48 protein-coding genes (1 of these 48 running past the window's edge) are annotated in these 57,671 nt (G+C 48.0%); 33 read left to right on the top strand and 15 right to left on the bottom strand.

The features are described 5' to 3' along the window. On the top strand, positions 1–3,820 hold the 3' portion of the coding sequence (locus SOHN41_RS16755) for a SpvB/TcaC N-terminal domain-containing protein (protein ID WP_007651314.1). The gene continues 2,984 nt to the left of window position 1, outside the view; only the last 3,820 of its 6,804 coding nucleotides appear in the window; the start codon falls outside the window, past its left edge; the stop codon is at positions 3,818–3,820. Further along, the gene (locus tag SOHN41_RS16750) at positions 3,810–4,079 is read left to right on the top strand and encodes a hypothetical protein (RefSeq protein ID WP_007651312.1); all 270 of its coding nucleotides are present in this window, start codon (positions 3,810–3,812) and stop codon (positions 4,077–4,079) included. Before SOHN41_RS16755 ends, SOHN41_RS16750 begins: the two co-directional genes overlap by 11 nt. 384 nt (positions 4,080–4,463) lie before the next feature. Here SOHN41_RS16750 and SOHN41_RS16745 read toward each other — a convergent pair whose 3' ends face one another. Next, entirely contained in the window at positions 4,464–5,693 is a 1,230-nt protein-coding gene (locus SOHN41_RS16745) for a tyrosine-type recombinase/integrase (protein ID WP_037459542.1), read from the bottom strand. 210 nt (positions 5,694–5,903) lie between these two features. Further along, positions 5,904–6,767, bottom strand: a complete 864-nt coding sequence (locus SOHN41_RS16740) for a YicC/YloC family endoribonuclease (protein ID WP_007651308.1) — start codon at positions 6,765–6,767, stop codon at positions 5,904–5,906. A gap of 212 nt (positions 6,768–6,979) precedes the next feature. Between SOHN41_RS16740 and rph the strand changes: the two genes are divergently transcribed. Both rph and pyrE read left to right on the top strand, forming a co-directional pair. Beyond that, positions 6,980–7,693 carry a ribonuclease PH gene (gene rph / locus SOHN41_RS16735; protein WP_007651307.1) on the top strand — a complete coding sequence of 238 codons (714 nt, stop codon included), beginning with the start codon at positions 6,980–6,982 and terminating at the stop codon, positions 7,691–7,693. 96 nt (positions 7,694–7,789) lie between these two features. Continuing rightward, positions 7,790–8,431, top strand: coding sequence for an orotate phosphoribosyltransferase (gene pyrE, locus SOHN41_RS16730; protein WP_007651306.1), 642 nt, complete (start codon positions 7,790–7,792; stop codon positions 8,429–8,431). A 170-nt stretch (positions 8,432–8,601) separates the two neighbouring features. Here the strand turns inward: pyrE and folE are convergent, their stop codons facing one another. From folE to coaBC, 5 genes are all read right to left on the bottom strand, one after another. After that, positions 8,602–9,246: a GTP cyclohydrolase I FolE gene (folE, locus tag SOHN41_RS16725; RefSeq protein WP_007651305.1), complete on the bottom strand. Its 645-nt coding sequence runs from the start codon at positions 9,244–9,246 to the stop codon at positions 8,602–8,604. A 255-nt stretch (positions 9,247–9,501) separates the two neighbouring features. After that, a complete protein-coding gene (locus SOHN41_RS16720; RefSeq protein WP_007651300.1) occupies positions 9,502–11,487 on the bottom strand; it encodes an alpha/beta hydrolase family protein in 1,986 nt (661 codons plus the stop codon). A gap of 134 nt (positions 11,488–11,621) precedes the next feature. Further along, positions 11,622–12,215 carry a nucleoid occlusion factor SlmA gene (gene slmA, locus SOHN41_RS16715; protein WP_007651298.1) on the bottom strand — a complete coding sequence of 198 codons (594 nt, stop codon included), beginning with the start codon at positions 12,213–12,215 and terminating at the stop codon, positions 11,622–11,624. 34 nt (positions 12,216–12,249) lie between these two features. Continuing rightward, positions 12,250–12,708 carry a dUTP diphosphatase gene (dut, locus tag SOHN41_RS16710; protein ID WP_007651297.1) on the bottom strand — a complete coding sequence of 153 codons (459 nt, stop codon included), beginning with the start codon at positions 12,706–12,708 and terminating at the stop codon, positions 12,250–12,252. Then, positions 12,705–13,928 carry a bifunctional phosphopantothenoylcysteine decarboxylase/phosphopantothenate--cysteine ligase CoaBC gene (gene coaBC, locus SOHN41_RS16705; RefSeq protein WP_037459485.1) on the bottom strand — a complete coding sequence of 408 codons (1,224 nt, stop codon included), beginning with the start codon at positions 13,926–13,928 and terminating at the stop codon, positions 12,705–12,707. The genes dut and coaBC overlap by 4 nt, the downstream gene beginning before the upstream one ends. Before the next feature lie 122 nt (positions 13,929–14,050). Between coaBC and radC the strand changes: the two genes are divergently transcribed. The 5 genes from radC to SOHN41_RS16680 all read left to right on the top strand — a co-directional run bounded on the left by radC (position 14,051) and on the right by SOHN41_RS16680 (position 17,536). After that, positions 14,051–14,728 carry a RadC family protein gene (gene radC / locus SOHN41_RS16700; RefSeq protein ID WP_007651295.1) on the top strand — a complete coding sequence of 226 codons (678 nt, stop codon included), beginning with the start codon at positions 14,051–14,053 and terminating at the stop codon, positions 14,726–14,728. A 122-nt stretch (positions 14,729–14,850) separates the two neighbouring features. Then, positions 14,851–15,087 (top strand): 50S ribosomal protein L28, encoded by a 237-nt coding sequence (gene rpmB, locus SOHN41_RS16695; RefSeq protein ID WP_006079870.1) that lies wholly within the window; start codon positions 14,851–14,853, stop codon positions 15,085–15,087. 6 nt (positions 15,088–15,093) lie between these two features. After that, a complete protein-coding gene (gene rpmG / locus SOHN41_RS16690; protein ID WP_007651290.1) occupies positions 15,094–15,267 on the top strand; it encodes a 50S ribosomal protein L33 in 174 nt (57 codons plus the stop codon). 323 nt (positions 15,268–15,590) lie between these two features. After that, on the top strand, positions 15,591–16,910 hold the full coding sequence (gene argA, locus SOHN41_RS16685) for an amino-acid N-acetyltransferase (protein WP_007651285.1): 1,320 nt from the start codon (positions 15,591–15,593) through the stop codon (positions 16,908–16,910). A gap of 107 nt (positions 16,911–17,017) precedes the next feature. Next, entirely contained in the window at positions 17,018–17,536 is a 519-nt protein-coding gene (locus SOHN41_RS16680; RefSeq protein ID WP_007651284.1) for a PH domain-containing protein, read from the top strand. A gap of 68 nt (positions 17,537–17,604) precedes the next feature. Here the strand turns inward: SOHN41_RS16680 and rarD are convergent, their stop codons facing one another. Together rarD and SOHN41_RS16670 are read right to left on the bottom strand one after the other, a co-directional pair. After that, entirely contained in the window at positions 17,605–18,489 is an 885-nt protein-coding gene (rarD, locus tag SOHN41_RS16675; protein WP_007651283.1) for an EamA family transporter RarD, read from the bottom strand. Between the two features lie 192 nt (positions 18,490–18,681). Then, on the bottom strand, positions 18,682–19,146 hold the full coding sequence (locus SOHN41_RS16670) for a thioesterase family protein (protein WP_007651282.1): 465 nt from the start codon (positions 19,144–19,146) through the stop codon (positions 18,682–18,684). 220 nt (positions 19,147–19,366) lie between these two features. On the opposite strand from SOHN41_RS16670, the gene recQ reads away from it, so the two are divergent. Next, entirely contained in the window at positions 19,367–21,190 is a 1,824-nt protein-coding gene (gene recQ / locus SOHN41_RS16665; RefSeq protein ID WP_007651281.1) for a DNA helicase RecQ, read from the top strand. Here the strand turns inward: recQ and SOHN41_RS16660 are convergent. Further along, positions 21,172–22,953, bottom strand: coding sequence for a diguanylate cyclase domain-containing protein (locus SOHN41_RS16660; protein ID WP_007651280.1), 1,782 nt, complete (start codon positions 22,951–22,953; stop codon positions 21,172–21,174). The two genes, recQ and SOHN41_RS16660, sit on opposite strands and share 19 nt — an antisense overlap. A gap of 506 nt (positions 22,954–23,459) precedes the next feature. Between SOHN41_RS16660 and leuA the strand changes: the two genes are divergently transcribed. The 5 genes from leuA to SOHN41_RS16635 all read left to right on the top strand — a co-directional run bounded on the left by leuA (position 23,460) and on the right by SOHN41_RS16635 (position 30,127). Further along, complete coding sequence (gene leuA / locus SOHN41_RS16655) at positions 23,460–25,028, top strand: 2-isopropylmalate synthase (RefSeq protein WP_007651278.1); 1,569 nt, start codon at positions 23,460–23,462, stop codon at positions 25,026–25,028. A gap of 70 nt (positions 25,029–25,098) precedes the next feature. Next, the gene (gene leuB, locus SOHN41_RS16650; protein ID WP_007651276.1) at positions 25,099–26,193 is read left to right on the top strand and encodes a 3-isopropylmalate dehydrogenase; all 1,095 of its coding nucleotides are present in this window, start codon (positions 25,099–25,101) and stop codon (positions 26,191–26,193) included. Beyond that, positions 26,193–27,617, top strand: a complete 1,425-nt coding sequence (gene leuC / locus SOHN41_RS16645; RefSeq protein ID WP_007651274.1) for a 3-isopropylmalate dehydratase large subunit — start codon at positions 26,193–26,195, stop codon at positions 27,615–27,617. The genes leuB and leuC overlap by 1 nt, the downstream gene beginning before the upstream one ends. 27 nt (positions 27,618–27,644) lie before the next feature. Continuing rightward, positions 27,645–28,250, top strand: coding sequence for a 3-isopropylmalate dehydratase small subunit (gene leuD / locus SOHN41_RS16640; protein WP_007651273.1), 606 nt, complete (start codon positions 27,645–27,647; stop codon positions 28,248–28,250). A gap of 527 nt (positions 28,251–28,777) precedes the next feature. Next, positions 28,778–30,127, top strand: a complete 1,350-nt coding sequence (locus tag SOHN41_RS16635) for an outer membrane protein transport protein (RefSeq protein ID WP_007651272.1) — start codon at positions 28,778–28,780, stop codon at positions 30,125–30,127. Positions 30,128–30,175: 48 nt separating this feature from the next. Here the strand turns inward: SOHN41_RS16635 and SOHN41_RS16630 are convergent, their stop codons facing one another. Continuing rightward, positions 30,176–31,471, bottom strand: a complete 1,296-nt coding sequence (locus SOHN41_RS16630) for an NAD(P)/FAD-dependent oxidoreductase (RefSeq protein WP_037459481.1) — start codon at positions 31,469–31,471, stop codon at positions 30,176–30,178. A gap of 305 nt (positions 31,472–31,776) precedes the next feature. Between SOHN41_RS16630 and glpK the strand changes: the two genes are divergently transcribed. Continuing rightward, positions 31,777–33,270, top strand: coding sequence for a glycerol kinase GlpK (glpK, locus tag SOHN41_RS16625; RefSeq protein WP_037459479.1), 1,494 nt, complete (start codon positions 31,777–31,779; stop codon positions 33,268–33,270). A 145-nt stretch (positions 33,271–33,415) separates the two neighbouring features. Here the strand turns inward: glpK and SOHN41_RS16620 are convergent, their stop codons facing one another. From SOHN41_RS16620 to SOHN41_RS16610, 3 genes are all read right to left on the bottom strand, one after another. Then, on the bottom strand, positions 33,416–33,745 hold the full coding sequence (locus SOHN41_RS16620; protein WP_007651269.1) for a hypothetical protein: 330 nt from the start codon (positions 33,743–33,745) through the stop codon (positions 33,416–33,418). A 71-nt stretch (positions 33,746–33,816) separates the two neighbouring features. Continuing rightward, entirely contained in the window at positions 33,817–34,890 is a 1,074-nt protein-coding gene (locus SOHN41_RS16615; protein ID WP_007651268.1) for a PepSY domain-containing protein, read from the bottom strand. Beyond that, a complete protein-coding gene (locus SOHN41_RS16610; RefSeq protein ID WP_007651266.1) occupies positions 34,887–35,594 on the bottom strand; it encodes a hypothetical protein in 708 nt (235 codons plus the stop codon). Before SOHN41_RS16610 ends, SOHN41_RS16615 begins: the two co-directional genes overlap by 4 nt. 497 nt (positions 35,595–36,091) lie before the next feature. Here SOHN41_RS16610 and mraZ point away from each other — a divergent pair, with 497 nt between their 5' ends. The 15 genes from mraZ to lpxC all read left to right on the top strand — a co-directional run bounded on the left by mraZ (position 36,092) and on the right by lpxC (position 53,085). Beyond that, the gene (mraZ, locus tag SOHN41_RS16605; protein WP_011624306.1) at positions 36,092–36,550 is read left to right on the top strand and encodes a division/cell wall cluster transcriptional repressor MraZ; all 459 of its coding nucleotides are present in this window, start codon (positions 36,092–36,094) and stop codon (positions 36,548–36,550) included. Positions 36,551–36,580: 30 nt separating this feature from the next. Then, positions 36,581–37,522 carry a 16S rRNA (cytosine(1402)-N(4))-methyltransferase RsmH gene (rsmH, locus tag SOHN41_RS16600; RefSeq protein WP_007651262.1) on the top strand — a complete coding sequence of 314 codons (942 nt, stop codon included), beginning with the start codon at positions 36,581–36,583 and terminating at the stop codon, positions 37,520–37,522. Positions 37,523–37,535: 13 nt separating this feature from the next. Next, the gene (gene ftsL / locus SOHN41_RS16595; protein WP_037459476.1) at positions 37,536–37,850 is read left to right on the top strand and encodes a cell division protein FtsL; all 315 of its coding nucleotides are present in this window, start codon (positions 37,536–37,538) and stop codon (positions 37,848–37,850) included. A 13-nt stretch (positions 37,851–37,863) separates the two neighbouring features. Then, on the top strand, positions 37,864–39,618 hold the full coding sequence (locus SOHN41_RS16590) for a peptidoglycan glycosyltransferase FtsI (protein WP_007651260.1): 1,755 nt from the start codon (positions 37,864–37,866) through the stop codon (positions 39,616–39,618). Then, complete coding sequence (murE, locus tag SOHN41_RS16585; RefSeq protein WP_007651259.1) at positions 39,615–41,105, top strand: UDP-N-acetylmuramoyl-L-alanyl-D-glutamate--2,6-diaminopimelate ligase; 1,491 nt, start codon at positions 39,615–39,617, stop codon at positions 41,103–41,105. The genes SOHN41_RS16590 and murE overlap by 4 nt, the downstream gene beginning before the upstream one ends. Then, positions 41,102–42,484: a UDP-N-acetylmuramoyl-tripeptide--D-alanyl-D-alanine ligase gene (locus tag SOHN41_RS16580; RefSeq protein WP_007651258.1), complete on the top strand. Its 1,383-nt coding sequence runs from the start codon at positions 41,102–41,104 to the stop codon at positions 42,482–42,484. The genes murE and SOHN41_RS16580 overlap by 4 nt, the downstream gene beginning before the upstream one ends. Then, positions 42,485–43,567: a phospho-N-acetylmuramoyl-pentapeptide-transferase gene (gene mraY, locus SOHN41_RS16575; protein WP_007651257.1), complete on the top strand. Its 1,083-nt coding sequence runs from the start codon at positions 42,485–42,487 to the stop codon at positions 43,565–43,567. 6 nt (positions 43,568–43,573) lie between these two features. Further along, positions 43,574–44,893 (top strand): UDP-N-acetylmuramoyl-L-alanine--D-glutamate ligase, encoded by a 1,320-nt coding sequence (gene murD, locus SOHN41_RS16570; RefSeq protein WP_007651256.1) that lies wholly within the window; start codon positions 43,574–43,576, stop codon positions 44,891–44,893. Continuing rightward, positions 44,883–46,094 (top strand): cell division protein FtsW, encoded by a 1,212-nt coding sequence (ftsW, locus tag SOHN41_RS16565; protein WP_007651253.1) that lies wholly within the window; start codon positions 44,883–44,885, stop codon positions 46,092–46,094. Before murD ends, ftsW begins: the two co-directional genes overlap by 11 nt. Continuing rightward, positions 46,094–47,182: an undecaprenyldiphospho-muramoylpentapeptide beta-N-acetylglucosaminyltransferase gene (gene murG / locus SOHN41_RS16560; RefSeq protein WP_007651251.1), complete on the top strand. Its 1,089-nt coding sequence runs from the start codon at positions 46,094–46,096 to the stop codon at positions 47,180–47,182. Before ftsW ends, murG begins: the two co-directional genes overlap by 1 nt. 2 nt (positions 47,183–47,184) lie before the next feature. Beyond that, positions 47,185–48,651, top strand: a complete 1,467-nt coding sequence (gene murC, locus SOHN41_RS16555; protein ID WP_037459474.1) for a UDP-N-acetylmuramate--L-alanine ligase — start codon at positions 47,185–47,187, stop codon at positions 48,649–48,651. A 150-nt stretch (positions 48,652–48,801) separates the two neighbouring features. Further along, complete coding sequence (locus tag SOHN41_RS16550; RefSeq protein ID WP_007651246.1) at positions 48,802–49,551, top strand: cell division protein FtsQ/DivIB; 750 nt, start codon at positions 48,802–48,804, stop codon at positions 49,549–49,551. Continuing rightward, the gene (gene ftsA, locus SOHN41_RS16545) at positions 49,532–50,767 is read left to right on the top strand and encodes a cell division protein FtsA (RefSeq protein ID WP_007651244.1); all 1,236 of its coding nucleotides are present in this window, start codon (positions 49,532–49,534) and stop codon (positions 50,765–50,767) included. The genes SOHN41_RS16550 and ftsA overlap by 20 nt, the downstream gene beginning before the upstream one ends. A 33-nt stretch (positions 50,768–50,800) precedes the next feature. Then, complete coding sequence (gene ftsZ / locus SOHN41_RS16540; RefSeq protein ID WP_007651243.1) at positions 50,801–51,982, top strand: cell division protein FtsZ; 1,182 nt, start codon at positions 50,801–50,803, stop codon at positions 51,980–51,982. Between the two features lie 182 nt (positions 51,983–52,164). After that, the gene (gene lpxC, locus SOHN41_RS16535; protein ID WP_037459471.1) at positions 52,165–53,085 is read left to right on the top strand and encodes a UDP-3-O-acyl-N-acetylglucosamine deacetylase; all 921 of its coding nucleotides are present in this window, start codon (positions 52,165–52,167) and stop codon (positions 53,083–53,085) included. 12 nt (positions 53,086–53,097) lie between these two features. On the opposite strand, the gene SOHN41_RS16530 is transcribed toward lpxC, so the two are convergent. Continuing rightward, positions 53,098–53,544 carry a DUF721 domain-containing protein gene (locus SOHN41_RS16530; protein ID WP_037459469.1) on the bottom strand — a complete coding sequence of 149 codons (447 nt, stop codon included), beginning with the start codon at positions 53,542–53,544 and terminating at the stop codon, positions 53,098–53,100. A 27-nt stretch (positions 53,545–53,571) separates the two neighbouring features. On the opposite strand from SOHN41_RS16530, the gene SOHN41_RS16525 reads away from it, so the two are divergent. Both SOHN41_RS16525 and secA read left to right on the top strand, forming a co-directional pair. Then, positions 53,572–54,471 carry a M23 family metallopeptidase gene (locus tag SOHN41_RS16525; RefSeq protein WP_037459467.1) on the top strand — a complete coding sequence of 300 codons (900 nt, stop codon included), beginning with the start codon at positions 53,572–53,574 and terminating at the stop codon, positions 54,469–54,471. Between the two features lie 60 nt (positions 54,472–54,531). Next, positions 54,532–57,258: a preprotein translocase subunit SecA gene (gene secA / locus SOHN41_RS16520; protein WP_007651233.1), complete on the top strand. Its 2,727-nt coding sequence runs from the start codon at positions 54,532–54,534 to the stop codon at positions 57,256–57,258. Positions 57,259–57,671: the final 413 nt, after the last annotated feature.

The following is a 57,671-nucleotide window of genomic DNA, read 5'->3' as shown; positions in this document are numbered from 1 at the left end:
ATCAACCTTAAAGAGTGATAATGGGGTTGGTGGGGTCGATACGACGCAATACAGCTATAAAAATGCCCGTTTTCATGTCGCAGGCCGTGGTTTTCAAGGCTTTAGCGACATCATTGAAACGCGCACCGATGCGCTTAACAGTGAAAGCCTCACCACTCTGACTCAATTTGAACAAACCTTCCCTTGGTCCGGGATGGTGAAGTACAAAAAGGTCACCAATAGCCGCAATAACAACACGCTCAGCGAATATTCAGTTCAGAAAAATGCTCCTTTATCTGGGAGTTATGTGGTAGGCCAAAGTGCGTGTTTTTACCCTCAAGAAAGCACGACCACAAAATGGACTGTTAACCCGAGTGCTAGAGTTTCAACGGTCAAAGAGGCCACACTTAAAAATGCCCACTGCCAAGTGACCTCAAACACGGTTACCAGTGAAGACAATACGGTGCTGCATACTCAAACTACTAACCAAGCCTTTACGAATAGTCTTGGTTGGTTAATGCCGACGGTGAGCAGCACCAACCAAACGGTAGCCTATAAAACAACCCATGAAAGTGTGGTGCTTAATCCCGCGAACACCGCAACAGGACAAAGAGTCACTCATACCTATAGCACCAATGAGCAGGGGGTGATGGCACTTGCATCGACCAAGGTCGAGGGTATTGGCTCTTTAACTGGCGTGGGAAGTACGACGCAATTTAGTGCTTATGACCCCTATGGGCATGCATTAAAAACCACGGTCGGTGACCGTTATACCCAAGTCTCCATGAGTAATGATGGTTACTTTGTGTATCAAACATTTAATGCCCAGTGGCCGGGTGTCGCGTCGTCAACAACACAATACGACCCCTTGACTGGTGCAGTGCTCACCTCGATAGATATCAACGGTGTGACCACCACCAATACCGTGAATTTTATCGGCAAAATCACCAGCAGCGGCAGCGCTAAAGGGGCCACAGTCGTCACGCCAACCGTGTATAGCAGTATGGAATGGTTAACTGGCAATTATGCCTACAGCGTCACGCAGCGCAGCAGTGGCCAACCGGAAACCATCGTCTATTTTGACAGCTTAAATCGAGAGGTGAAGACCGTTACCGCAGGGTTTGCAGGGGATATTATTACCGCAAAACAATATGACGTTAGAGGCAATTTGGTGAGCGAGACTAGACCAACCCAATCCTATGGGACGGCTGAAGTTGTGCAGTATCAGGGCTTTGACGTGCTGGGGCGACCCAGCCATAAACTGTATGACGACGGCATGGTCGCCTATCAATCGCAATACACTTATGTTGACGGCATTCGAACCGATATTAATGTCTCGGGGGACTTTAATCTCCAAATGAGTCGCAGCTATAACAGCTTGGGCCAATTGCTGAGTACAACCGATGCCAAAGGGCACAACAGCTATTTTGCCTATAATGCTGCAGGCTTACCGGTACTCATTCAAGATGTGCTCGGCAGTCGTATCACTGCGCAATATGATGATTTGGGCCGCAAGGCATGGTTTGATGACCCCAATATGGGTAAGTGGTTATTCAGTTACAACCAGTTTGCTGAGTTAGCCACCCAAACTGATGCGCGTAATCTCGTCACCACGTTTACCTACGACAAACTGGGCAGACAAACAAAGCAAACCAATACCCAAACTACACGCACTTGGGTGTATGACACCACGGTCGGTAATGGCAAATTATATCAAGCCAGTGTTACAGGGCACACGCAAACCCACAGTTACGATACCGTGGGGCGAATGATACAAACTATCACCCAAATGGGCGGCCTTAACCTAACGGAAAAGTACGCCTACGACAGTCAATTTGGTCGCATCAAAGCGATAGCATTCCCCAGTGGTGAGCATGTTGCTTACCGTTTTGATGATAATGGCTATCTGATTGAAGACTATCAACGCTTTACCGATGGCAGTGAATTGTCTCTGCGCACGGTTGAGGCATACAGCGCCTTAGGCAGTATCAACCAGCAACGATTCAGCAACGGTAAGATACAACAATTCTTCCGCAATGAAGCTGGCTCTCCACTTTCGATTTGTACCAGTAATAACGGCAGTTGTAGCACGGTCGGTATTCAGTATCTTAACTATGACTACGATGCTATGGGCAATCTGGTTCGGCAAGAAAATGCCATCGCTCGCTTTGCAGAGGATTATAGCTACGATGAACTGATGCGGGTCGATAATTCCACCAAAACCATTAAAGGCACCACGTATGCGCCTATCAATTATGACTATGATGCCGCGGGTAATATTCTGGTCAAAGGCGATTATGGCAGCAGTTATCTCTATGGTAACGTGGGTAAAGGTTTAGGGGGTAATGCAGGTCCGAATGCGATACGGCAGTTTATTCGCGGGGGTACAACCTACAACTTTACCTATGATAACAATGGTAATCGGTTAATTGGCGATGGGGCGACCTTAACTTACGATGATCAAAACAAGCCGTTAACTGTAGTACGTAATGGCACTACCAGTACCTTTAGTTATGATGCAAATGGTCAGCGCTATAAACAGGTTAAGCAGCAAGGTAGCAGCGTTACGACAACCTACTATGTGGGCAGTTTTGAACGTGAGGTCAGCAGCAGTGCGACCATCGATAAGACTTACATCGGTGACCACACCATCAAGATGAAAGCCCATGTGGGGAGCTTAGGTAATCAGTCACCATTTCAGCACGTATTAAGGGACCACTTAGGCAGTGTCGATACCTTAATCGATGGGCAAACGGGGGCAGTTCTGCAATACCGGGGTTATGATGTGTTCGGCCGGCCACGGGATATTGCCGCAGGCAATGTATTACTGACGGCCTGGCAAGGCGTGACTAAGGGCTACACCAATCACGAGCATTTGAATGAGCAGCAGTTAATTCATATGAACGGCCGGATTTACGATTTCAACATCGGCCGCTTCCTGAGTGTGGATCCTTTCTTGCAGTTCCCCGAGAACAGTCAGAGTGCTAACCCGTATTCGTATATCTTGAATAACCCGATGGCGGGAACAGATCCTACGGGTTACGCCTGTGCGGGCTCAAATCTAGAAAGTGTCTGTGATAGCTATTTTAAAGATAATAAAATCGTAACGGAGAACATGAAGCTGACTGATGCTATCTCCAATACGTTAAACAACGGCAAAACAACAGCATCAAATGGGCAAGCAAATGAGTTGCAGATGGCCCAAACTGGCGGAGCAGCCAAGCAAGAGAAGAAAGCCGTTGGATTGCAGCTGAATACAGACAAACAAAGTTTAAGCTATGGTAATGATCCTAGCTTTATCAAAGGATATGATTCGGTTGAAGGCGATATGTCTGGTGCTTTGTCTTGGACGGGACCCGGCCAGGTAGTTGATAGCATAAAATCTGGCATTGAAGGTGTTGAAACCGCACTAGAAGAGTATGATAGAACGGGTTCGCTATCGGGAGCGGCTTGGGCTGGAACAGCTTTAGCAGCAGAGAAGTTTGTTGAACGCAAGCTTAAGATTGGTAGAGGGCCGGATGTTACAAATGGACCACTTTGGACTTCAACTAAGAAAATGTCAGGAGTCCAAAATGCTTTTGGACATTGGAAGAAACATGGCTCTGAGTTCTCTGAACTAAAGAATGCTAAACAATATGTTGAAGCGACTAAAAGCTTCATGAACAATCCACCGAAAGGCGCTTTAACAAAAACCCGTTCAAATGGTGATGTTCTACGATATCACGAGAAGTCAAATACATTTGGTGTTATGACAAAGGATGGAACCCCTCGGACTATGTTTAAGCCTGATCCATCGCAACATGGATATCGAACAAATATGGAGTACTTCAATGCCCAATAACAATGAAAAAATGGTTTGCCGCGTCTGTGGCTTGATACAGTTAGACCCACCTTGGGGTGAAGATGGAAAATCACCTAGCTATGAGATTTGTTCCTGTTGTGGGGTCGAATTTGGATATGAAGACTCTTCAGTAAATGGTGTTGCTACTTATCGTAAAAAGTGGTTAGAAGGAGGGGCAAACTGGGTGGATGCGAAAGAAAGACCGAGCAATTGGAGTGCTGAAGTGCAAATGAAAAACGTTCCCACAGAGTTTATGTAACGAGAATTCATCTATTCCCTGCTCCTTGATTCGGAGAAGGCTGTCAGAAAAGGTGACGGGACATAACTCTTTTATCAATCAGCCCCATTTCCAGGGGCTTTTTCTTGCCTGAAACTAGGCAATTTGACCAGCGCTCTGGGCAGCAGTGACCAGTAGAACCGACCAGTGTTTGCCAGCAGAGAGGGCCGTTTAGTGCAGCGCCACCAGTTGGCGGCACTGGCGCAATTGAGCGTTTCTACTGTTTATTGGTGATCACTTCTACTGCTGTGGAGTGATCAAGCTGCTGTTAGCGTTGCCTCTTCGAAGTTATGCTGGTTATAAATCCCTTACTACGACATCATCAAACTGTCAGATCGTGTATGAGTAACTGCATATAAATAATTATCAATTTGTCTTTCTAGGACTGTTGATAATATCCTTCAAATATTGCGACAATTTTTCTAACGCTTCCCTTCGTTCATCGAAATAATCATGCTGGTTATAAATCCCTTCAACACCCTTTAGTTTGTGGTTAAGGCAACGCTCAGCAACGTGTCCAGGTGTTCCTTGTTTGGCAAGCAGAGTGCGGCAGGTACGACGTAGGTCGTGCACCGTGAAGTGGGGCATATCACCCATTAAGTTTGGGGGTTGTTTTTTCTTACCTGCTTCGTGGCCAAATAGTTTAGTGATTGCTCGGTTTAGCGTATCAGGTCCCATATGGGGATTTTTACTTGAGCGTCTGCTTGGGAAGACATACTCGGAGTCATATGCTCTAATTTTTAACTCATATAACCATCCCATCACTATGGGAGGCAATGGAATCGCAATACCCACACCTGATTTGCTTCTGTCTTTGGATAGATTCCACACCTTTTCATCAAGATTAAACTCCTTCCAAGGCGCTTCAGCCAACTCAGACTTACGTACTCCCAATGTAATCAGTAGTGCACAGGCTAGATAGTTGTCACGGCTAAAGCTGTTACCATTTTCCCTAGCGATTTTAAAAAACGTGGTGACTTCCCCTAGCGTTAAAGCGCGGTCTTTACTTTTTTCTAAGCCACCAGCATCTGATATAGAAAATGCACTGGCGGGATTTGCGCCAAGCAGATCCAGCTTTATGCCGTGATTAAAAAGCTGCTTGCAGTACATTAGAGCATCGTTAGCGATGGCGGGGCGGGCTGTAGCTTTGATAGCTTTAAGGATGTCTCTGATATCTCTAGCTGTAACAGTATCGAGATTAAAGCTGCCTATATGCGGTGCTATATCCTTGCGATAGATACGTTCTGGAATATTGGCGTATTTAAGTCGATTGATGTTACCTAGGTGCCAATCAGCAAAAAGCTCATCAACAGTTTTGATTTGAGATTGCTCTGCTCGTTTTTTGGCTATGAGCGGGTCGAGACCATCGCGAAACTGTTTCATTTTGGTAGCCGCTTCTGCACGCGCATCAGCAAGAGACATGTCACTGTATTTTGCTAAGGTCATTTCCTTGCGTTTGGATTGCGCCGTGTAACGGAGCATCCAATATGGAACGCCAAGTCTTGGGACAACAAAATACAGACCGGCTCCATCTGCATATCGGCCAGGTTCTCCTTTAGCCTTGGACTCAATCTCTTTTACTGTTAGGTTTCCCATAAATCCATTCCCCATCATGACCTTAAGGTTGCTTTTATGAAAGCCAATAATACCCACCACTGACGATCTGGATTATTGTAGCATACCCACCAATATACCCACCATATGGCGGTGGGTAGTGGTGGGTATAGATGGATGTCAGTAAACGGGTCAAATATTAAAATTGATTAAAAACAATGGTTAATGATATTTAATGGATGGTTGTGGATATCATTCCACATTCTGGATCTGCTCGCGCATTTGCTCAATTAGGACTTTAAGCTCAACTGCGGCTGAGGTGATTTCGGTGCTGATGGATTTAGAGGCTAGGGTGTTCGATTCGCGGTTAAATTCTTGCATCATAAAATCTAAGCGGCGACCTTCGCTGCCGCCTTTTTTGAGGATGCGGCGGGCTTCGGTGACGTGGGCTTCGAGGCGGTCCATTTCTTCGGCCACATCTTGTTTCTGCGCCAGTAGCACCATCTCTTGCTCGATGCGGGCTGGGTCGAGTTCACCTTTGATTTCGGCTAGGCGGTTGGTTAACTTTTCACGCTGATATTCCATCACTTTTGGCATATGTTCACGTACGATGGCGATTTGCTCGCTCACGCCATCTAAGCGGCTTAACAGCATGTCTTTGATGGCTGCGCCTTCACGGCCACGGGCTTCGATGAATTGATCTATGGCTGAATCGAAGGCTGTCATCAGATCGGCACCTATGGCATCCATATCTTGTTCACCGCTCGCTAGCACACCCGGCCAACGCAGGATGTCGGTCAGGTTCACTTCACCTTGTCCCGCTTCTTGCTTGAGCCAAGTGGCAGCGTCGAGCAATTGCTTTGCGAGTGCTTGATTCAGTTGCAGTTCGTTATTGTTATTGTCGGCCAGTTCGTAGCGCAGATTGACTTCGACTTTGCCGCGGCTTAAGCGTTTACGTAGGCGGTCGCGTAGTACGGGTTCAAAGCTGCGAAATTGCTCGGGTAAACGTAGATAGGTTTCGAGATAGCGTTGATTGACTGAGCGAATTTCCCAGGAGGCAGTGCCCCATTGTGCTTTGTGCTCGATGCGAGCGTAGGCTGTCATGCTTTGGATCATGGGTTGTCCTAATGGTGTAATCGTCATAATGAGAGGGGATTATAGAGTCAATGGCTTTAGGATTAAAGGCATACAGTATACTACTGCAAGTTATAGGGTAGATTGGCAAGATGAGTTTGCCAGAGAATTGCCCTAGGCATGGCATCCTGAGGCGCAAGCCCTTATAATATGCAGCCAAAATTGGTCAATGACTCAGAATACAGGAATCTCGCATGCGTCCAAGTAACAGAACGCCAGCACAAACTCGTCCCATCACTATCACTCGCCAGTTTACGGCCCATGCCGAAGGTTCAGTGTTAGTGGAATTTGGCGAAACGAAAGTGCTTTGTACCGCCAGTTTTACTGAAGGTGTGCCACGTTTCCTTAAGGGTCAAGGCCAAGGTTGGGTGACGGCGGAATATGGCATGTTGCCACGTTCGACCCATAGCCGTATGGATCGTGAAGCTGCCCGTGGTAAGCAATCTGGTCGTACGCAAGAAATTCAACGCCTTATCGGCCGTGCTCTGCGCGCTTGTGTGGATATGAAAGCCCTAGGCGAAAACACTATCGTTATCGATTGTGATGTGATCCAAGCCGACGGCGGCACTCGTACAGCGTCTATCACGGGTGCTTGTGTTGCCTTAGTGGATGCGCTGAACTGGGCGCGTGGCAAGGGCATTATTAAATCTAATCCGCTTAAGTTCTTGATTGCGGCAGTCAGTGTGGGTATCTACAAGGGTGAAGCGATCAGCGACCTAGAGTATGTGGAAGACAGCGCTGCCGAAACCGATATGAACGTGGTAATGACTGAAACCGGTAAGATCATCGAAATTCAAGGTACCGCCGAGGGTGAGCCTTTCAGCCATGAAGAGTTGATAGAGCTACTTGGTTTAGCGAAGAACAGTATTCGTGAAATTGTCGATGTGCAGAAAGCCGCATTGAACTAATTCGTTTTAATAAACAGCCCCGTAATGGGGCTTTTTATTAAATCAATATTGCTAATACCCAATAAAAATAGAACGTTAAAGTCGTAAGGAGAGATTGTGAAAGCCTATCAACGTGAGTTTATTGAATTTGCCCTAGAGCGTCAGGTGCTGCGATTCGGCGAGTTTACCCTTAAATCGGGCCGTATCAGTCCTTACTTCTTTAATGCCGGTTTATTCAATACTGGCCGTGATTTAGCGCGTTTAGGCCGCTTCTATGCGGCGGCGTTAGTGGATTCGGGTATCGAGTACGATCTGTTATTTGGCCCTGCCTATAAAGGTATTCCGATTGCGACGACAACTGCGGTTGCTCTGTGTGAACACCACAATATCGATATTCCTTACTGCTTTAACCGCAAAGAGAAAAAAGATCACGGTGAAGGTGGTAGCTTAGTCGGTAGCGAGTTAAAGGGCCGGGTGATGCTGGTGGACGATGTGATCACCGCGGGTACTGCGATTCGTGAGTCGATGGAAATCATCGAGGCCCATCAGGCGCAATTAGCGGGCGTGTTGATTGCCTTAGACAGGCAAGAGAAAGGTAAAGGCGAGTTATCGGCCATCCAAGAAGTTGAGCGCGACTTTGGCTGCGGTATAGTGGCGATCATCAAGCTTGCGGATCTTATCAGCTACTTATCCGGAAAACCCGGGATGGAAGCCCAACTTGCCGCAGTAAGCCAGTACCGTGAGCAATATGGGATTTAAAAGATAGATCCAGAGAGCTAGGAGCGCTCGCAGGCTCAGTTCAAGAGCGTTTACTGGTTCGCCGCTAGAGAAAGCAAAAGTCCACTTTGGGCTTTTGCTTTTTTGTTTGCTTTCTCTAGGATCTGGCTGAGTGCTAGAAGATCTGAATGCTCGCTTTCGGACCAGCTAGGTTATTGATGTAAGAACTCGGCGCGGGTGGCTGGGTTGGATTTAAAAATTCCGCCGAGGGCCGTGGTGGTGGTAGAGCTGGTTGAGTCCATCACGCCGCGGGATTTTACGCAGTAATGTACTGCATCCATTTTTACCGCAACATCTTTGGTTTCAAGCAAGGTTTGCAGGGCAACGAGGACTTGCTGAGTTAAACGTTCTTGCACCTGTGGACGTTGAGCAAAAAAGCGAACAATGCGGTTAATTTTTGATAAACCGATAATTTTTTTACGCGGCAGATAAGCAATGGTTGCAGTACCATCGATCGTCACTAAATGATGCTCACAGGTGCTGGTGAGGCTAATATCTTGTACGCGCACCATTTCATCGAAGCCCATCTTGTTATCAATAACTGTGATCTTAGGGAAATTTTCATAGTCTAAGCCTGAGAAAATCTCATCGACGTACATTTTAGCGATGCGGCGCGGCGTATCGGCCAGACTATCATCCGAAAGATCCAATGACATGAGTGTCAGGATTTCCTTCATATGATGTTCAATCTTGTCCTTACGTTCTTCACTGCTGTAAACGTTGGGGAGCATGGGGGTTTCAAGCCCGCGTTCCTGTAGGGCGGCCTGTACTTTTACTGCTGCTTCACTTAATGCCATCTTATCCTCCACTACTTTGTAGCGGCTATCACTGAAAACCTATGCCGGCACCGATCATCCAGCCTAGGATACAAATTGGGTTATTCTTGCGGGGCAAGAACAAGGGGGTGGAGAATAGCGCGAATTGCGGATAATTCATACCGAAAATCACTCACCGCACCGATGAAAAAGCCGATAGTCCTTATCGGATATCGGCTTTACATTCGATGCTGCTAATCTTATTCAACGATAAGTATGAGTAAAATTTAGTGAATTCTAAAGTTTTAAGTTGGTTTTTAAGAAACCAAGCATCTGTTCATAATATTTCGCTCTATGCTCATCGTTATAAAAACCGTGGCCTTCATTATCCATCACCAGTTTTTGGTAGGGATAATTATGGGCTTTTAGGGCTTTTTCGAGGGATTCGAGTTGCTCAATTGGCGCTCGTTCATCTTCACCACCGTGGACGAGTAAGAGGCTCGCTTTTAATTTGGCAACGTTTTCTGAGGGCGACATGGCTTTTAGGGTGGCTTTGTCTTGGCCAAGTACGTCCTTAAGATAGCTTGTTCCTGAACGTGTTCTGGCGACGTCACCTTCATCAAACATCAACTCCAGATCATACACACCGGCAAACCCAACCGCGCATTTAAACATATCGGGTGCTAATACCGCACTTTGTAAGGCGCTATAGCCGCCAAAGCTACCGCCTGCGATACACACCCGTTCTTTATCGGCGAAACCTTGGTCAATGACATATTGAGTGCCGTCGATGATATCGTATTGAATATCTGAGCCCCATTTTTGATATCCAGCGCGCTCAAATTGATCGCCATACCCGCCCGAACCACGGAAGTTGACCTGTAGAACGGCTATGCCTTGGCTCGCTAGATATTGATTTTGTGGGTCAAAGCCCCACCAGTCGCGGATACCGTGTGGACCTCCGTGCGGATTGACAACTAAGGGCAGATTTTTAGCTTCTTTACCGAAAGGTAGCGTTAAATAACCGTTGACTGTCTTACCATCACGACTAGTGAAACTGATGGGCTTTACCTCTGCCATTTGCTCTGGGTCGAGCCATTTCTTTGCGGCGGCTAGATATTCAAGTTTCAGTTTTTTCGTATCAAATATGTAGTAATCACCGGGATTGCGATCATTAAATGCAACTACAACGAGTTTTTCAGCATCTCGGGTTTCGCTGACAATCCGTACTTGATGTCCAGGCAGAGCACCAAGCAGATCTTTTAGCAATTTAGCGTGTGAATCCCCATTATCGATGAAGGCATAGCTTGGGTAGCCATTTTCAAACTCAACGGCATAGAGTTGTTTATTGGTGCCATTGATCCAAAAATTATTCGGATCGACTTTTTCATCCTGAATAATCTCGGTTTTATCGCCAGTTTCAAGATTGATTCTGTACACGCCTAGGGTCTCACCTTGGGAGCGTCCCGCTGCATAAATGGTATTTTTATCATCGGCAAAGGAGAGTGGTTTAAAGTCGGTTAGACCTAGGTTGAGCTTGTCAGTATTTATCCAGTCACCGTCTTTGCGATAGAAGACTTTAGTGATGTTTTTGCTGTCCTCACCTGCAACGAAGCGAACCTCTCCATCATGGTCGGTCATAAAGCGAGCTTGGCCTATGGGAGAGCCTGTTATGCGTTTGCGAACCCCGCTAAAAAGGTCAACGCGGTAGACATCCTGACGTGTTTCACTCAAGTCCCGGGCACCAGTCCACGGGAGCGCATTGACCAGCATATAGCGCTCATCATCCGGTAGAGGGTCCAGTATGAATGCGGTGGCATTTATGGCGGTATTTTTCTTGAGATTTGAACCCGTTTGCTGCTCGCCGCTGTTATAACCAAATAGATACTTAGGGCGAGAACCATCGGCATTTACCGCCATCAATTCTCCGTAATATTGGGGAACATCACTCCAACCTTTGAGGTATTCTTTCGCTAAAACGATGCGTTCACTGTTAGCCCATTCATAGGTGCCAACCTGCGCGTTACTCGGGAAACGTATCGCATTAAGTAATTTTTTTGTCTGGGCGTCTAAGACTAAGAGAACATTTTTACCCTCAACACTGGTGATTGCGCTTAAGTATTTACCTGTTGGAGATATTTTAACATTGGAATATTCATCACCTTTGCTAAATAACTGCGCCTGCGATAATGCATTCGCGGCGGAAGTCGTGGCAGCAAACGTTGATATGGGCAGCATAGGTAAGCAAAGAACAGCCAAAGTGGCTAATCGACAGAGTTTCATTCGACATCCTTGTAAAACTATTGTAATTTTTGTTTCTTAAATGGTTTTTGAGAATAAAACAAAAGTGAGAGCGAAACAAGGAAGGGCTATAAAAATAAAGGACGCTAAATAGCGCCCTTTATTTAAGTAAATCATTAACTTTGTAAAAGCTGATGTTGGATAAAACGCCACTGTTCATCGAAGTGTGTGGTTGGTTTGAGTTTGAATTCACTTCGTACAAATTGAGCGATTCGGCCTTCGGCAAAGGCTAATAGCAAATTAGCCAATATGGCTTCGTCTAAGTTAAAGCCTTTTCCTTCCCGCAGGGTTTTTTCCCGCAAAATTTGCTTCAGCTGAGTTTCGATTTTGGCAAACAGGGTACTGATCCGGCTGCGCAGGCGTTCGTTTTCGCCTAAGAGTGCATCCCCATTGAGTACCCGAGATATCCCTGGGTTGCGCTCGGCAAAAATCAATAACAGCTGCAGCACCAGTTGGCAGCGCTTCATGGTGTCTTTCTCATCATCCATGATTAAGTTAATACGCGAGAGCAGTGACTCTTCGATAAATTCAATTAAGCCTTCGAACATTCGCGCCTTGCTGGGGAAATGGCGGTAAAGCGCGGCTTCCGATACACCCACTTCCGAGGCGAGTTTGGCGGTAGTGATCCTTTGTCCGGGGCTGGTTTCTAGCATTTGCGCTAGGCATTGCAAAATATGTTCACGACGATTAATTTTTGGGCTTACAGCCATTGCAGTATCCTTGGCTCAATAACGACTTCGAGGATTATTTAGTGCCTGAATGGCCAAATCCACCTTCACCACGATCTGAACTGTCGAACTCATCAACGAGTTTGAATTGGGCCTGTACAACAGGAACAAATACCAACTGCGCGAGACGATCACCAATTTCTAATGTGAATGGGCAATCGCTTCTATTCCAGCAAGATACCATCAAAGGGCCCTGATAATCGGAATCGATAAGCCCAACCAGATTGCCGAGTACGATACCGTGCTTGTGGCCAAGGCCTGAACGGGGCAGAATCACAGCGGCAAGGCCAGGATCGGCAACATGGATGGCAATCCCCGTTGGGATAAGCCTAGTTTCACCGGGCGCTATCGTCATTGTGGTGTCTATCATGGCACGAAGCTCCATACCCGCACTGCCTGGTGTGGCATAGGCGGGCAGGGGAAATTCAGAACCAATACGGGAATCGAGGATCTTTAATTCAATCGGTGTTTTCATGTATTTGTTTTTTCTTTCACTATCAACGAAAGTAATTGCCGTGCCAGAGTGAGCTTATCAGTGGCGGGCAAATCTTGGCTGCCTTGCGGCCAGAACACGCGCAGGGCATTGGCATCGGCATTAAAACCAAGGCCAGCAACGGAAACGTCGTTTGCGGCGATCATATTCAAGTTTTTACGTTTGAGTTTATCGCGGGCGTAGGTTTCTACATCATGGGTCTCTGCGGCAAATCCCACCACAAAGGGACGATTGGGTAGGCTTGCGACCGTGGCTAAGATATCAGGATTCCTCACCAGTGCAAGTTGCATTTCTTCTGCAGATTTTTTGATTTTACAGGTGGCAACATCGCTAATGCGGTAATCGGCAACGGCGGCGCAACCAATAAAAATATCTTTTTTATCAATGTTATCCATCACGGCGTCGAGCATGTTTTGTGCCGATTCAACATCGATGCGAGTGACGCCTTCAGGGGTGCTTAGATTCACTGGGCCAGAGACTAAGGTGACTGTTGCGCCCATATCTGCCGCGGCTTTGGCGAGCGCAAAGCCCATTTTTCCTGAACTGTGATTCGAAATGTATCTAACGGGGTCGATAGCTTCGCGGGTTGGGCCAGCGGTGATCAGCAGTGACTGTCCTGCGAGTGGCTTAAGTTCAACGGCGTCATGAGTGGCAAAAAACTGTGTAGCCAGTTCGGCGATGTCTAATGGCCCTAGCATACGTCCAGGGCCGACTTCGCCACAAGCTTGGCTGCCGCTCGCGGGCCCCCAGAGTGTAAAGCCTCGGGCTGTAAGACTCGCTAAATTCGCCTGAGTTGCCAGATTGCGATACATCTGCTGATTCATCGCAGGACAAAGCGCAATGGGGGCCTCGGTGGCAAGACAAGTGGTGGTGATCAGTTCATCTGCCATACCGGCATTGATACGGGCGAGTAAGTTGGCCGTCGCGGGGGCAATAATCACTAAATCTGCCCAGCGGGCCAGTTCAATGTGGCCCATGGCGGCCTCTGCCGCAGGATCGAGCAAACTCGAAGCGACTGGATGTCCAGACAAGGCTTGCAGTGTGAGGGGGGTAATAAACTCCATCGCACTTTGACTCATCACCACGCGTACATCGAAGCCGCGTTCTTTTAGTCGGCGCACTAAATCAGCACTTTTATAGGCTGCTATGCCGCCGCCAATGCCCAGTAGGACGTTTTTATTTGTCAGACTCACAGACATCATCCGAGATTGAAATAATGCCGCCAACGATATCACAAAGCGGCCAATTTTAGTGACTATCCCAGTTCAAAAAAATCTCGTCCATACTCTGTAAACCGCAAATAAGGGAAATGACAGGAGGTCGTATGGCGATTAAGGACTGGCCGGAGGGAGAGGGGCCCCGAGATAAACTCTTACAAAAAGGAGCCGCACATCTGTCCGATGCTGAATTGCTTGCCGTTTTGCTGCGTAATGGTTTATCAGGGCTCAATGCGGTGGATTTAGCGCGTTCACTTATCCATGAATTTGGTGGATTAAGAAGCTTACTTTGTGCACCAAAGCATCAGGTGTGTCGACTTCCGGGCGTGGGGCCTGTAAAATACGCCCAGCTTCAAGCCGCGGCTGAATTAGCACGGCGTGTGGCACAAGAAAACCTGCAGAGAGGTCAGGTTTTGACAAATCCCGATTTAACTCGGGACTATTTAATGCGACAATTAGCTGACCGCTCCTATGAAGTGTTCGCAATTTTGCTGCTGGATAGCCAGCATAGAGTAATTCAGTTTGTCGAGTTATTCCGCGGAACCATAGATTCAGCCTCGGTATATCCACGTGAAGTGGTGAGCTTAGTGCTTGAAAAAAAGGCTGCTGCCGTCATAGTGTGTCACAATCATCCGTCGGGTATTGCTGAGCCCAGTCAGGCTGACCGACGAATAACTGAGCGATTAAAAAATGCGTTAGCAACCATAGATGTATCCTTGTTGGATCATATGGTTGTCGGTGATCGAGAGATAGTTTCTTTTGCGGAACGAGGCTGGATTAATTAATCTAACACTTGATCTTCACTCTGTGATCGTGTATAAAATGCGCCCTCTTTGTGCCTCGGGCGACGGCCATACGAGGCACATTAATGCTCGAGCGTTAAAATTGTTTTTTGGAGAAGATTGACATGTCAAGAGTATGCCAAGTTACTGGCAAGAAGCCGATGGTTGGTAACAACCGTTCGCACGCAAAAAACGCGACCCGTCGTCGTTTTTTACCTAACCTGCAAAACCACCGTTTTTGGTTAGAAGAAGAAAAACGTTTCGTACAGTTACGTGTATCTACTAAAGGTATCCGTCTTATCGATAAGAAAGGTATTGAAGTTGTTGTTGCTGAACTTCGTGCCCGTGGCGAGAAGGTGTAATAGATCATGGCTAAAGCTAAAGGTAATCGTGAGAAGATCAAATTAGTTTCTTCAGCTAAAACTGGTCACTTCTACACAACTGAAAAAAACAAGCGTAACATGCCTGAAAAAATGGAAATCAAAAAATTTGATCCAGTTATTCGCCAGCACGTTATCTACAAAGAAGCCAAAATCAAGTAATCCTTGGTGAGTGTTTCGAGAAAAGCCCCTTAAATAAGGGGCTTTTTTTTGATGTTTTTTAGCTGTGAGTCATCAAGTTGAGATAATTTTATCGCAAACTTAAGCCATCGAATTTTGCACCGTACAGTTAAAAAAATGTAAACACTTACTGAAAGTGTAAAATTTTGCGAATGTAAGCACTTTAATGTATTAAAACTGCATTTTAATGAGAATAAATTCTTTATATGTGAATTAAAATGCAATACCATACGCGAAACTTAACGATTCATTCCTGGTGTGTCTATAGTGACGCTGCCAGCTCAAAAATGAGGTGTAAATAACGCGTGCGTACCACTGAACTGGTTGATGGATTCCGTCATTCTGCCCCCTATGTCAATGCCCACAGAGGTAAAACTTTTGTGGTCATGCTTGGCGGCGAAGCTTTGGCTCAAAATCAATTTCGCGCCATCTTAAATGATGTCGCTTTGTTGCACAGTTTAGGGATTAAAGTGGTGTTGGTATATGGCGCTAGACCGCAGATAGATGCTGCGCTGGCTGCCAATGGTATTGAACCTGCCTACCACGATGGTGTACGTATCACGGATGAAGACTCACTCAAAGTGATCAAACAAGTGGCGGGTGCGCTGCAGTTTGATATCACTGCACGTTTATCCATGAGTTTAAGTAACACACCCATGCAGGGTGCGCAAATTAACTTGGTGAGTGGCAACTTTGTGATTGCTCAACCGCTGGGAGTGGATAATGGCGTGGATTTTTGCCTGAGTGGTAAAGTGCGGCGGATTGATACCCAAGGTTTGAAACGCCAGCTCGATAACCACTGTATCGTGTTGATGGGGCCGATTGCCGCTTCCGTTACTGGTGAAAGCTTTAACTTAACAGCAGAAGAGATTGCCACTCAAGTGGCGATCAAGCTCAAAGCCGACAAGATGATTGGCTTTAGTTCGCAAAACGGCATCCTTGACCGTAATGGTGATGTGATCGCCGAGTTAATGCCCAATGATGCGCAGAACATTCTTAATAAGCTTGCCGAGCAAGGTTCTGCCTGTGTGGGCACTATGGCCTTCTTGAAGGCGAGTATCGATGCCTGTCGCAATGGTGTGCCTCGTTGCCATTTAGTCAGTTATCTGGATGATGGCGCGCTGTTGCAGGAGCTGTTCTCCCGTGAAGGTATTGGTACTCAGATTGTTACTGAAAGCGCTGAGCGATTACGCCGTGCGTCGATTAGCGATATTGGCGGCGTACTGAACTTAATTCGTCCTCTGGAAGAACAAGGCATTTTGGTGCGTCGCAGCCGTGAGCAACTCGAGATTGAAATCGAGCAGTTTATGTTGATTGAGCGTGATGGCTTAGTCATTGGCTGTGCTGCGCTATATCCCTTCGAAGAAGATAATGCCGGTGAGTTTGCCTGCTTAGTGGTGCATCCCGATTATCGTGATGCAGACAGAGGCAGTTTGTTGCTGAAGAACATTATTGGCCAGGCGCGCAGCCGTGGTTATTCACGCTTGTTTGCATTGACCACCCGCAGCATTCACTGGTTTTTAGAGCATGGCTTTGTGATTGAAGATGTGGAAGCGTTGCCGCAGAAGAAAAAACAGCTGTATAACTATCAGCGCCGTTCTAAAATTCTCGCCCTCGATCTATAACCTAGATTACAACTTTATTCTTAATGCCAGCCGAGTGCTGGCATTTTTATTGACATAATATGTTCAGATGGACAAGTTAGTGCATTACTGCATAGGAGATGCTGCCAATGACCCCTCAATTTTTCGAGCTTGCACCTTTAGCTCAAACCGCTATTTTGAGCTTTATTATCTTGTTATTAGGCCTAGCTGGAGTGCTGTGGATGTTGTGGCTGAAACCTATGCCTAAGGTCGCTAAATCGGCGAATTTGGGGATCTTGCTGACGATGATGGGTGGTTTTTCTTGGGTCTTTTATCAATCCTATCATGCTGAAATTGCATTAACCGAGACAGAGCTTAAGTTAGATATTCCCTTCTACAAAGTGCAACTTGCACGCTCGGAGTTGCTGGCTGCACAGGCGCGTCTTATCGACTTAAAGCAAGAGGCGAGTTTAGTACCTAGCTTTAAAACCAATGGCATAGGTATGCCGGGTTTTCAGTTAGGCTGGTTTAATCTCAAAGGGAAAGAGAAGGCTTTTGTTGCGGTGACGGATAAATCCGAATTAGTGCTAGTGCCAACGACCAGAGGCTACAATCTGCTACTGACAGTGCCTGAAGGTGAGAGATTTTTAGCCCAGTTACAAAAGTAGGAGGTTAAGTCACTTGCTTACTGAACCATTCTCCGACTTTTGTGACTGTAGGCTGTGGTGTGAATCAATCACGCCGTTTTGCGTTTGTAAGCCATATCGAAGGTGAACACCAACAAGGCGCTCCAAATAAAGCCAAAGGTGACTCCTTTTTCTGCATCGAAGGGCTCATTAAACAGGCTCACCGCGAGAATGAACATAATGCTCGGGCCTATATATTGGAAAAAACCGAGCATAGATAGTGGAATGCGAACCGCCGCCCCCGCAAAGCACAGTAATGGGATAGTGGTAACAATACCCGCTGCCATTAGCAGCAAGTTTAAATGCCAATCATTAGTTAGCATATTGGCGGTCGCCGTATCCAGCGTTGCAAGAAGATAAATTAATGCAACGGGCAGTAGGATTGCGGTTTCGACCAGTAGGCCTGATTTTGCATCCACATTCACTTTTTTGCGCAATAGGGCATAAAAGCCAAAGCTGCCCGCTAGTGCGAGTGAAACAATGGGGATGGATCCAAATGAGATCAACTGGATTAGCACTCCTGCGCTGGCAAGTGCCACGGCAAACCATTGCAACTTACGCAACCTTTCCCCTAAAAACAGCATCCCCAGTAATACATTTAATAGTGGATTGATAAAGTAGCCTAAGCTGGCATCGAGCATATGATCATTATTGACTGCCCAGATGAAGATCAGCCAGTTGCCCGCAATGAGTATTGAAGTGACGGTGAGAACTATCAATTGTTTAGGCCGTTTAAACAGTTGACGTAATTTTTCAAAACCGCCGATAAACATCATGATGATCACCATAAACACAAATGACCATATCACCCTATGCAGTAAAATTTCAGTGGCAGAAACCTGTTGAAGCAGTTTGAAATATAAAGGCGCAAAACCCCACATGCAGTAAGCACTGACGGCGAGTAGGATCCCTTTGCGGTGTTCATGGTCTGGCATGGGACATCTTCGAAGGATAACAAGACCGCGATTGTAGGTGGGTCTGTTGCCTGACTCAAGGTATGTCTTAAATACTTTTGGTTACAGAATATCTCGGTAGCGTATTTTTAAGCCTGAATGTGATAAAAGTAATTTATAAATCAAGGCATTGTGATTGGCTTTGGTATAAATCTGCTATCAATGACGAGATCGTTAACCTACCATATAAGTCCCTGTTCCAAAGGCGATATGTGTGCCTTGTTCATTATGCAATTCCATGCGGCAGACAGAGACGCGATTACCCGCGCGAATCACACTGCCTGTGCCCGTAAAAATAAGCCCGCGGCCAGGGCGCAGGTAATCGACCCGCATATCAATAGTGCCTAGGGTCTGTAGGCGTTGCTGCAGCTCTTCGACCGTCCAATCATCACGACTGGCGACCAGTCCTGCAAAGGCCGTGAGTCCGCCAACCACATCGAGTACTGTCGCCGTGACGCCACCGTGGAGGATTTGTTGATGAATATTGCCGATAAGCTCAGGCTTCATATTAATCACCACCTCTACACCATCGATATCGTAGCGCTTAATATCGAGCCCGAGCAGATTATGAAAAGGTACGTGCTTATCAAATACTTCAGCGACACGTCTTAATACCTCGGCTTGGATCTGGGTTGTCATTATGTTCATCCTTGTGGCGAAATTCGGCTTAATTGGATTTACTATCGACACTTATCTGTAGGTAAGTGCAGCTTAGAGCAATTAATCTACAGTGAAGCTAACGATAAATGCAACTCTACTGCTCAGACTAAACCACGCCAGTGGATGATCCGATATTGGCGCAAGACAGGAGCGATTCAGTCCTTTAGAATAGGCGCCTCACTTTTTAGATAGCAGATCCATGGAAACGCCTTTACTCGACATACATGATGATCCCCTTTCGCAACGTCTTGCACAGGTATTTGGTTACCGTGATTTTAGGGATGGGCAGCGAGAGGTCATCGAACGTGTGTGTAACGGGCAAGATTGCTTAGTGATTATGCCCACTGGTGGCGGTAAGAGCCTATGCTACCAGTTACCAGCGCTGCTGATGGATGGCATCACTATTGTTGTTTCTCCTTTGATCTCTTTGATGAAAGATCAAGTCGATAGTCTGTTACAAACCGGTGTCGCCGCCGCATATCTCAATTCTTCATTGCCGCGAGAGCAGAGCGCCGAAGTGTTAAGGCAGCTGCGTCACGGTGAGTTAAAACTGCTTTATGTATCGCCAGAACGCTTACTAACGGCTGATTTTATTGAACGGATGCAGTCCATGCCATTGGCGATGTTCGCTATCGATGAGGCGCACTGTATTAGTCAATGGGGCCACGATTTTCGGCCAGAATATGCTGCACTTGGTCAATTAAAACAGCTCTTTCCCTATGTGCCTATGATGGCGTTAACTGCGACTGCGGATCTGGCGACTCGCCAAAGTATCTGTGAGCGTTTAGGTATCGATCCCTATCGGTTATTGTCGAGTTTTGATAGGCCTAATATTCGCTATACAGTAGCCGAAAAACTCAATGCAGCTAATCAGTTACGGCATTTTTTATTGCAGCAAAACGGTAGCAGTGGAATTATTTACTGCAGTAGCCGTCGCCGTGTCGATGAGGTGGCTGATCGTTTATGTCAGCAAGGTTTTAATGCCAAGGCTTACCATGCGGGGATGACGCAGGAAGAGCGTGGCACTGTGCAGGACAGTTTCCTTAAAGATCAAATCGATATCGTTGTTGCGACTGTCGCCTTTGGCATGGGGATTAACAAGTCAAACGTACGGTTCGTGGTGCATTACGATATTCCGAAGAGTATCGAAGCTTATTATCAGGAAACGGGCCGAGCAGGCCGTGATGGACTCGATGCCGAGGCCTTTATGTTATTTGATCCCGCCGATATCGGCCGGGTGCGGCATCTGATAGAACAGTCCGAGCCTGGGCCGCAGCAGCAAGTCGAATTCCATAAACTCAATACCATGGCGGCCTTTGCCGAGGCACAAACCTGCCGGCGGCAAGTGTTGTTACATTATTTTGATGAGAGTGCGCTCGAACCCTGTGGTAACTGCGATATTTGCCTCGATCCGCCTAAGCGTTATAACGGTACCGAAGATGCGCAAAAGGTACTGTCTTGTATTTATCGTCTAGGGCAACGTTTTGGTATCAATCATTTAATTGAAGTATTGCGGGGCTCCAGATCGGCTCCGGTTGTTGATCGCGGCCATGATAAACTCACGACTTGGGGAATCGGTAAAGATAAGAGCCACGAGTATTGGCTGAGCGTGATCCGCCAGCTCATTCATCTGGGACTGGCGAGCCAAGATGTAACCCGGGGTTCATCTATTACCTTAAACCCTTCAGCGAGACCCATTCTCAAAGGGGACGTCGCTTTAATGTTAGCCGAGCCGCGTATTTCACTGACAACGACCAAGCGTAAAACGGGCCAATCTAAGGCCCCACTCAATTACGACCGAAAATTGTTTGCACGGCTGAAGTTGTTGCGTAGAACCATTGCCGAGCAACAGGATGTGCCACCGTATTTAGTGTTTAACGATGCGACACTTGCGGAGATGGCGGCTATGATGCCAACCAGCGCGGGGGAAATGCTCGCAGTCAACGGAGTGGGCGAGCGTAAACTGAGCCGTTTCGGCGACGCATTTCTCGATGAAATTGCCGCTTACTTAGCGGGGGAATAATGATTTGGGCTATGCTCACTAACTTTAACCTTGCCCAATTGATCGATACTGGCTCGCTTAATTAAAGACTCTAAAGTATCAAACTGTTGCATCGCCGCTATGCCGATATTCACCCGGCTTGAACCCTGCCAAGGTTGAATACAGGCCACTAATTGACTGACGACTCTTTTAGCTCCAGTTGCCGAGGTGTGCGGTAGGATAATCACAATTTCATCCATCGAATATCGGATCAACTTATCCTGCTCACGCAATCTGTGCTGTAGCTCATCCTGCAGGGGCGGCAAGTCAACTTGACGTATTTGACTCGCATTAAAAAGTAATAAGGACAACGGATAATGACCTTGTTTGGCAATGTTTAAGGCCGATGTGATCTGTTGAAGCTGGGTTTCCTCAGGCTCCTCGCCTTCGATACGAGGCGCGTGATTATTTTGCTTATCAATCAAATACCAGATAACCCCGCCGAGTAAGGTCATCACAACTAAGAACAGTGTGCTATAGGCCCAATCTAGATTTAACTCTTGGAGGATGGAGACCTTTTCTGGTGCAGGGCTATGCTGATCCCGCTGCAGATCTTGCTGATTTAGGCGGGCTTTAAATTGCAATATTCGTGCAGTGTTCATCCCTTGATTGGCCAGTTCGGCAGCTCGATAGCGCTTGAGTAAGAAAGAATAGGCTTGCTTAAAATCCCCTTGCTCTAAGTAGTGATCGCTCATTATTCCGTAAAATCCTTTGAGATCAGAATACTGCTTTAGATTTTCAGCTTGTTCAATGGCGTGATTCATTAAGGTTAATGCGGCATCGTCTTGATGCTGGGCAAAACGTATTTGGGCCAGCAGGCGGGTCGATAACATCACAGCTATCTGTTGATTCTGTTTTTTGAAGGTATTGATGGCAATAGAAATATATTCTTCGGCAGTGTCGATGCGGCCTTTATCGAGTGCGATCGAGGCCAAAATGGCATAACTGTAGGCAAGCTCTAGCGGTGAGCCGAGCTCTGGCAGTAGTGCTTTTGCTTGTTTCTCGAGTTGGTCACTGTAATCGAACTCTTGATTATCGAGCGCTATCCGAGCGGCATTACATAAAATGAAATGTAATACTTTGCCCTTGGCATCCGAGCTATGTAAAGCAAGGTTGGTATAATACATGGCCTGGGGGAAATCATGGGTTGCGTAGAGTAAATTGCCCATGGCCGCGTAAACATAAGCCTGTGGTGGCCAAACCCAATTTTGGGTTTGAGTATGGATATCTGGATAAATATCGATAGCCAGACGTAAATCTTCGATGGCGGAAGAGAAATTATCCGTATTGGTATCGAGCTGACCTCGTAAACGCAAGGCATCGACTAAGGCTTGGGGTTGCTGATAGCGTCGCGCTAAGGTAATGGCTGAATCCAGCAGGGGCAGCGCATTTTGAATATTGTTGTAGTTGAGATTGGCGTCCGCTTGGCAAATCAAAAAGTAGGGCCGAACTTGATCTAGCTTAAGCTGCTTAGCATTGGCCTCGCCTAGCTGAGCGACATTGATTGCGGCTTCGTTCTCACCCAATTGCAGCAGATTTTGACATTTCAACACGCTCAACCTAAGTCGATTAATGTCAGAAGTGGCACTGGTCGTAAATTGTTTTTCTAAGGCTGTGATTTGAGTCAGGGCTTTACTGGGATATTGGTAGACGAGTTCTGTGAGCTCATCTAACTGGCCTATAGCACTTGCCCCAAAGGGGAGCAGCCATAACAACAGGCTCAGTACCAAGACGCGAAAATCCATTTTGTGCTCCATAAAATGCGTAAGTTCTAATATCCGTAATCACTGAGGTGGGATTATAACTTTTCTTAATCGTTTTTTGCATAAAAAACTATTTTTTCTAAGGGGAATAAGTTAACACATCCCAGTGATTTCTGAATCCAAACAGCTGGTTAATTCTGTGGCATCGATCACTAATTTGGGGATGAAACTCACTGTTATTAGCCTTAAGGCTGGTCGAATGAGTGGAACATGAAAAAATTAGGGTTGACACTCTCGGCTAGGCAAGTTAAATATTAACCGTCCTAGATTATGTGAACAGAATAAATATTTAAATAAAATGAATAGAATTAACCGCAAACTCGACCTCCTCCTCTCTCTCCTCGCGGTTTATACGCGGAGGTCTTAGTGTTGCACGCTCGATAAATAGGCAAAGCATTCACAAACCCCGCACAAATGTTGCGGGGTTTTTTGTATCTGAATACGGCAAAAGTTAAATAATGAACGGTGACGTTCCATGGAGAAGCGAGATGTCTAACAGAGTAATTATATTTGATACCACCTTACGTGATGGTGAGCAGGCGTTAGCCGCAAGCCTTACGGTCAAAGAAAAGTTACAGATCGCCATGGCGCTGGAACGTCTAGGTGTTGATGTGATGGAAGTGGGTTTTCCTGTCTCATCACCCGGTGATTTTGAATCGGTGCAGACCATAGCGCGCACCATCAAAAATAGCCGCGTTTGTGCGTTATCCCGCGCACTGGAAAAGGACATTGATGCCGCGGCGCAGGCCTTGTCTGTTGCAGACCAATTCCGTATCCATACGTTTATCTCGACATCGACGATTCATGTGGAAAGCAAGCTGAAGCGCTCGTTTGATCAAGTGTTAGAAATGGCGGTCGGCGCCGTGAAATACGCCCGCCGCTTTACCGATGATGTGGAATTTTCCTGTGAGGATGCGGGACGCACCCCAATCGATAATCTGTGTCGTATGGTGGAGGCCGCGATTCTTGCTGGCGCACGTACCATTAACATTCCCGATACGGTCGGTTACACAGTACCAAGCGAGTTTGGCAATATTATCCAAACCCTGTTTAACCGCGTGCCGAATATCGACCAAGCGGTGATCTCAGTGCATTGCCACGATGATCTAGGGTTATCTGTGGCTAACTCGATTACCGCAGTGCAACATGGTGCGCGTCAAATCGAATGTACAATCAATGGTATAGGTGAGCGTGCGGGTAACTGTTCATTGGAAGAGATCGCTATGATTTTAGCGACGCGCAAGGGCATGTTGGGTTTAGAAACAGGCATTAACGCTAAGGAAATCCACCGTACTTCTAATTTAGTTAGCCAGTTATGCAATATGCCTGTACAGGCGAATAAGGCGATTGTTGGTGCCAATGCTTTTACCCACTCGTCGGGAATTCACCAAGATGGCATGTTAAAAGCGCAGAATACCTATGAGATCATGACACCCGAAAGCATAGGTTTGAATCGCAACAATTTAAATATGACGTCGCGCTCCGGTCGCCATGTGATCAAGCATCGCATGGAAGAAATGGGTTATAGCGAGCACGATTACAATATGGATGCGCTGTACGAAGAGTTCCTAAAATTGGCGGATAAGAAAGGCCAAGTATTCGATTATGACTTAGAAGCCTTAGCCTTTATGGAAGCTCAGGCCGAAGAAGACAATCACTACCAATTACAGCAATTAGTGGTGCAGTCTGACTCTACCGAAGGCGTTGCCACAGCGACCGTGCGTATCGAAGTGGGCGGCGAAATTAAAACCGAAGCCGCAACGGGCAATGGGCCTGTCGATGCCGCCTATAACGCGATTGCCCGTGCAACCGATTGTCGTATCGACATCATCAGCTATAAGTTAGGCGCTAAGGGTGTAGGCCAAAATGCCTTAGGTCAAGTGGACATTACCGCCGTTTACCACGAGCAAAACTTCCACGGTGTTGGTTTAGCGACCGATGTGGTTGAGGCATCGGCACGTGCTTTAGTGCATGTGATGAACTTAACTTACCGTGCAGACAAGGTCGCCGATTACAAACAGAGCATGCAAAAGAATCGAGGGCTAGGCGGCGTCTAGTCGCTAAAAGCTTCCAAAGAATAGCAAGGCCTTGCATAAAGCATTCACATTTAAAGGAGTTGGTTGGCGTATGAATTATCAAATAGCAGTATTAGCAGGGGATGGGATCGGTCCAGAAGTCATGGCTGAGGCGCGTAAAGTGCTACGTGAAGTGGAAGCGCGTTTTGGTCTTAATATTGAATACAGCGAATACGATGTCGGCGGTATTGCCATCGATAACCACGGTTGCCCCTTACCCGATGCCACACTAAAAGGTTGTGAGGCGGCCGATGCGATTCTATTCGGTTCGGTCGGCGGCCCTAAGTGGGAAAAGTTACCACCGAATGAGCAACCAGAACGTGGCGCGCTATTGCCTCTGCGTGGTCACTTCGAACTGTTTTGTAATCTGCGTCCTGCCAAACTGCACGATGGCTTAGAGCATATGTCACCACTGCGCAGCGATATCTCTGCCCGTGGCTTTGATGTCTTATGTGTGCGTGAGTTAACCGGTGGCATTTATTTTGGTAAGCCAAAGGGCCGCCAAGGTGAAGGCGAGAGTGAAGAAGCCTTCGATACCATGCGTTATAGTCGCCGTGAAATTAGCCGTATCGCCCGCATCGCCTTTGAAGCTGCCCGCGGTCGTCGCAAAAAAGTGACCTCTGTGGATAAAGCCAACGTGTTGGCTTGTTCTGTGTTATGGCGCCAAGTGGTTGAAGAAGTGGCGGTTGATTTCCCCGATGTCGAGCTGGAACATATCTATATCGACAATGCGACTATGCAGCTGCTGCGCCGCCCCGATGAGTTCGATGTGATGTTATGTTCTAACCTGTTCGGCGACATTTTATCCGACGAAATTGCTATGTTAACGGGCTCTATGGGCTTGTTGTCATCGGCGAGCATGAACAGCACTGGCTTTGGTTTATTCGAACCTGCGGGTGGCAGTGCGCCAGATATCGCAGGCAAAGGCATTGCAAATCCTATCGCGCAAATTCTGTCGGCAGCACTGATGCTACGCCACAGCTTAAAGCAAGAAGAAGCCGCGTGTGCGATTGAGCGTGCCGTGAGCAAAGCTTTGAACTCTGGCTATTTAACCGGTGAGCTGTTGAGTAGCGACAAACGTAGCGAAGCGAAATCGACGGCAGAAATGGGTGACTTTATCGCCAATGCTATAAAGGAAGGTGTGTAATGACGACTGTACCAAAAAACGTGGCGGCAAAGACGCTGTACCAAAAAGTATGGGATGCGCATATCGTTGCCTCTCCCGAGGGTGAAGCGCCGATCATTTATGTCGATAGACATTTGGTCCATGAAGTGACATCACCGCAAGCTTTCAGTGGTTTGAAGGTGGCGGGCCGCAAGCTGCGTGCGCCGGAAAAAACCTTTGCCACTATGGATCATAATACTTCGACCCGCAGTGCCAGTTTAGATGCCCTAAGCCCGATGGCACGCACTCAGGTGGAAACCCTAGCGCAAAACTGTAAAGACTTTGGCGTACGCTTATATGATATTCATCATCCTAATCAAGGGATTGTGCATGTGATGGGCCCTGAGTTAGGCATTACCTTACCGGGCACTGTGATTGTCTGTGGCGATTCCCATACCGCCACCCACGGCGCCTTTGGCGCATTGGCGTTCGGGATTGGCACATCGGAAGTTGAGCACGTTTTAGCAACGCAAACGCTGCGTCAGTTAAAAGCTAAGACCATGAAGATTGAAGTGCGTGGCCATGTCACCGATGGCGTGACCGCCAAAGATATCGTACTGGCTATTATTGGCAAAATTGGCATGGATGGTGGCACTGGCTATGTGGTGGAGTTCTGCGGCGAGGCGATTGAAGCCCTGTCGATGGAAGGCCGCATGACAGTGTGTAACATGGCAATTGAGATGGGCGCTAAGGCGGGTATGGTCGCGCCGGATCAAACCACTTTCGATTATTTAGAAGGTCGCGAATTTGCGCCAAAGGGCGAAGATTGGGCTGAGGCTGTGGCTTACTGGAAAGCTATCAAGACCGATGATGACGCTGTGTTTGATGCGACAGTGGTATTGGATGCCGCCGATATCGCGCCGCAGCTGACTTGGGGCACTAACCCAGGTCAAGTGGTGGCAATCGATGGCAAAGTGCCAGATCCCATTAATGAAGCTAACCCAAGCACCCGAGCCAGCATGGAAAAGGCCTTAGAATACATTGGCCTGAGTGCGGGTACGCCGATGACAGACATCAGTATCAACAAGGTGTTTATCGGTTCTTGTACTAACTCACGGATTGAAGATTTACGCAGCGCCGCCGTACAGGCCAAAGGTCGTAAAGTCGCTGACGGAGTTACTGCGATTGTGGTGCCAGGTTCTGGCCAAGTGAAAGCACAAGCCGAAGCCGAAGGCTTAGATAAAATCTTTATCGAAGCGGGATTCGAGTGGCGTTTACCGGGTTGTTCTATGTGTCTAGCGATGAACGATGACAGGTTAGAAGCAGGCGATCGCTGCGCTTCGACCAGTAATCGTAACTTCGAAGGTCGCCAAGGTCGCGGTAGCCGCACCCATTTGGTGAGTCCGGCAATGGCCGCAGCCGCTGCGGTGGCAGGGCATTTTGTCGATATTCGTAAACCCTACTAATTACCGTAAACCCAAGAGGAGAAGTTAATGCAACCTTTTACGACCCATACCGGGCTTGCGGTCATGATCGACAGCACCAATATCGATACGGATCAGATCATTCCGAAACAGTTTTTGTCTAAAGTCACGCGCGATGGTTTTGGTGTGCACTTATTCCACGACTGGCGTTATTTAGATGATGCAGGCGATCAGCCTAATCCTGAGTTCCCATTGAATCAAAGTCGTTATAAAGGCGCATCGATTCTGCTGGCGCAGGAAAACTTTGGTTGTGGTTCGAGCCGCGAACACGCGCCTTGGGCACTGGCGGACTTTGGTCTGCGTGCCATTATTGCCCCTAGTTTTGCCGACATTTTTTACGGTAACTCAATCAATAATGGCTTATTACCCGTGGTACTAACCCACGCGCAGGTGCGCCAATTAATGGATGAAGTGGCGGCAGAAGAAGGCGCAAAAATTACGGTCGATCTTACCGCATGTAAAGTGATTTCACCGTCGGGCGCCGAGTTTAGTTTTACGCTGGCTGAGTCGGCGAGACATAAGTTACTCAATGGGTTAGATGCGATTGGGCTAACCTTATCCCATGCTGCACAGATTGATCAGTACGAAACCCAAATCCAAGGTTGGCGCCGTTAGTTTTTCAGCGCACATATGTACATGAGCTTGGTCTGTATTGAAGTGCCTAGGTTAATCCCTAGGCGCTTTTGTTTTAAATAACCATTCGGTGATAAATTAAACCATTGTATTTTAAATAGTAAATTTATAGCTCTGTTTTTTTCTTATAAAATTTTTGTATTGTCAGTGATTTATGCTGAATTTGTTCCGTTTAAATTGTTTACACGTGTTTTTGTGTTTTGTTGGTTTATGATTTTGTTTATTAAAGAGTATTTTTAAATTTAATCATTTCTAGTTAACTATTGCGGCGAATAAAAACTCTGCATTTAGGGCCTGATTTCTGTTTAAATGGTGATATTGGTCACTAAATCTGTTTTAAAGTCGTGATTGTCCAGAGTTTTTATCTGTTTTATCTCCTTTGGTTGCAAACATCTTCTGCATAAGTAAACTGCCTCGCATTCAAACTGGAGTGTTTACTCTATTTTGCCTGAACGCCGCAGTACTCATCTAAGTAGTACAGATAACAATAATATGATTAGAGAATAACAATGCAAAAACGTCTTCTGACTTTGGCTGTCACTGCAGCACTGTTAAGTTCAACAACTCAACTCCATGCCGCTGGTTTTCAATTAGCCGAATATTCTGCCACAGGTTTAGGTCGTGCCTTTGCGGGTGAAGCGGCTATGGCGGATAACGCTTCTGCTCAAGGCCGAAATCCAGCCATGCTAACTTACCTTGAAGGTCGTCAGTTATCTGCGGGTGGCATTTACGTTATGCCAAATGTCGATGTGAAAGGTGATGTCAGCCTAAGCTCGCCGTTGCTTGGCCCAGATCCTGTTATTATGAAAGGTGGCGATGCACTGGATGTGGCCGATGATGCACTGGTGCCAAACTTTTATTATTCAAATCAGCTAAATGATCAATGGACATGGGGCCTAGCGGTAAACTCTAACTATGGCCTAGCCACAGAGTTACCCGCGACCCACGCCGCGGCTATTTTTGGTAACAAGACTTCGGTTACGACCGTTGAATTTAATCCAAACATCGCTTACCGCATCAATGAGGCTGTCAGCATTGGTGCCGGTGTACGTATCGTTTATGGTGAAGGCGAAATTGGTGCTTCATTACCGGGTTGGGTTGATAGCATTAAACCTGCATTGCCTCCTCAAGTTGCTGGCATGTTACCCCCAGGTGGCACTGAACTGAAAAGCATGGAGGGGGATGATGTCGGTTACGGTTGGCAGTTAGGTGCAAGCTGGCAAATTAATTCAGCCCATCGTTTAGGCTTTGCGTATCACAGCGGCGTGCAACTGGACTTAGATGGCCATGCTTCTGGCGTCTTGTATACCGGCGGCCAAGATGTGTCTATCGAAGGTTATTTACCGCTTGAGTTACCTGCCTTTGCAGAGATTGCTTCCCATCATCAATTGACCGATAACTGGGCCATGCACGCCAGCGTGAACTGGACCGATTGGAGTGTATTTGATCAACTGGTGGCTTATTTCCCGGGTGACGTTAAACCTAAGGGCGACTTAGAGTCTGATTTAGTTAAAGAAGAACACTTTGAAGATAACTGGCGTTTTGCGCTAGGAACCACTTACCAAGTGAATAATGACTGGTTAGTGCGTGCTGGTGTGGCCTTAGATAAAACGGCGGCGACTGACGAGTGGCGTACAACTACGATTCCTGACTCTGACCGTCTGTGGTTCTCTGTGGGCGCAGGTTATCGGGCCACTAAGAATCTGAACGTTGATTTTGCGGTGACTTATATCAAAGCCACGGGTGATGCGCCCATCAACGAACAGCAAAACCTATTAAACCTAGCGACAGTTAGTTTTAGCGGTGAAGCGAGCGGCAATGTGTGGCTTGCGGGTATCCAAATGAGCTACAAGATGTAAGTGCTGTTAAGTTAATAAAAAGCCCTGAATCTTCAGGGCTTTTTTGTTTTATTCTTGAGGTTTTGGATTTTTAGGTTCATGGGTTCGATGGATACCTAAACTGCCGAGCACATATTTTTCATAGATGGGCTCACTGGTTCCGTGGCGAACCTTGTAGAGGAAATATTTCTCAAAGGCAATTTTGGCGACATGTACCCATTTACCCATGGAGGTCCAGTTCGCATTGCGTGGTGGATTTTGGGGTAAAGCGACAAACGCTGCGCCTTTGTCGCCCATATCGGCGAGACAAATGGCATTGAGTGTGGGTTTAGTGTTGGGAGACTCACCTTTTAAGCTAGCGAGAATATTATCCACAATCGCAGTGGTCATGGATTCAATCATAAAGCCAGTTTTAGGGACGCCAATAGGAACGGGTGTTTTCTCCAGTGGCGGCAGTGCAACACAGACTCCCGCGGCAAAGATCTCGGGATAACGTGGTGAGCGTTGATAACCGTCGGTGAGGACAAAGCCCTTTTCATTACAGAGTTCGGGCACGGCTGCAATCGCTGCGCTGCCCTTGAAAGGCGGCAAAAACATCGCTAGAGAAAAAGGTAAAGCATGTTGAAACTCGACTTCGCCTTTTCTATCTAGTTCATCTACATAGGCCATGCCCGATTCGAAGTGAGTGGTTTTTGCATTGCAAATCCATTTGATACTTCGCTCTCTAAATTCATGTTCCATTAATGACTTAGAGTCGCCAACACCACCTAATCCCATGTGGCCGACATAGGGCTCGCTGGTGACAAAGGTAATGGGAACATGTTGGCGAATTTTATGTTTTCTTAATAGGTGTTCAAGCGATAACACATATTCGTAGGCGGGCCCGAAGCAACTGGCTCCTTGTAATGCCCCAACAACGACGGGGCCAGGTGAGGCGAGTAACTGTTGAAAACATTCATAGGCTTTTTCGGCATGGTCTAAGGTGCAGATGGATTGAGTGAAACCGTCAGGGCCCGCCCCCGGCACATTTTCGAATGCGAGTTTGGGGCCTGAGCAGATCACGAGATAGTCATAGTGATCTGTGCTGCCGTCGCCAAGAGTGAGCTGACGCTTGATAGGATCGATATGGGTAACGCCTTCACCCGAGTAACTTATCTTACGTTTACCCAGATAAGTGCCTATCGGTAGGCTAATTTCATCACGCGTTCTTTCTCCCAAGGCTATCCAAGGGTTGGATGGAACAAACTGAAAATAGTCCCCTTCACTAATCACGCCTACTTCGCAGTCGGCCGGAAGTCGTTGCTTGAGTTCGAATGCAGCAGAAACGCCTCCTAGCCCAGCACCTATTACTATCACTTTTTTCATCATGCTCTCCTAAAAACGGACTGGTCATCAATGCGCCTACCTTGGCTCATTGCCTTGTGTTGTCATTATCAATTAGATTTTTCTAATGATATAAGCGTAGGCCGTCTTTAGTTGTTTGCAACTCTATTTCTATGCTTTTTATGATTTATTGGGATAGTTTCACCTGTGCCAAATGGTAATGGGCTGGTCATAGTGGGTTATTGCGAATATATTCGATACCCATATTAGGCTTATCAGGCCTGAAGTTGTAAGCACTGAGCTAATGATAGTAGGGTATTCAGAGTGATACTCGGAATGGATATAGGATAGGAAAGCGTGCAGAAAAATACGTGGTGGCCTTAGATCAAGGCACGACTAGCTCAAGGGCGATAGTGTTCGATCACGACGCAAACATTGTTAGCGTGTCCCAGCGGGAATTCACCCAGTTGTATCCTAACCCTGGTTGGGTCGAGCATGATCCCATGGAGATTTGGGCAAGCCAAAGTTCAGTGTTAATTGAGGTGCTGGCGCGCGCGGGGATCCATAGCGATGAAGTGGCCGCGATAGGCATTACCAATCAGCGGGAAACCACTGTCATTTGGGAGAAAGCCACAGGCAAACCTATCTATAACGCGATTGTGTGGCAGTGCCGTCGCAGCTCTGAGATCTGCGAGCAACTCAAAGCCCAAGGGCTAGAAGAGTATGTGCGTGAAAACACAGGCCTATTACTCGACCCTTATTTTTCAGGCACTAAGATCAAGTGGATTCTAGATAATGTGCCTAATGCCCGTGCGCAAGCCGAGCGCGGTGAGTTGTTGTTCGGCACTATTGATACTTGGCTAGTGTGGAAGTTAACCGAGGGCAAAGTGCATGTCACCGATCCCACCAATGCTGCCCGTACTCTGCTGTTTAATATCCATAATTTGACTTGGGATATTAAGTTACTTGAGGCTTTAGACATCCCCTTGTCCCTGTTGCCCGAAGTGAAGCCTTCCTGCAGTGTCTATGGCACCACACGGATTGCTGGCGAAGGCAGTGAAATCCAAGTCGCAGGGATGGCGGGCGACCAACAAGCGGCGCTTTTTGGCCAGCTGTGTGTCGAGCCTGGCATGGCGAAGAATACCTATGGCACAGGCTGTTTTTTGTTGATGAATACCGGGACAAAAGCGGTGCGCTCCAACCATGGGTTACTGACCACAGTTGCCGTGGGGCCGAAGGGCGAAGTGAACTATGCCCTCGAAGGTTCAGTCTTCATGGGTGGCGCGACCATTCAATGGCTGCGGGATGAACTGGGGCTTATTCGTGACGCCAGTGATACTGAGTACTTTGCCTCTAAGGTTGCTGATACCAATGGCGTGTATCTAGTGCCCGCCTTTGTGGGACTCGGTGCGCCCTATTGGGATCCCAATGCCCGTGGCGCACTCTTTGGGTTAACCCGTGGTGCCAACCGTAATCATATTATTCGAGCGGCGTTAGAATCTATCGCTTACCAGAGTAAAGATTTACTCGATGCCATGACCAAAGACAGTGGCGTCAGCCTTAAGCGTTTGAAGGTGGATGGTGGCGCGGTTGCCAATGATTTTTTGATGCAATTTCAAGCCGATATTACCGATGTTGAAGTACTAAGGCCGAGTGTTTGTGAGACAACCGCTTTGGGCGCGGCATTTTTAGCTGGGCTGGCGGTGGGCTTTTGGGAGAGTGTCATTGAGCTTGAGCACAAGGCTTGTATCGATAAGCATTTTATCCCCAACATTGATGCCGAGACTCGGGTGCGGTTATACGCAGGTTGGCAGGATGCCGTCGCCAGAACCCGCGCCTAAGCTATTTGAGTGAAGTGACATGATTTGGGGTGGAGGCATACTTAGACTTGAGCTTGAGTGGGTTTAAAATGTGACTCGGTTGCAGCTAATAAAAAGGCGCTAATTCAATGGGATTGCGCCTTTTCTGTTTTATATTAATACGGATTTATACTTCCACATCAATAATATGCTGACTTGGCGGCTTCTTGATTTCCGCCGTATCGTCAGTCACCTCAAGCAACAGACCCTCTTTTAATTTGCCTGGCTTATCGGACGCGCGGCGCTTTTTATTACGCTTGGTATCGGATTCTTTGCGTCTGTCCCTGACTCTGGCGTCACGACCCTCTATGGTAGGGGGGAGTTGCGACTGGGGCGATTCATGGCTATCAGGCGCATTCGCTGTGGTACTGCTCACCTGATCCACGACCCGTTTAGGGTGTAACACCGCTTTAACTGGCTGTGCCAGCATGGCATAAATACTATCCAATCCACTCATAACGCCTCCTTTTTTAAGCCACTTGACAGTCTATCGGCAGGAGTTGGTGAATATTTAGACTATACGCTGTTTCAGATAGTTTGGCGATCTGTCGTGTTTAGCAAAAATCGATGTTGTGCCTTGGTCACGAGTGCGAGTTTGCACGGTTGGGCGGGGTGCTGACAGCTGAGGCGTACGCCTGACTCTAGTTCTGAGGCGCTAAGTCTATCTAGATCATAGTCATTGGGCGCCGGGGCATGCTCTACGAAGCGTAGCTTGCATAAACCGCAGCGTCCGCCGCCGCCACAACTTGTGCGGAGCCTTTCCTTCCCTTGGTTAAGACTGTGCAGCAGCGTACCAGGGTGGAGCGTCAGTTCACTTAGTCGCTCGCCCTGCTCTGAATATAAATGGATTTTCCCTAGCGAGGTTAATGGCCTAATACGGGGAAGGCGCAATTGACCTTGGCTGAACTTATGCCCTAGGGTTAGTACGCCGCTAATACCCAGTAAAAGTGCCCCGAGGCTGATAATTTGTACGAGAGCATGGTTAAAGCTAATGCCATTTTCTGGGACATAATCCATAAAATGCAGCATAAACAGCAGATCCTTGAGATCGGACTGATGATTTTGGTGGGCGAGTACCCTGCCAGAAGCCGAATCAAGGTAAATTCGGGTGCCAAGAGCATCACCGGTATCAATCTGCACAACGGGCCCTTGGGCGGCAAAGGCGGTTGCATTCGTGAGGGGGCGTGCAGTACTCATGGTTCCCGAACCTGAGTAGCTTGCCTGGGCTATTTGAGTTAATTGCCCAAGTGTTAGCTGCATGGGTTCAAGCGAGTCTGCCCAAAACCAATACCCTTGTGTCCGGGTGCTGAGCGCGTATACGGGACGATTTAATACGGCAACGAGCTTTAGCTGAATAAACCCTTGGGATTGGTATTGGGCGATTAATGTATCTGGATTGGCGAGGGGGACTGATATTGCCGCCGGTGTATCGCTAATTCGATAGACATCGGCATCGAGTTTTTGCTCGTCGATAAGATTAAAAGCCAAGCCCGTTGCTAACCAGATAAGGAATTGCAAACCAACAATCAGCCCTAGCCATTTATGCAGGGTTTGAGCAACTAGCCACCAGGATAGTTTGTTGTTAACCGTAGAGGATATCATTGTCTATCCTCTTTTATCTTACTGTTTCTAAAGCTGATGTAGGTCAACGCTATACCAAAAAGTGCCGTTAATATGGCTAAACTTGTCATGGATCTGAGTAGGGGGTTATGTACATCTTCACGGGTATCGTAATCCATGATGTGCAGCATCCACAGGATATCGAAAAGTCGCCAATAATCGTGGCGAGTGCTAACGAGTCGTCCGGTTGTTGCCGAAATATACAGGCTCGAATGTGCCATATCATCGAATTCAAGCTGCCATACGGGTATGAGTCGAGGGGATATTTCGGTGGGAACAGTGTGCTGGTGGAGTGTGGCTCCTATGATGTTAGCTGTGCCCGTATAAACTTGCACCGCCGCTTTTCGGGCTTGGTCCTCGGCCAAAAGGGGTTGGATCTTGCCTGTGGTCGCATCGAGTTGCTGCAACTTGTTATCGATTTGAGCGCTGTAATAGAGATGTCCTTGGGTGACATAGAGAGTGATATCGGTCGCTTGAGGGTGATCCCTGAGTAAGTCGTTAACACTGTAGCTTGGAGGGGACACGCTAAATTCCGCAGTTTTAGTGTGATCGGTTAAATGCTTTCCACGGATAAATTCAATATCCATCAGCACCATATAAACACCAGAACCTAACCAAATCATAATTTGTATGGCACTGATTAAGGCTAGCCATTTATGGCTACTGCGGATCCAAGGTGCTGTCATTGTGTCACTTTTTGATGGTTGAGTAGGGGCGATCTTTGATCTTTCTCGCAATCATTGAATAAATTTTTTAGCCGAAGCTATCGATCAAAAATAAATATTTAGCGATTTATGCTGAATTAAGCGATTTTATGACGCCGACTAAAAGTGAAATTTAGGTTTATTTTGTTGCGATTTTTGAGTCTATCGTGATTTGCCACAAGATAAAATCCCACAATTATAGATATTCAGCGGCATATTTTGCATTGCAACTGCCTGAAAGCTAACGATTGCTGTTTTTTTACCCTCTATTTAACCCTGTTCTTTCTATTGTTTAGTCGATTTTTTGTCAAAAATTTGTCACTAGGTTATAGGGGCAACATGCTGCTAACCCGCTTGCCGACTGGCTTTATAAAAGGATTCCATCCCTTGACAATGCTTGTCCACTGTCCCTAAACTTAGCAGTTGTGGGAAATAGTGGATATTTGTGGATCAAAAATCAAAGGATAGGATGAATTAGCGTGTTTCGTGGAGCCAGTGCCATCAACCTAGATACAAAGGGACGGATCGCTATTCCAGTGCGATACCGCGAACCTTTGCAGCTTGAGCACCAAGGCCGCATCGTGATTACCGTCGATATTCAATCCGCCTGTTTACTCTTGTATCCGATCCATGAATGGGAATTGATCGAAGCTAAGTTACTGAAACTTTCCGATACCGACAAAACCCAGCGATCCTTAAAACGCATGTTGCTCGGTTATGCCCATGAGGTAGAACTCGATGGCAATGGGCGCATATTACTGCCACCACCGCTAAGGCAATACGCCAACTTAGATAAGCGCATCATGTTGGTGGGACAGTTAAACAAATTTGAGCTGTGGGATGAGCAAGCTTGGCTGCAGCAAATTGATGAGTGTCAGGAAACGATTCGAAGCGAGGAGCTTGCTAACAACGAGCGTCTGGCGGATTTTTCACTCTAACGCGTCGCATAACTAAATAAGAAGAGAGTAATGAGTCAGGAATTTGCCCATTTATCCGTTCTGCTAGAAGAAACGGTTGGCGGTTTGAACATCAAAGATGATGGCATCTATATCGATGGCACGTTCGGCCGCGGTGGTCATTCAAGGCAAGTGTTGCAACGACTCGGCACCAATGGCCGCCTTATTGCTATCGACAGAGATCCACAAGCCATTGAAGCGGCAAAACAATTCGCCGATGACCCCCGTTTCCAAATCGTACATGGCGGTTTTGGCCAGCTAGCAGATTACGTCGAAGAGCTTGGTCTGGTTGGCAAGATTGATGGTGTGTTACTCGACTTAGGTGTGTCTTCACCGCAGCTTGACGATGCAGAACGTGGATTTAGTTTCCTGCGCGATGGTCCGCTCGATATGCGCATGGACAATAGCCAAGGCGAAACGGCGGCCCAGTGGTTAGCGCGCGCCGAAATTGAAGATATGGCGTGGGTATTTAAAACCTATGGCGAAGAGAAAAATGCTCGCCATATTGCCCGCTGTATTGCGGCTGACCGCGATAAAACCCCGTTTTTACGTACCAAAGATTTGGCCGATTTAATTGCCCGTATCACTAAGAATAAAGAACGCAATAAGCACCCTGCAACCCGAGTGTTTCAGGCGATTCGCATTTATATCAATAGTGAGTTAGACCAGATAGATCAAGCTCTTGAGGGAGCGTTAACCGTACTTGCGCCACAGGGACGTTTATCGATTATCAGCTTCCATTCCTTGGAAGACCGCATCGTTAAGCGCTTTATCCGTCGCCACAGTCAAGGCGAAAGTGTGCCGCACGGTCTACCTATTACTGAAGATCAAATTAACAAGTCGCGCAAATTGCGTGCCATCGGCAAGGCAATTATGCCGTCCGATGAGGAAATTGAACGCAATGCCAGAGCCCGTAGTTCGGTGTTACGCATTGCCGAGCGATTAGATTACTAAAGGGGCAAACAACGTGAGTAAGCCCTCTTTAAATCTGCCACGGATCGTTTTGCATGATTTATGGCGCCACAAATGGATCTTGTTATTGGCTTTGCTCGTGCTCAGTAATGCTGTGGCTGTGGTTTATACCAGCCATGTTAGCCGTAAACTCACTACCCAGTGGGACCAACTGCTACAGGAGCGGGACAGATTAGATATCGAGTGGCGCAATTTATTATTGGAAGAGCAATCGCAAACGGAACATAGCCGCATTACGCGTATTGCATCGAAGGAGCTCAACATGAGTCGCCCCTTGCCCAGCGAAGAAGTTGTGGTAAAGGTGCCGTGAGTATAGGGAAAATATGATTAGGCAAGCAAAAACCAAACAGGCGAGCAAAAAGCAAAAACCGCAACTTATCCACTGGCGTCTATACGTTGTGGTGGGGTTTGTGTTTGCGCTATTTTGCAGCCTAGTGGGACGCGCGGCCTATATCCAAATTATCGAGCCCGATAAGCTACGCCATGAAAGCGATATGCGTACCCTGCGTACCACCAGTCGTGAGGTGCAGCGTGGCCTGATCACCGACCGCAATGGCGACATGTTGGCCGTCAGTGTACCTGTACGTGCGGTCTGGGCCGATCCTAAGCAAGTGAATGATAACAATGGTTTTGCCGATATGCGCCGTTGGCAAGCCCTCGCCGATGTATTGCACGAGCCTATCGAAAATGTGCTCGACAGAGTACGTAGTAATCCCACGAAACGTTTTACCTATCTAAAACGCCAAGTCACTCCAGCGGTGGCCGACTACATCACTCAGCTTAAACTGCCTGGGGTGTTTTTAAAGTCAGAGTCCCGTCGTTACTATCCCGGTGGAGAAATCACCGCCCAGTTGATCGGTATCACCAATATCGATGACGTCGGTATTGAAGGGGTAGAGAACGCCTATAACAGCTGGCTCACAGGTACACCGTCTAAGCAAAAAGTTCGCAAATCCCGTGATGGTCATGTGGTGGAGCGTCTCGATATTGTCCAAGAAGGTGAAAGCCCAAATGATCTGGTGTTGAGTATCGATCATCGGATCCAGCAGCTCGCCTATCGAGAGTTAAAGCGCACCACGGAAATGAACCAAGCGACATCGGGTTCAATTGTGGTACTCGATATCCACACCGGTGAAGTGCTGGCAATGGTGAACACGCCATCCTATAACCCTAATTCTCGGGATAATCTGCAAACCTTCAGAATGCGTAACCGCGCCATGACGGATACCTTCGAACCCGGCTCGACCATTAAACCTTTTGTAGTGGCGGCGGCGCTTGAGGCGGGGGCGGTTAAGTCGACCGATATTATCCCTACTTCTCCTGGTTGGATGCGCTTGGGGGGGCGTCAGGTGCGCGATCCGAATAATTATGGTGATATGAGTTTGGCGCGTATTCTGGCCAAATCCAGTAACGTTGGGATCAGTAAATTAGCCCTATCTATCCCCGTACAACAATTGCTTGGCACCTATCAATCTATGGGGCTGGGGAGTTTTTCGGGGATTAACCTTACGGGCGAGAGCGCGGGTTTGATCCAAGACAGACACCGTTGGTCCGACTTTGAACGTGCTACTTTATCTTTCGGTTACGGTTTAACGGCAACCACGCTACAGCTTGCTCGTATGTACGCCACCTTAGGTAATGGGGGCACTTTATACCCAGTGTCCATTTTAAAACTCAAGAAGCCGCCCGAGGGTGAACAGGTCATTTCACAACATGTAGCCAATGATGTGCTGCAGATGATGGTCAGTGTTACCGAAAAAGGCGGCACGGGCACATTAGCCCATATCGATGGTTATCCGGTTGCGGGTAAATCCGGTACTAGCCGTAAGGCGATTGCAGGGGGGTATGGTGATGATTATGTGGCCTTATTTGCAGGCGTTGCCCCAGTAAACAATCCAAAACTGGCGATTGTGGTGGTGGTTAACGAGCCTAAGGGCGATCTCTATTATGGTGGTTCAGTGGCAGGACCGGCGTTCGCTAAAGTCATGTCCGGTGCACTGCAAATGTTAAACGTTGAACCCATTTCCGATAAAGAACAGGTGCAGTTGGCGGGTATCGCCGCAGGGAGAACAGAATGATGTTGTTACGGGATCTGTTAGCGCCTTGGTTTGAGTATTCGGGCAATCAGTCCTTCAACGATTTGACCTTAGATAGCCGCGCAATATGTCGCGGCGATGTGTTTTTGGCGCTGCCTGGGCACAAGGTGGATGGCAGACAGTTTATTGATAAAGCCTTAGCTCAAGGTGCCTCCGTAGTGTTAGTCCATACGGACAACCCAAGTGAGCATGGCAAAGTGCTAACAAGTGAGCATACTGGGCAAGGCGTACAGATTTATTTTTATCGGCTTAGCCAACAGGTTTCGACGTTGGCCGCCGTGCGTTACCCCGTGAGCCAGGGCCAATCCATGGGCGTTATCGGTATCACAGGAACGAACGGTAAGACCTCGACCAGTCAACTTATCGCCCAGCTAACGACCTTATTAGCGGGCAAAGCGGCGGTGATGGGCACTTTAGGTAATGGCCTTTGGGGTGAGTTGGTTGACAGTGGCAATACCACCGCCGATGCCATTACCCTGATGCGACAATTACATGAATTTGAAGCGCAAGGTGTGAGCGTGTGCGCGATGGAGGTCTCTAGCCACGGTTTAGTCCAAGGACGAGTCGATGCCGTACCCTTCGATGTGGCCGTGTTTACCAATCTTACCCGTGACCACTTAGACTACCACGGCGATATGGAAAACTATGCCGTGGCTAAGCAAATGCTATTTCGCTTCGATACATTGCGTCACGGTTTGCTGAACTTAGACGATGCCGTTGGCGCCGTTTGGTTATCTGAGCTGCAAAATGCCGCCGCTAAGATCTGGGGCTTTAGTATTGAGGGACATCCTGATGCTACTTTTTATACCAAAGATGCGCAATTTAATGACCAAGGAGTGCAGGCCACATTAGTTTGGCCTGAGGGCGAAGTCGAAATCCGTTCTCCCTTATTAGGCGCGTTTAACCTATCGAATTTACTCGCTGCATTATCTGCCTCGTATTTACAGGGAATGGATATGCGGGCATTAGCCGAGCAGGTGCCTTATTTAGTGCCTGTCGCAGGTCGAATGGAACGTTTTACCACGGCGGATAACATCACCTTAGTGGTCGATTATGCCCATACCCCAGATGCAATCGAACAGGCGTTAAATGCACTACGTCGCCACTGCATCGGTGATTTATGGTGCGTATTTGGCTGTGGTGGCGACCGTGATAAGGGCAAGCGTCCTCTGATGGGCAGAGCCGCAGAGCAATATGCCGACCGCATTATGGTGACCAGTGACAATGCGCGCAGTGAAGACCCAGCGCAAATTATTACCGATATTATCCAAGGGCTTATTAATCCAGAGCACGCATTGACACAGGTTGATCGTATCACAGCCATCAAAGAGGTTGTGGCATTGGCTAAATCTGGGGATGTGATTTTGCTTGCGGGTAAAGGCCATGAAACTTATCAAGAGGCGGCAGGTGTGCGTCATGACTATGATGAACGCGCCCTGGCACGCCAGTTATCGGAGCAAACCCAATGATCCCTCTTTCCCTCGAGGCCCTTTGCCAACACTTAGGCGCGCATCGAGTCGGTGACGATGTCACTATCCAAGATTTAAGCAGCGATAGCCGTAAAATCGGCGCGGCAACTCTATTCGTCGCCTTAAAGGGTGAGCGTTTCGACGGCCATGATTTTGCTGCCACTGCGATTGAGAACGGAGCTACGGCTCTAATGGTCGAGCGCGAACTTCCCTTTGATATTCCGCAGTTAATCGTGGCGGATTGTCAAAGGGCCATGGGTGCAATTGGTGCCTATGTCCGCAACCAAGTCAATCCCATTTGTGTTGCCTTAACGGGGTCTAACGGTAAAACCAGTGTGAAGGAAATGATTGCCACTATCCTGTCGGCTAAGCATCAAGTCCTTTATACCGCGGGTAATTTCAATAATGAAATTGGCGTGCCTTTGACCCTGCTGCGTTTAACGCCAAAAGATGAATACGGGGTATTCGAACTTGGGGCCAATCACAAGGGGGAAATCGATTACACCTCTGGACTGGTTCGTCCACAAGTGGCGCTGGTCAATAACGTCGGTAGTGCCCACTTAGAGGGCTTTGGTTCCCAGGCGGGTGTTGCGCAGGCCAAATCGGAAATCTTTAATCATTTGCAGCCAGGTGGTACGGCGATTATCAATGCCGATGATGCCTTTGCCGATGTGATGAGGGTGAAGGCTAAGCAATACAAACAACTGAGCTTTTCCCAGCAGGAAGGTGCGGCAAAACGGCATATCGATGTGATTGCAAGCGGACATAAAGCGAATAAAGACGGTTGTTATCGTTTTATGCTCAATTACTTAGGAGAGTCTTGTCCTGTCGTTTTACCTTTGGCGGGACGTCATCAAGTGAGTAATGCCTTAGCCGCTGCAAGTGTGTGTATTGCGCTGGGTTTAAGCCTTGCTGATATAGCGAGTGGTTTAAGCCAATTGACCCCAGTAAAAGGACGGATGCAGCCAACTCAATTAGGACGAATTCGTCTAATCGATGACAGCTATAACGCGAATCCTGTGTCTGTCGGGGCGGCAATCGCTTGGTTAAAGGAAATTTCTGAAAATCGCTGTTTGGTACTGGGAGATTTGGGCGAATTAGGCGACAATGCGCCCCTTTTGCACGCTGAACTCGGACAACTGGCAAAGCAGCAGGGGATTGATGCGCTGTTTTGTACGGGGAGTTTGAGTCAGCACACGAGCCAAGCTTTCGGGGCGGAGCACCATGACAGCGTGGCGACGTTAGTAGAAAAACTGATAAAACACATCAACCAGTTGCCGGGACAGGTGACGGTTTTAGTTAAAGGTTCACGTAGCGCCGCAATGGAGCGGGTCGTGGATGACCTAACAGTAGCCTTCGGGCGTGGGGAGTTAGTGTAGATGCTGGTGTATCTGGCCGAGTATTTAACCCAGTTTTATACAGGGTTTAACGTATTTTCTTATGTGACGTTTAGAGCCATTTTAGGCCTATTAACCGCATTAATTTTTAGCCTATGGTGGGGGCCCAAACTCATCGAGCGTTTGCAACTGATGCAAATTGGTCAAGTCGTACGTAATGACGGACCTGAATCGCATTTTAGTAAACGCGGTACGCCAACAATGGGTGGCTTGTTGATCCTCGCCGCCATCTTTATCAGCGTATTGTTGTGGGGCGATCTCGGTAGCCGCTATGTCTGGGTGATGCTGTTTGTATTAGGCAGCTTCGGCATGATCGGTTTTATCGACGATTACCGTAAAGTGGTGCGTAAAGACACTAAGGGATTGATTGCGCGCTGGAAATATATTCTGCAATCCTTAGCGGCGTTGTTAATCGCCTTCTTTTTATATGCAACCGCAGCTAACCCGGGTGAAACACAGTTAGTGGTGCCTTTCTTTAAAGATGTGATGCCGCAACTTGGCGCCGTGTTTATCGTATTGGCGTACTTCACTATTGTAGGGTCGAGCAATGCGGTCAACTTAACCGATGGTCTAGATGGACTAGCGATTATGCCAACGGTCATGGTCGCGGCGGCGTTTGCCTTGATTGCCTATCTTTCGGGCCACGTCCAGTTTGCTAATTATCTGCATATTCCACATTTACCGGGCTCGGGTGAACTCGTTATCGTCTGTACCGCGATTGTGGGTGCTGGCTTAGGCTTTTTATGGTTTAACACATACCCAGCACAGGTGTTTATGGGCGATGTGGGTTCACTCTCTTTGGGTGCCGCCCTCGGTGCGATCGCGGTATTAGTACGCCAAGAAATCCTGTTAGTCATTATGGGCGGTGTGTTTGTGATGGAAACTGTGTCTGTGATCCTGCAGGTCGGTTCTTACAAGTTACGTGGGCAGCGGATCTTCCGCATGGCGCCCATCCATCACCACTACGAGTTAAAAGGTTGGCCTGAACCACGCGTGATTGTCCGCTTTTGGATTATCTCGATTTTCTTAGTTTTACTCGGCTTAGCCACGTTGAAGTTAAGGTAACAGCTCATGCAAAGTCAGTATTCACACATAGTGTTAGGTTTGGGTGCCACCGGGCTCTCGGTAGTGCGCTATTTGTGTGGAAAAGGCATCACGCCGCTGGTGATGGATAGCCGTCGCCAACCTCCAGGTGCGGACACCCTTGCCAGCACATTCCCTGAAGTGCAGTTAATTGCTGGCGGATTCGATTGCCGTTACTTAGTACAAGCGACACAAGTCATCATCAGCCCCGGTATTGCAATTGATACGCCCGAGGTGCGCGCCGTACTGGATATGGGGATTGAGGTCATTGGTGATGTCGAACTATTTGCCCGTGAAATTGCCGATCGCAAGCCCTGTGTCATTGGCATCACTGGCTCAAATGGTAAATCGACAGTGACAACTCTGGTTGGCGAAATGCTGCGTGAAGCGGGTATGGCCGTGGCCGTGGGCGGGAATATTGGTATTCCTGCACTCGATCTGCTGAGCAAGAATGCCGAGATTTTTGTGCTTGAGCTGTCGAGCTTCCAGCTGGAAACCACCCACAGTTTGAATTGTGTGGTCTCAACCTGTTTGAACGTGACCGAAGACCATATGGACAGATACAGCGATATGGATGCCTATCGCAATGCTAAGTTGCGTTTGTATCATCAGAGTCGCGCGGTCCTTTTTAATCGTGACGATGCCTTAACTATGCCGACGGAACCGATGAACCAAAATAGCTTTGGTTTAGCGCCGCCCGAAGGTGATGAATGGGGTATCAGCGACAGTAAGATTTATCACGGCAGCAGTGAAATTATGCCCATCACGGAAGTATCCCTGATTGGTAGCCATAATCACGCCAATTTACTCGCGGCCATGGCCTTGGTGGATGCTGTTGGAGTGGATAGGCAAGTCATGGCGAAAGTGGCGCGCACTTTTACGGGGTTATCCCATCGTTGTGAGGTGGTTGGTGTTAAAGGTGGCGTGACCTATGTGAACGATTCAAAAGCGACCAATGTGGGCGCCACTGTTGCGGCGCTCGATGGTTTAAGCGATCACTTAGGCGATATCATTTTAATTGCCGGTGGTGATGGTAAGGGGGCTGACTTTGGCCCGCTGGTCGAGCCATTAACTAAGGTGACTCACCTCATTACGTTAGGCCGCGATGGCAATAAGATTGCTGCGCTTAAGGAAGGAGCAATCAAGGTTGATTCTATGGCGGCAGCCGTTGCCAAGGCGGCAGAATTAGCCACCTCGGGCGATATTGTTCTGTTATCGCCAGCCTGTGCGAGCCTAGATATGTACAGCAATTTTATGGCTCGTGGGGATGACTTTAGAAGCCAAGTGGAGCAACTCGATGGCGAGTGATGCAAGACAACTCAGCCTGTTTGGGCGGGTGTTGAATGCACTCCCCAACTGGCAACGTGATACCGAAGTTCCGGGCGTGCAATTGTACGATCGGGCTTTGCTCACGGCCGTGTTGTCTCTGATTGGCTTTGGTTTTGTGATGGTAATGTCGGCCTCTATGCCCGAGGCCCAGACGTTAACGGGTAACCCGTTCTACTTTATGACTCGGCATGTGGGCTATCTACTCGGTTGCCTCGTGATTGCCGCATTTGTCCTTCGGGTCGAAATGCAAACGTGGCAGCGTATGAGCCCCATTATGTTGCTCGTCGTTGGGCTGATGTTACTGGCGGTATTAGCTGTGGGCACCACAGTGAACGGTGCGACCCGTTGGTTATCCATTGGCCCGATCCGTATCCAAGTCGCGGAAGTGGCAAAGTTTGCCTTCTCTGTGTATATGGCGGGTTATTTGGTACGCCGTCATCAAGAAGTGCGTGAAAATGCGAAGGGTTTCTATAAACCGATCGCGGTATTTGCAATTTACGCCATCTTGATTTTGATGCAACCCGACTTAGGTACGGTTGTGGTGTTATTCGTCGGCACTGTAGGGCTGCTATTCCTCGCGGGGGCACGCTTGCTCGACTTTTTCGCCCTGATATTTGCCGGGATCTTGGCCTTCGTTGCCTTAGTATTATTAGAACCTTATCGTATGCGCCGGGTCACTTCCTTTATGGATCCTTGGCAGGATCCCTTCGGTAGCGGCTATCAGTTAACACAATCTTTGATGGCCTATGGTCGCGGGGATTGGTTCGGTCAAGGGTTAGGCAACAGTATTCAAAAATTGGAATACCTACCCGAAGCCCATACCGACTTTATCTTTGCCGTGATTGGCGAAGAGCTAGGTTTTATCGGCATTATTGCCGTGTTATCCGTGTTGCTGTTTGTGGCATTGAGGGCGATTCGATTGGGCAATTTATGTCTGGTGATGGACAAAGCCTTCGAAGGTTATCTGGCCTATGCCATTGGTATTTGGATCTGTTTCCAGACCGTCGTTAATGTGGGAGCAAGCATTGGTATGTTACCTACTAAAGGGTTAACTCTGCCCTTTGTCAGTTACGGCGGTAGTAGTCTATGGGTCATGACGGCGGCGGCAATGACATTACTACGCATCGATTACGAACGGCGCATGAGTTTAGTTCAGGCCGTACAAGGGAGATTAAAGTGATGGCCAATGCGGGTAAACGTATTTTAGTCATGGCGGGTGGTACGGGAGGACATGTGTTCCCGGCGCTGGCGGTGGCTAAGTATCTAGCGCAACAGGGGTGGCAGGTGCGCTGGTTAGGCACGGCCGATCGTATGGAGGCGCGTTTAGTGCCTCAGTATGGCTTCGATATCGACTTTATCGACATCAAAGGCGTGCGAGGAAATGGTCTAGTGCGTAAATTAGCGGCGCCTTTTAAAGTGGTGCGCTCGATTTTGCAAGCTAAGGCCGTGATTGCCGAGTTTAAACCCGATGTGGTGCTGGGCATGGGCGGTTTTGCCAGTGGTCCTGGTGGTGTGGCCGCTAAATTAGCGGGCGTGCCCTTAGTGCTGCATGAGCAAAATGCCATTCCTGGGATGACCAATAAGTTGTTATCGCGAATTGCGAGCCAAGTGCTGTGCGCCTTTCAAAACACCTTTACCAACGTGAAGGCCAAGGTGGTGGGGAATCCGATTCGCCGTGAGTTGATTGCCCTAGGTGCAGAACCTAAGCAAGCCGCGGATGATGCCTTAAAAGTGTTGGTGGTGGGTGGAAGTCTGGGTGCCAAAATTTTTAACGAGCTTATGCCTGAGGTCGTTGCCGCTTTGAGTAAGCAGCAGTCGATTACCGTGTGGCATCAAGTAGGCAAAGATAATCTTGCCAGCGTAAAAGCGGCTTATCAGCAGCAGGGGCAAGATGGCGGGGTGAATGTTGCCGAGTTTATTGATGATATGGAGGCCGCCTATCGCTGGGCGGATGTGGTATTGTGCCGTGCTGGCGCGCTGACGGTATCCGAGTTAGCAGCAGTGGGGCTGCCGAGTATTCTGGTGCCCTATCCCCACGCGGTGGATGATCACCAAACCCGTAACGGCCAAGTATTGGTTGAGGCTGGCGCCGCTTTCCTATTGCCGCAGGCCATCTTGGACGTGAATAAACTGGTGAGTAAGTTACAGCTACTCGCCAATGATAGAACTGAATTAGCCCGTATGGGCCAAAGAGCGAGGGAGGTTGCCGTGTTGGATGCAACCGAGCAGGTCGCCCAAGTGTGTATCACTCTCGCCGAGAAAGGATAAGTATGACTAAGACAGAAAGATACATACAGCTAAGAAGTATGATCCCAGAAATGCGCCGCATTAAGCGTATTCATTTCGTCGGTATTGGCGGCGCGGGCATGGGCGGGATCGCCGAAGTATTAGTGAACGAAGGTTATCAGGTGAGTGGTTCGGATATCGCGCAAAATGCGGTCACCGACAGACTCTGCCTGCTGGGCGCGAAAATTAATATCGGTCATGGCGCCGAAAACGTGCAACAAGTGGATGTGGTCGTCGTCTCAACGGCAATTAATCTGGAAAACCCAGAAATCCTTGCCGCCAAAGAATTACGTATTCCCATAGTCCGTCGTGCCGAAATGTTGGCCGAGTTGATGCGTTACCGCCACGGTGTGGCGATTGCGGGCACCCATGGTAAAACGACAACCACTAGCCTTATCGCCAGTGTTTATGGTCAAGCTGGGCGAGATCCTACCTTTGTGATCGGTGGTTTACTGAATAGTGCAGGTACTAATGCAAGATTGGGTACCAGTCGTTATTTGATCGCCGAGGCGGACGAGAGCGATGCGAGCTTCCTGCATTTGCAGCCCATGGTCAGCGTAGTGACCAATATCGAAGCCGACCATATGGATACCTACGGCGGCGACTTTGAGAAACTCAAATCCACCTTCGTCGATTTTTTGCATAACTTGCCTTTCTATGGCGTGGCCGTGGTCTGTATTGATGATCCCGTAGTGCGGGAAATTATGCCGCGTATCGGTCGTCATTTAGTGACCTATGGCTTCAATGACGATGCCGATGTGCAGGCGTTGAATTTTAGCCAGCAAGGGCATCAATGCCGCTTCACCGTCAGACGTAAAGGCAAAGATGATTTAGATTTACTGCTGAATTTACCTGGCCAGCACAATGTGCTCAATGCCCTCGCGGCGATTGCCGTCGCGACCGAAGATGAAATTGATGACAGTGCCATCATTCAAGCCTTAGCTGAATTCCAAGGCATTGGCCGTCGCTTCCAGCATTTAGGAAAGTTCGCGACACCAAAGGGCGAAGTGATGTTAGTGGATGACTATGGTCACCACCCAAGCGAAGTGGCGGCGACCATTAAAGCAGCACGTGCTGGCTGGCCTGAAAAACGCTTAGTCATGGCCTATCAGCCCCATAGATATACGCGCACCCGTGACTTGTACGAAGACTTTATTGAGGTGTTATCTCAGGTGGACTGCCTGCTATTGCTCGATGTCTACAGTGCAGGTGAGGCGCCCATTACTGGGGCCGATGGCCGGGCTCTGTGTCGTTCAATTCGTCTTCGCGGCCAGCTTGATCCTATCTTCATTGCCAGCCCAGATCAGCTCGCCGAGGTGCTGCCCGATGTGTTGCAAGAAGGGGATTTATTGTTGACCCAAGGTGCGGGTAATATAGGCGCCCTGTCGCGCCAGTTAGCAGTCTCAGAATTAGGCTTTGCAACGGTTGTGGCTAACGAAGCAAAACCTTGATGTATCGCGTGGGATCTCAGGTTAAAGGAAATTTTGACCAAAAGATTTAGCTCTATATAATGGCCGATTTTCTGTGGTTTTTAGTAGTGTCGTTGAAAGGTGGAAGCAAACGTGTCTTGGAGTGATAAGAGGCGACACTGGCGGGCGAGGATGTCCCGGGTTAATTGGTACCTGTGGAGCGGGATTGGTTTTTTATGGTTAGTCATTGGGAGTTTCGTCTTTGGCGGCTACCAATTGCATAAATTTTTAAATGATGCCAGCACCTTGCCCATTGAGGCGGTTGCCATCAAGGGTGAACGGACTTACACCACGGATAGAGATATACAAATTGCACTACAGGATTTAATGCAGCGGAGTTTTTTCAGTGCAGACATCACCTTAGTGCAACAGGCGTTAGAAGCCTTACCTTGGGTATATCGCGCATCAGTTAGGCGTGAGTGGCCTGCGAAACTTAGGGTGTATTTACAGGAGCAACAACCCGTTGCCCACTGGAATGGCACCGCTTGGCTCAATGTGCATGGTGAAGTGTTTGAAGCGCCATCACACCCTGAGCTTGAATATCTGCCGCAGTTATCTGGACCGGACAGTATGGGCACCGAGGTATTAACCGCTTACGCGCAGGTTAACTCGCTACTGAAGATTAATGGCTTTACCTTAGCCAGTTTGAGTTTAACGCCACGGCATGCGTGGCACGCGACACTAGGTAACGGAATCGTTTTAGACCTAGGTCGAGAAGATAAAATGGCAAGGATACAAAGGTTTATCACTGTTTACCCGCTATTGGCGAAACAAGATAAACCAATTGCCAGAGTGGATTTGCGCTACGACACAGGGTTGGCCGTAGGCTGGGGCGATGCACAAACAAGAGAGCCGATAATTAATGACCAAAAACCAAGATAGAAATCTGATCGTCGGATTGGACATAGGAACCTCTAAAGTCGCAGTGATCATAGGCGAAGTTCTGCCCGATGGCGAAATCAGCATAGTCGGCCTTGGTAACCACCCTTCAAGGGGCATGGATAAAGGTGGCGTTAACGATTTAGACTCCATCGTGCGCAGTGTGCAACGTGCGCTCGATCAAGCGGAATTAATGGCAGATTGCCAAGTATCATCGGTTTACCTGAGCATTTCCGGTAAACATATCGCCTGCCAAAACGAAAATGGCATGGTGTCGATTAACGATGAAGAAGTGACTCAGGAAGACGTAGACAACGTGATCCACACCGCACGCTCGGTGAAGATCCCGACGGAACGTCGCATCCTGCATGTGCTGCCACAGGAATATGCCATCGACGTGCAAGACGGTATTCGCAGCCCCATCGGCATGTCGGGCATGCGAATGGAAGCTAAGGTGCACATAGTGACCTGCGCCAATGATATGGCGAAGAACATTACTAAGAGTGTCGAGCGTTGTGGCTTGAAGGTGGATGACTTAGTGTTCTCCGGCATTGCCTCGGCGGATGCGGTACTGACCTTCGATGAGAAAGACTTAGGTGTGTGTATCGTCGATATCGGCGGTGGCACTACGGATATTGCGGTTTACACCAATGGGGCCCTGCGTCACTGCGCGGTTGTGCCAGTTGCAGGCAACCAAGTGACTAACGACATTGCGAAGATTTTCCGTACGCCGTCGTCACATGCCGAACAGATTAAAGTGCAGTTTGCCTGTGCGCGCAGCTCCATGGTGAGCCGTGAAGACAGCATCGAAGTGCCTTCAGTCGGTGGGCGTCCATCGCGCAGCATGTCACGTCACACGCTTGCCGAAGTGGTAGAGCCAAGATATCAAGAGCTGTTTGAGTTAGTACTCAAGGAGTTGAAAGACAGTGGTTTAGAAGACCAAATCGCCGCAGGTATTGTGCTCACGGGTGGCACAGCGTCGATTCAAGGCGTAGTCGATATTGCGGAAGCAACCTTCGGCATGCCAGTTCGGGTGGCGTCACCGCTACCGATCAAAGGGTTATATGAATACGTGGATCAGTCTATTTACTCCACTGGAGTCGGGCTGCTTCACTACGGTGCAAGACGGGTGATCGAACGTCAATTCGAACGTCCTGAGCGTCAAGGGGTAACCAGTGCTTGGAATCGGGTCCAAAGCTGGTTTAAGGGCGAATTTTAATTTTCATAACGCAGGCAACACGGAGATCAGACAATGTTTGAGATCATGGACACTCACTCAGATGACGCGGTGATTAAAGTCATCGGCGTTGGCGGCGGCGGCGGTAATGCTGTCGAGCATATGGTCAAACACAACATTGAAGGTGTTGAGTTTGTCGTTACCAACACAGACGCACAGGCACTACGTAAATCAAGTGCTGGCTCAACAATTCAATTAGGCCGTGATGTCACTAAAGGTCTAGGTGCAGGTGCGAACCCTGATGTGGGTCGTGCAGCCGCTGAAGAAGACCGCGAGAACATTCGTGCGGCGATTAAAGGCTCAGACATGATCTTTATCGCCGCCGGTATGGGCGGTGGTACAGGTACAGGTGCAGCCCCTGTTGTGGCACAAATTGCCCGTGAAGAAGGCATTTTGACCGTTGCAGTAGTGACTAAGCCTTTCCCATTCGAAGGGAAAAAGCGTATGGCTTATGCTGAGCAAGGTATCGCCGAGCTCGCCAAGCACGTGGATTCGTTAATCACGATTCCAAACGAAAAATTATTAAAAGTATTGGGTCGTGGTACTTCTTTACTCGATGCGTTTGCCGCAGCGAATAACGTGTTACTCGGCGCGGTACAAGGTATTGCCGAACTGATTACGCGCCCAGGCCTAATTAACGTCGACTTTGCGGACGTCAAAACCGTTATGTCCGAAATGGGTAATGCCATGATGGGTACGGGTGTTGCTCGCGGTGAAGACCGTGCGGAAGAAGCCGCCGAAGCTGCTGTGGCCAGCCCATTATTAGAAGACATCGACTTAGCCGGTGCCCGTGGTGTGTTAGTTAACATTACCGCAGGTATGGACATGAGCATCGAAGAATTCGAAACCGTCGGTAACCATGTTAAGGCTTACGCCTCTGACAACGCGACTGTGGTCGTGGGTGCTGTCATCGACCCAGAAATGAGCGACGAGCTGCGTGTAACTGTAGTTGCAACTGGTATCGGTGCTGAAAAGCGTCCTGATATTCAATTGGTTTCTAAGCCTGCGCCTCGTCCAGAGCCAGTGGTTGTGGAACCAAAAGTGGAAGCTTATGTCGAAGAAGTTGCCCACGTGAGTTATGCGGCACCAAAGGGCAACGTAGTGCCAACGGTGGCTCAACCTGCTCCAGCTCCTTCAACAAAGCATGAATTGGATTATCTTGATATCCCAGCGTTTTTGCGTAAGCAAGCTGATTAACAAGAGCATTTGAGTCCAGCGTGTATTCTGGAGTATCACTCGTTGCCGAGCGGTACCACAGGATAGCTGCATTTGTATGACATGGTTAAGTTATGTTATCATGTCATACCAGTGTGGCCGTTTCGCCACTGTTGGGTGTGCAAATATTAAGCTTTGTAATTCGAATAAATACGGGTAACTGAATGATATTTCAAAGAACTGTTCAAAAAATGGTGAAAACTACCGGAGTCGGATTACACTCCGGCAATAAGGTCACCTTGAGCATTATGCCCGCACCAGTTAATACAGGGATCGTACTTGTGCGTACCGATTTGAGTCCTGCCGTTGCTATTCCTGCAAAGGCGGAACAAGTTCGTGAAACCACTATGTGCACGGCTCTTGTCAATGACGAAGGTATTCGAATTTCAACTATTGAGCATTTATTTGCCGCACTCGCAGGTTTAGGCATAGACAACGCCGTAATCGAAGTGGACGCGCCTGAAATCCCAATCATGGATGGCAGTGCGAGTCCATTCGTCTTCTTATTACAGTCTGCCGGTATTAAAGAGCAGGCTGCACCTAAGAAGTACCTAAAGATTAAACACCCTGTGCGTGTTGAGGACGGTGATAAATGGGCCGAGCTAAAACCGTTTAAAGGTTTTAGAGTTAATTTTAAAATTGACTTTACTCACCCAGAGATCGCCCGTAGTCAACAGCATGTGGTGATGGACTTCTCAACATCTGCTTTTGTTAAAGACATCAGCCGTGCCCGTACTTTTGGTTTTATGCGTGATATTGAGTATCTGCGTGCTAACAACCTTGCATTAGGTGGCAGCATGGAAAATGCGGTTGTACTTGATGAATACCGCGTCCTCAACCCCGACGGCCTGCGTTATGAGGACGAGTTTGTTAAGCACAAGATTTTAGATGCATTTGGTGATCTCTACGTCGCGGGACACGCCATTTTAGGTGAGTTCACAGCCTATAAAACGGGCCATGCACTGAATAACCAATTAGTGCGAGCACTTCTGGCACAACAGGATGCGTGGGAGTTAGTCAGCTTTGAAAAAGAAGCCGATGTCCCCGTCAGCTTTACTGTGCCTGGTGGCGCCGTGTTTGCTTAAAAGCGGCTGAGTTTATTTATTACGGCTGGCCAATGAGGCCAGCCGTTTTAGTTTTTCGCCCAGTGTGCCACTCACATTTTCTGCTAGCGCGGCAATATGTTCCGCCGCAACAGGGCTCAGTTCTTTGTGAGCTTGTTTAGGCTTTGCATCATACATTGCTAATCTCGGGTTGACTTTGACCTCAATTGCGGTAAGGATTGGGAGCGTTTCTGCTTGAAGTTGCGCGAGTAGCTTCGACTTTTGGAAATTAATTCGTGCGGCCCAGGCAGCCGAAGTGGTTTCAACTACAAGAACACCCTGGCGGAAGTTAGCAACTTTCAGCTGTTCCGCTATAGGACCTGCGACAATCTGCTTCACATGCTGATCCAGATATAAAAGTAGTTCCGCTTTCTCAGCGATGTCGGGTAATTTGCCCGACTGGTGTAGTAATTGGCTGAGATCTTGAGGGGGCTTTTTCATATGATAATAAGATGGCTGAATTAGGCTATGAGTGTAACAGTATTTATTCAAGGTCGGAATGGCGTCACGCGCTGGCAACCCAGTAAACGCTGGTTGCTCCTTCCCATGTTATTGTTGGCTACTGGTGCCGGTATTTATCAACACAACTCCGCTCGATTTGAAGATCAGCAAGCCAGTGTCGATAACGATCGTCTCGTACGCGAACAACAGAAAAAACAAGTCTTAGAACTGAAGAGTGCTACTGAGTCTCAACTGGCTATGCTAGTGACTCACGTTGCCCGTATGCAGGCAAAAATTACCCGCCTCGAGGCCTTAGGTCAACAAGTCGCCGAACGGAATAAACTGGAGGATGATTTCGATTTTTCATCCGAGGTTGGTGTCGGTGGTTTAAGCGAATTAGGCACAAATATCGAACTTGGACAGCTTATCGATGATATGGATAAGCTCGCCTCACGAATTGATAACAATAATGTTCAACTATCACTACTTGAAACAGTGTCATCTAACCACCATATAGATGAAGAACGTTATGTATCAGGGCTTCCACTCGATAAAGGTTGGTTATCATCGCCCTACGGATTACGTAATGACCCTTTTAACGGTCGCAGAACTATGCATAAAGGCATAGATTTTACCAGCCGAGAAGGGGCTAACGTTGTCGCGACTGCCGCAGGCGTGGTGACTTGGGCTGGGAATATGTTCGGTTATGGTGAGTTGGTTGAAATTGACCATGGTAATGGGCTACGTACTCGCTATGGCCATAATAAAGCTTTGTCAGTGACTGTAGGTGATGTGGTCGCAAAAGGCGATACCATCGCCAGTATGGGAAGTACTGGGCGCTCGACAGGGGCCCATGTGCATTATGAAGTGTTGCGTGGCGGACAGCAGATAGATCCACAAAAGTTTGTCTACCGCAAAGCAAGTTAATTGAAACATTGGCTTCTAGGTTCCATCATGGACTTGGCCTACAGAGAATAAGTGATTCAGATGTTTGGTAAATTACTGACAAAAGTATTTGGTAGTCGTAACGACCGTACCCTCAAAGGTTTGCAAAAAGTCGTTAATCAGATTAATGCGCTTGAAGCCGATTATGAAAAATTAACCGATGACGAATTAAAGGCTAAAACCGCCGAGTTTCGTGAGCGTTTAGCAGCAGGTGAAACCCTCGAAGCAATTATGGCCGAGGCATTTGCCACGGTTCGTGAAGCCTCTAAGCGTATATTTGAAATGCGTCATTTCGATGTGCAGTTGCTTGGTGGCATGGTACTCGACAGTAACCGTATCGCTGAGATGCGTACGGGTGAAGGTAAAACCTTAACGGCAACTTTGCCCGCCTATTTAAATGCGCTGACGGGGAAAGGCGTACACGTCATTACCGTGAACGATTACTTGGCGCGTCGTGATGCCGAGAATAACCGCCCGCTATTTGAATTCTTAGGTTTAACCGTAGGCATCAACGTGGCAGGTCTTGGTCAGCATGAAAAGAAAGCTGCTTATAATGCCGATATCACCTACGGCACCAACAACGAATTCGGTTTCGACTATCTGCGCGATAATATGGCGTTTTCACCGCAAGAACGGGTTCAACGTCCATTACACTACGCCCTAATCGACGAAGTGGATTCAATCTTAATCGACGAAGCGCGTACGCCGTTGATTATCTCTGGCGCCGCTGAAGATAGCTCTGAGCTATACATCAAAATTAACACCCTGATCCCAAATCTTATCCGTCAAGATAAAGAAGATACGGAAGAGTATGTTGGTGAGGGTGACTACAGCATCGATGAAAAAGCCAAACAAGTACATTTCACCGAACGTGGCCAAGAAAAAGTCGAAAACCTGCTGATCGAACGCGGCATGTTAGCCGAAGGTGATTCACTTTATTCTGCCGCCAATATTTCTTTACTGCACCATGTAAACGCAGCCCTGCGTGCTCATACACTATTCGAACGCGATGTTGACTATATCGTTCAAGATGGTGAAGTGATTATTGTCGATGAGCATACTGGTCGTACTATGCCGGGGCGTCGTTGGTCAGAAGGCTTACATCAAGCCGTTGAAGCCAAAGAAGGCGTACACATTCAAAACGAAAACCAAACATTGGCTTCAATTACTTTCCAGAACTACTTCCGTCAATACGAGAAGCTGGCGGGTATGACAGGTACTGCCGATACCGAAGCGTTTGAATTCCAACATATCTATGGTTTAGATACTGTGGTAGTGCCAACCAACCGTCCAATGGTACGTAAGGATATGGCGGACTTGGTTTACTTAACCGCCAATGAAAAGTATCAAGCGATTATCAAAGATATCAAAGATTGCCGTGAGCGTGGCCAGCCAGTATTGGTGGGTACAGTATCCATCGAGCAATCTGAGTTACTAGCTCGTTTGATGGTGAAGGAAAAGATCCCACACCAAGTGCTTAACGCTAAGTTCCACGAAAAAGAAGCGGAAATCGTTGCCCAAGCAGGCCGTACTGGCGCCGTGACGATTGCCACTAACATGGCTGGTCGTGGTACTGACATAGTGTTAGGTGGCAACTGGAATATGGAAATCGATGCCCTCGGTAATCCAACGCCAGAGCAAAAAGCCAAGATCAAAGCCGATTGGCAAGTTCGCCATGACGCCGTCGTTGCCGCTGGTGGTTTACATATATTAGGGACTGAGCGTCACGAATCACGTCGTATCGACAACCAGTTACGTGGTCGTTCTGGTCGACAAGGTGATGCGGGCTCTTCACGCTTCTACCTATCGATGGAAGATAGCTTGATGCGTATCTTCGCCTCGGATCGTGTCTCAGGCATGATGAAAAAATTGGGTATGGAAGAAGGTGAAGCGATCGAACATCCATGGGTGTCCCGTGCTATCGAAAACGCCCAGCGCAAAGTCGAAGCGCGTAACTTCGATATCCGTAAGCAATTACTCGAATTTGACGATGTGGCCAACGACCAACGCCAAGTAGTATATGCCCAACGTAACGAACTGATGGATGCACAAAGTATTGAAGATACAATCCAAAACATTCAAGACGATGTGATTGGTGCGGTCATTGATCAATACATTCCACCACAATCAGTGGAAGAGTTATGGGATGTTCCAGGTTTAGAGCAACGTTTACAGCAAGAATTTATGCTTAAACTGCCAATCCAAGAATGGCTTGATAAAGAAGACGACCTGCACGAAGAAACATTACGTGAGCGTATTATTACTTCTTGGTCTGATGCTTATAAAGCAAAAGAAGAAATGGTGGGTGCGCCAGTACTGCGCCAATTCGAAAAAGCTGTCATGCTGCAAACCCTCGATGGTCTGTGGAAAGAGCATTTAGCTGCAATGGATCACCTTCGCCAAGGTATTCACCTACGTGGTTATGCACAGAAAAATCCAAAGCAAGAATATAAGCGCGAATCGTTTGAGCTATTCCAGCAATTGCTCACAACCTTGAAGCACGATGTCATCAGTGTGCTGTCAAAAGTACAAGTGCAGGCTCAATCCGATGTCGAAGAGATGGAAGCCCGTCGCCGCGAAGAAGATGCTAAGATCCAACGCGACTACCAGCACGCCGCTGCAGAAGCATTAGTCGGTGGGGATGATGGTAGCGACGAGATGATGGCTCACACGCCAATGATCCGCGATGGTGATAAAGTCGGTCGTAACGATCCTTGTCCTTGTGGCTCTGGCCGTAAGTATAAGCAGTGTCACGGTAAGTTAAGCTAGCCTGATACGCGAATCCGTTCTAAAAGGCGACTGTTATAGTCGCCTTTTTTATACCTGCTTCTTTATAAGTGCTTTAACCATCCACGGTATATAAAGCCCTTCGGCTATAAATCCTAACGAGTTCAGTTGCACTAAAATTAACCGCTTTTATCTGTTTTGTGGATAAGTCTGAGGATAAAGAGTGAGTATTTTGTGACTAACTGAATGCATTGAAAAAAGATCAAAAATTCTCAAAAAAGCCCTTGCACAAAATCCGCAGCTCCCTATAATGCGCATCCACTGACACGGCAGACGGCGAAACGCAAGTTAAGCAAAGAAAGCCAAGCAGTTCATCGGTTAGCGAGCTAAACGATGAGTGTTGAGAAAGTTGAAAAAACTACTTGACGCACTAATGGGAATGCGTAGAATACGCA

The organism is Shewanella sp. HN-41, from assembly GCF_000217915.1.
Classification (GTDB): domain Bacteria; phylum Pseudomonadota; class Gammaproteobacteria; order Enterobacterales; family Shewanellaceae; genus Shewanella.
The sequence above is the reverse complement of the archived record's forward strand: the minus strand, read 5'-3'. Positions and strand labels throughout refer to the sequence as shown.

Excerpts from the sequence above, each read along its gene's own strand:
- SOHN41_RS16750 (WP_007651312.1), top strand. The coding sequence starts at position 3,810 with ATGCCCAATAACAATGAAAAAATGGTTTGCCGCGTCTGTGGCTTGATA.
- SOHN41_RS16745 (WP_037459542.1), bottom strand. The coding sequence starts at position 5,693 with ATGGGAAACCTAACAGTAAAAGAGATTGAGTCCAAGGCTAAAGGAGAA.
- SOHN41_RS16740 (WP_007651308.1), bottom strand. The coding sequence starts at position 6,767 with ATGATCCAAAGCATGACAGCCTACGCTCGCATCGAGCACAAAGCACAA.
- rph (WP_007651307.1), top strand. The coding sequence starts at position 6,980 with ATGCGTCCAAGTAACAGAACGCCAGCACAAACTCGTCCCATCACTATC.
- folE (WP_007651305.1), bottom strand. The coding sequence starts at position 9,246 with ATGGCATTAAGTGAAGCAGCAGTAAAAGTACAGGCCGCCCTACAGGAA.
- SOHN41_RS16720 (WP_007651300.1), bottom strand. The coding sequence starts at position 11,487 with ATGAAACTCTGTCGATTAGCCACTTTGGCTGTTCTTTGCTTACCTATG.
- slmA (WP_007651298.1), bottom strand. The coding sequence starts at position 12,215 with ATGGCTGTAAGCCCAAAAATTAATCGTCGTGAACATATTTTGCAATGC.
- dut (WP_007651297.1), bottom strand. The coding sequence starts at position 12,708 with ATGAAAACACCGATTGAATTAAAGATCCTCGATTCCCGTATTGGTTCT.
- coaBC (WP_037459485.1), bottom strand. The coding sequence starts at position 13,928 with ATGATGTCTGTGAGTCTGACAAATAAAAACGTCCTACTGGGCATTGGC.
- radC (WP_007651295.1), top strand. The coding sequence starts at position 14,051 with ATGGCGATTAAGGACTGGCCGGAGGGAGAGGGGCCCCGAGATAAACTC.
- rpmB (WP_006079870.1), top strand. The coding sequence starts at position 14,851 with ATGTCAAGAGTATGCCAAGTTACTGGCAAGAAGCCGATGGTTGGTAAC.
- rpmG (WP_007651290.1), top strand. The coding sequence starts at position 15,094 with ATGGCTAAAGCTAAAGGTAATCGTGAGAAGATCAAATTAGTTTCTTCA.
- SOHN41_RS16680 (WP_007651284.1), top strand. The coding sequence starts at position 17,018 with ATGACCCCTCAATTTTTCGAGCTTGCACCTTTAGCTCAAACCGCTATT.
- rarD (WP_007651283.1), bottom strand. The coding sequence starts at position 18,489 with ATGCCAGACCATGAACACCGCAAAGGGATCCTACTCGCCGTCAGTGCT.
- SOHN41_RS16670 (WP_007651282.1), bottom strand. The coding sequence starts at position 19,146 with ATGACAACCCAGATCCAAGCCGAGGTATTAAGACGTGTCGCTGAAGTA.
- recQ (WP_007651281.1), top strand. The coding sequence starts at position 19,367 with ATGGAAACGCCTTTACTCGACATACATGATGATCCCCTTTCGCAACGT.
- SOHN41_RS16660 (WP_007651280.1), bottom strand. The coding sequence starts at position 22,953 with ATGGATTTTCGCGTCTTGGTACTGAGCCTGTTGTTATGGCTGCTCCCC.
- leuA (WP_007651278.1), top strand. The coding sequence starts at position 23,460 with ATGTCTAACAGAGTAATTATATTTGATACCACCTTACGTGATGGTGAG.
- leuB (WP_007651276.1), top strand. The coding sequence starts at position 25,099 with ATGAATTATCAAATAGCAGTATTAGCAGGGGATGGGATCGGTCCAGAA.
- leuC (WP_007651274.1), top strand. The coding sequence starts at position 26,193 with ATGACGACTGTACCAAAAAACGTGGCGGCAAAGACGCTGTACCAAAAA.
- leuD (WP_007651273.1), top strand. The coding sequence starts at position 27,645 with ATGCAACCTTTTACGACCCATACCGGGCTTGCGGTCATGATCGACAGC.
- SOHN41_RS16635 (WP_007651272.1), top strand. The coding sequence starts at position 28,778 with ATGCAAAAACGTCTTCTGACTTTGGCTGTCACTGCAGCACTGTTAAGT.
- SOHN41_RS16630 (WP_037459481.1), bottom strand. The coding sequence starts at position 31,471 with ATGAAAAAAGTGATAGTAATAGGTGCTGGGCTAGGAGGCGTTTCTGCT.
- SOHN41_RS16620 (WP_007651269.1), bottom strand. The coding sequence starts at position 33,745 with ATGAGTGGATTGGATAGTATTTATGCCATGCTGGCACAGCCAGTTAAA.
- SOHN41_RS16615 (WP_007651268.1), bottom strand. The coding sequence starts at position 34,890 with ATGATATCCTCTACGGTTAACAACAAACTATCCTGGTGGCTAGTTGCT.
- SOHN41_RS16610 (WP_007651266.1), bottom strand. The coding sequence starts at position 35,594 with ATGACAGCACCTTGGATCCGCAGTAGCCATAAATGGCTAGCCTTAATC.
- rsmH (WP_007651262.1), top strand. The coding sequence starts at position 36,581 with ATGAGTCAGGAATTTGCCCATTTATCCGTTCTGCTAGAAGAAACGGTT.
- SOHN41_RS16590 (WP_007651260.1), top strand. The coding sequence starts at position 37,864 with ATGATTAGGCAAGCAAAAACCAAACAGGCGAGCAAAAAGCAAAAACCG.
- murE (WP_007651259.1), top strand. The coding sequence starts at position 39,615 with ATGATGTTGTTACGGGATCTGTTAGCGCCTTGGTTTGAGTATTCGGGC.
- SOHN41_RS16580 (WP_007651258.1), top strand. The coding sequence starts at position 41,102 with ATGATCCCTCTTTCCCTCGAGGCCCTTTGCCAACACTTAGGCGCGCAT.
- mraY (WP_007651257.1), top strand. The coding sequence starts at position 42,485 with ATGCTGGTGTATCTGGCCGAGTATTTAACCCAGTTTTATACAGGGTTT.
- murD (WP_007651256.1), top strand. The coding sequence starts at position 43,574 with ATGCAAAGTCAGTATTCACACATAGTGTTAGGTTTGGGTGCCACCGGG.
- ftsW (WP_007651253.1), top strand. The coding sequence starts at position 44,883 with ATGGCGAGTGATGCAAGACAACTCAGCCTGTTTGGGCGGGTGTTGAAT.
- murG (WP_007651251.1), top strand. The coding sequence starts at position 46,094 with ATGGCCAATGCGGGTAAACGTATTTTAGTCATGGCGGGTGGTACGGGA.
- murC (WP_037459474.1), top strand. The coding sequence starts at position 47,185 with ATGACTAAGACAGAAAGATACATACAGCTAAGAAGTATGATCCCAGAA.
- SOHN41_RS16550 (WP_007651246.1), top strand. The coding sequence starts at position 48,802 with ATGTCCCGGGTTAATTGGTACCTGTGGAGCGGGATTGGTTTTTTATGG.
- ftsA (WP_007651244.1), top strand. The coding sequence starts at position 49,532 with ATGACCAAAAACCAAGATAGAAATCTGATCGTCGGATTGGACATAGGA.
- ftsZ (WP_007651243.1), top strand. The coding sequence starts at position 50,801 with ATGTTTGAGATCATGGACACTCACTCAGATGACGCGGTGATTAAAGTC.
- lpxC (WP_037459471.1), top strand. The coding sequence starts at position 52,165 with ATGATATTTCAAAGAACTGTTCAAAAAATGGTGAAAACTACCGGAGTC.
- SOHN41_RS16530 (WP_037459469.1), bottom strand. The coding sequence starts at position 53,544 with ATGAAAAAGCCCCCTCAAGATCTCAGCCAATTACTACACCAGTCGGGC.
- SOHN41_RS16525 (WP_037459467.1), top strand. The coding sequence starts at position 53,572 with ATGAGTGTAACAGTATTTATTCAAGGTCGGAATGGCGTCACGCGCTGG.
- secA (WP_007651233.1), top strand. The coding sequence starts at position 54,532 with ATGTTTGGTAAATTACTGACAAAAGTATTTGGTAGTCGTAACGACCGT.